The following is a 56160-nucleotide window of genomic DNA, read 5'->3' as shown; positions in this document are numbered from 1 at the left end:
CCCCGCACCTCGACCGCCCACCGCCCGTCGGGCAGCCGCGTCGAGAAGTGCAGCCGCATCGGCAGGCCCACGACGCCGACCGAGGCCGCCAGCGTCCCGGAGGTGTTGACCACCAGCACGTCCCCGGCCCGCAGCAGCGCGGGCAGCTCGGCGAAGCGGTGGTGCGACACCCCGGACGGGCGGCCGGCGAGCAGCCGCACCTCGTCCCGGGCCAGCCCGCGCGCCTCCGGCGGTTCGTGGGCCTCGAGCCGGGCCGGCAGCTCGAAGTCGACCGCGGCGGTCACAGCCGCACCCGGCCCGACTCCGGTCGCCGCCGCAGCAGTTCGAGCAGCGCCGGGGTGACCGTCTCGGGCAGCGGCCGGTCACTGATGTCCTCGCCCGGGAACGCCTCCGCGTGCATCTGGGTGCGCAGGTCGCCGGGGTCGGCCCACCAGACCCGCACCTTCGGCTCCTCGGCCGCGAGCACGTTGCTGAACTGCTCCACGGCCGCCTTCGCCGCGCCGTAGCCGCCCCAGCCCGGGTAGGCGGCGACGGCGGCGTCGGAGCTGACGTTGACGACCGCGCCGCCGTGCTCGCGCAGGGCCGGCAGCGCCAGCTGGGTCAGCGCGAGCGGGGCGACGAGGTTGACCTCGAGCACGTCGCGCAGCGCGTCGAGCGGATAGTCGGCCAGCGCCGGCTGCGGGCTCGGCCCGAGGATGCCGGCGTTGTTGACGAGCAGGTCGAGCCGCCCGGTCTCCAGCGCGGTCTCGACGAGCAGCGCGCGGTGCCACGAGTCGGTGACGTCGCCGGGCACCGGGACCAGCCCGTGCTTCGGTTCGCCGGTGAGCGTGCGCCCGTCGCCGACCACGGTCCACCCCTCGGCCGTGAGCGCCTCGGCGATGGCCCGCCCGAGCCCGCGCGAGACGCCGGTGACGATGGCGGTGCTGTTGCGTTCCATGCTTCCGACGCTATGGAGCGCCCGGGCGCGTGCCATCGGGCCGCGGACGGGGCGGCGCCTAGGTCCTTGGTCCTAGGTCCTTCAAGACCAGGAGCCGGCATCGGTACCGTGGAGAGCGTGGCCGGCTGCGATCGCGAGGAGCTGCGCGAGGTGAGCGCGGCGGTGCTGGCCGTCACCGCCCACCTCTCGGTGCGCGAGGTCCTGCAGACCATCGTCTCGGCGGCGCGGCGGCTGCTCGGCGCCCAGTACGCGGCGCTGGGCATCCCCGACGGCAGCGGCTCGTTCCGCGAGTTCCTGGCCGACGGCCTCACCGACGAGCAGTGGCGCGCGATCGGCCCGATCCCGCGCCAGCACGGCCTGCTGGGCGCGATGCTGCGCGACCCCACGCCGGTGCGCTCGGCCGACATCCGCGCCCACCCGCGGTTCGAGGGCTGGCCGGCCGCCCACCCGGAGATGGTGGACTTCCTCGGCATGCCGATCGTCGACGGCACCGAGATCCTGGGCGAGATCTTCCTGGCCAACAAGCAGTCCTCCCCGGCCGGCTTCGACGCCGACGACCAGGAGCTGCTCAAGCTGCTGGCCGCGCACGCCGCGATCGCCATCGTCAACGCCCGCCTCTACGAGCGCGGCCGGGAACTGTCCATCGTGGAGGAGCGCCAGCGCATCGCCCGCGAGCTGCACGACGCGGTGACGCAGAAGCTCTTCAGCCTGCGCCTGACCGCGGAGGCGGCCGCCGCGCTGGTGGCCCGCGACCCGGCCCGCGCCGCCGCCGAGCTGGACACGGTGCGCCGCCTGGCCGCGGAGGCCACGGCCGAGCTCAAGTCCATTGTGGACGGCCTGCGCCCGGTCGACCTGGCCGGCGACGGGCTGCCGGCCGCACTGCAGCGCCAGGCCGACCTGCTGGACCGGGTGCACGACGCGAAGGTCTCGTTCGCCGCCGACGCCGTGCCGCGGCTGCCCGCCGCGCGCGAGGAGGCCGCGTACCGGATCGCCCAGGAGGCCCTGCACAACGCGCTGCGGCACGCGGGGGCCGCGCGGGTCGCGGTCGAGCTGCGCCGGGCCGGCCCGGGCGTGGTCCTGACCGTGGCCGACGACGGGCGGGGCTTCGACGTGCGGGGCGCCGCGCCCGCACAGCCCCGGCTCGGCCTGGCCTCGATGCGCGAGCGCGCCCGCGCGGTGGGCGGCCGCCTGCTGGTCCGCTCGGCGCCGGGCGAGGGCACGGTCGTCACGCTGGAGGTGCCGGGTGCCTGACCCGATCCGGGTCCTCGTCGTCGATGACCATCCCGTGGTACGGCAAGGCCTGCGCACCTTCCTGGACCTGCAGGACGACATCGAGGTGGTCGGCGAGGCCGAGGACAGCGCGTCGTGCGTGGCCGAGGCCCGCCGCACCGACCCCGACGTCATCCTGCTGGACCTGCGCATGCCGGGCGGCGACGGCATCGCGGCCCTGCACGACCTGCGCGACCTCGCGGGCTTCTCGGGGCGGGTCCTCGTCATCACGAGCTTCACCGAGCCGGCCGCCGTCCTCCCGGCGGTGCGCGCGGGCGCGGCCGGCTACGTGTACAAGGACATCGACCCGCCCGCGCTGGCCGCCGCCATCCGCGCCGTGCACGCCGGCCACGTCCTGCTGCACCCGGACGTGGCCCGCCTGCTGGCCGAGGCCGGCCCGCCGCCCGAGGCCACGCACCTCACCGCCCGGGAGCGCGAGGTGCTGGCCGAGGTCGCCCGGGGCCGCTCCAACCGCGAGATCGCCCGCGCCCTGGGCCTGGCCGAGAAGACCGTGAAGACCCACGTGAGCGCGATCCTGACCAAGCTGGGCGTGCAGGACCGCACCCAGGCCGCCCTGTACGCGGTCCGCACGGGCCTGGACTAGCTCGCCTCGGTGATCGCCTGGTCCAGGATCTCCACGCCGCGCGCGATCTCCTCCTCGCTGCTGGTCAGCGGCGGCGCGATGCGGAACGTCCCGCCCATGCCCGGCAGCTGCACCACGTTCATGTGCAGCCCGAGCTCCAGGCAGCGGCGGGTCACCTCGGCGCCGAGCCGGTCGGAGCCGATCCCCTTGGCCCCGCCGTCGGCGACGAGCTCGAGCCCCTGCAGCAGCCCGCGCCCGCGCACGTCGCCGACCGTGTCGTGCCGGTCGCGCAGCTCGAGCAGCCCGCGCCGCAGCTGGTCGCCGAGCTTGGCGGTGCGCTGGTCGAAGCCGTCCCGCTCGAGGATGTCGAGCACGGTGTTGCCGACCGCGGCGGGCAGCGGATCGCTCACGTGCGTGGTGTAGAACAGGAACCCGCGCTCGTGCGCGGCCTGCTCGATCGCGGCGGTGGTGACCACGGCGGCGAGCGGCAGCCCGGCGCCCAGCGTCTTGGACAGCGTGATGATGTCGGGCACCACGCCGTCGCGCTGGAAGGCGTACCACGTGCCGGTGCGGCACAGCCCGGTCTGCGCCTCGTCGAGGATGAGCAGCATGCCGCGCTCCCGGCACTTGCGCTGCAGCGCGGCGAGGTACCCCATCGGCGGCTCGATCACGCCGCCGGAGCTGAGGATCGGCTCCACCAGGCAGGCGGCCGGCGCGCCGACGGACTGGGCGTCGAAGAGCTCGAACGCGTGGTCGAGCTGGCGCTGCCAGTCCAGCTGCCCGTCCGGGGTGGTGAAGTCGGGCCGGTAGGCGTTGGGCACCGGGATGGCGAAGTTGCCGGGGGCGGCCGGGCCGTAGCCGCGGCGGCCGGCGCTGTACGTGGCCCCGGCCGCGGCCTGCGTCATCCCGTGCCACGACCGCGCGAACGACACGATCTCGTGGCCGCCCGTGACGAGCTTGGCCATGCGCAGCGCGGCCTCGTTGGACTCGGCCCCGGTGGTGAGCAGCAGCACCTTCTCCAGCCGGTCGGCCGCCGGGTCGATCGCGTCCTGGGCCGCCCCGAGCGACTCGGCCAGCCGCCGGGACAGGTCCACCACGGGCCGCGACAGCATGCCGCTGAACACATGGTCGAGCTCGGCCACCTGGCGCCGCACGGTGGCCACGATCTCCGGGTGCGCGTGGCCGAGGATGGCGCTCATCTGCCCCGAGGTGAAGTCGAGGATGCGCCGCCCGTCCTCGGTGATCACGTGGCTGCCCTCGGCCCGGGCGATGATCTCCGGCGTGAACGCCCCGCCGTAGCGCACCACGTGCCGCTCGACGTCGCTCCAGAAGTCCGTCATGCCCCGACGGTAGGACGCGCCGGGTGTCCATCTCCAGCACACATTCCCGCACAGCTTGTCCGGTTCCGTCGTACAGTGTTCTCGTGCTCGACCCCTGGCGCCTGAAGCTGCTCGGCGACCTGGCCTCGCTCGGCACGGTCCGCGCGGTGGCCAGGGCCGCCCACCTGAGCCCGTCCACGGTTTCGCAACAGCTCGCGGTGCTGGAGCGGGAGGCCGGCGCCCGCCTGTTCGAGCGGGCCGGCCGGCGCCTGCGCCTGACCGGGGCGGGCGAGACCCTGGCCCGGCACGCCCGCGCGATCCTCGACCAGATGGACGCCGCCCGGGCCGAGGTGGCCGCGCTGGACGACGCCGGCGCCCCGGCCGGCCGGATCACCGTGGGCGCCTTCACCAGCGCCGCCAACACTTTCGTCCTGGCCGCCGCGCTGCTCCTGCGCCGCCGCCACCCCCGCCTGCGGGTCGATGTGCGGGAGCTGGACCCGTCGGAGAGCCTGCCGGCCCTGCGCCGCGGCGAGTGCGACGTGGTGGTGACCGCGGACCTCTTCGACGGCTCGTTCCCGGTCGACGACGACGTGCGGCACACCTCGCTGGCCACGGACCGGATCGTGCTGGTGACCGCCGCCTCCGCCCCGCCGTCCGGCGGCCCGGTGGACCTGGCGTCCCACGCCGGCCCGGTGGACCTGGCGTCCCACGCCGGCCCGGTGGACCTGGCGTCCCACGCCGGCCCGGTGGACCTGGCGTCCCACGCCGGCCCGGTGGACCTGGCGTCCCACGCCGGGGCGGTGTGGTCGGCGGAGCGGCCCGGGACGTGGACGCACACGCTCATCACGCGGGCGTGCCGGCGGGCGGGGTTCGAGCCGGACATCGGGGCGCTCTTCGCCTCGTACGGTCCGCTCCTCGCCCACGTGGAGGCGGGCCTGTCCGTGACGCTGCTGCCGGAGCTGGCCGTGGACCCGCGCTACGAGGTGGCCGCGCACCCGCTGCGCGAGCCCTTGCAGCGGCGCATCACGGCGGCGGTGCGCTCGACGGCCGCGAGCCGCCCGCCGGTGACCGCCCTGCTGGCGGCCCTCACGGAGACGGCCCGCCGCCCGGGGCGATGACCCCGGGCTGCCTGGGCTCGACTACTTGGGCTGGGCCGCGCGCAGCTGGGCCAGCACCAGCGGGTCGATGGCGCCGTCGACGAGCCGCTCCTCGAGGTTCTCGATGCCGGCCCAGGCGGCCAGGTCGGCGTGGCCGAGCGCGGCCAGCCGGTCGCGCACCTCGCCGGCCAGCTCCCCCTCCAGGGGCAGCAGCGTGGCAGGGTCGGGCTTGCCGAAGTACAGCTCCCAGAGGCTTATCAGCGACCCGATCCGGGTCACCGGGTCCGGGTCGTCGTCGACGCGCAGGTCGAGCTCGACGTCGCTCAGGCCGCCGTATCCGGCGCCCGGGCGCACGACCAGGATCGCGGCGCTCTGCCGGCCCCGGCTGTCCCCGCCCGCGGCGTCCCCGGCGGCCAGGGCGGCGTGCAGGCGGCGGGCCAGCGGCAGCCCGGGCCCGGCGAGCCAGGCCCGCTCCATCTCGGCGACCACGGCCGGGCCGGCCAGGATGTTGCCCTGGATCGCGTACCCGTCGCCGGCGACGCCGCCGGCCCAGTCGAAGCACTCGTCGCCCGTGTAGGTGGCGCCGTCGCCGGTCGGGCCGACCAGGCCGAGCTGGCGGCTGGCCCGGCCCGGGTCGGCGGCGACGAGGCCGGCCACCGCGTCGGCGGCGGCGGTGCCGGTGCGCAGGAGGGCGAGGCCCTGGGGACGGTACGCCAGGTTGGCGAACGCCTGCGTGGCGATCGCCCCCACGGCGGCCTCGGCGGCCGGGACGGCGGCCCCGACGGCGAGGAACTTGCTGGCCACGGCGACGCCGAGGGACTGCCCGTCGGCGGAGCGCCCGACGATCGAGAAGGTCATTCCGCGCTCACTCCCGGGGGTTGGGACAGACAGACGAAGGGGCCGCGGACGCCGGCGCTGAACCGTTCGGCGGCGCGCAGCGCGGTCTCGACGCGCCGCTGCGGGCTCATGCGGGACTGGGCGGTGGCGAAGAGGGCGCCGAGGGCGATCTCGTCGCCGACGCCGACTGCGGCGTACCCGTCGGCGGCCTCGGCCACCTGGTAGTCGTCGTGGACCGTGAAGAGGCGGCCCTTGACCCCGACCAGGAAGGTGCCGCCCTCCTCGCGCTCGCTGTCGCGGCGGGCCCAGCCGCCGGTCTTGAGGCACTCGCGGACGGCGTCGATGAACTTGGTGGCCATGAACCGGTCCAGGTCGCCGACCGGCTTCGGGGGCTTCAGGGAGTACCGGATCAGCTGGCCCATCCGGAAGGAGGTGGTGAAGCCGAAGAGGTACCCGTTGTTGTGGAAGACCTTGCTGTCGGCGCGGACGGTGAGGCTCCAGCCGGACGCCCCGGCGCTGTCGCCGCCGATATAGACGGTGCCCCGGTGCACGAGGCCGACGATGGCGGTCACGCGGCCCCGCCGTCGTGTGCGTAGTCGCGCAGGTCGGCGCGGGCGTGGCGGGCCAGCCCGTCGACCATGAGGTCGATGGCGAACGAGAACCGCTCGTCGCCGCTGCCCTCGATCATCGCCGGGGCCATGGCCACGAGGTTGGGGAACTCGTCGGCGGGCAGGGCGGCGAGGTAGTCGCGGACCTGGCTGAGGTACGACGCGCTGTCCGCCTCCGTGCCGTGGCCCCGCTCGGTGTGCGCGGCCGACTCGGCGGCGTCGGCGACGATGACCATCGACAGCTGGTCCATGCCCCAGGCGGCGATGCGGTCGGGGATGCCGGCCCCGCGCAGCACGGCCAGCATCGCCTCGGTGTAGCGCAGCGAGTTGGGGCCGATCGGGATGCTGCCACGGGCGATCTTGACGAGGTCGCGGTGGGTGCAGAAGACATCGCGGCTGGCGTAGCAGCTGCGCTTGACCTCGGCGATCCAGTCGGGCGCGGCGGCCGACGGCAGCGGGATGTCGCCGATGACCCGGTCGAGGAGCTGCTCGAGCAGCTCGTCCTTGTTGGCGAAGTACGCATACAGCGAAGCGGCGCCGGTGCCGAGCTCCTGGGCCACGCGCCGCATGCTCAGCGCGTCGAGCCCGTCGCGGTCGACGAGGCGCAGGGCCGTGCTCAGCACCGCCTCGGCACTCAGGGGCTGGCGGGCGGCCGGGGTCTTCTTCGGCGCCCGCCACGGTGGGGCGGGGATGGCGGGTGACGGCACCCGGCAATCCTACTTGACACGAACACCGTTCGCACGTAGAACGATGTTCGTGCCTCACGAACAGCGTTCGAAACAGATGCCCTGGGCCGTCCTCGCCGTCGTCCTCGCCGCGGAGGTCATGGACCTCCTCGACGCCACGATCATCGCCATCGCCGGCCCGTCCGTCCGCGCCGACCTCGGCGGCGGCACCGCGTTCCTGCAGTGGCTCGCCGCCGGCTACACGCTCGCGTTCGCCGTCGGCCTCGTCACCGGCGGCCGCCTCGGCGACGTCTTCGGCCGCCGCCGGATGTTCCTGGTCGGCGCGGCCGGCTTCACGCTCATGTCACTGCTGTGCGCCGTGAGCCCCGGCCCGGCCTGGCTGGTCGCCGCCCGGGTCCTGCAGGGTCTCTTCGGCGCGGTGCTGATCCCGCAGGGGCTGGGCCTGATCAAGGCCGCGTTCCCGCCCGAGAAGCTGGGCGCCGCGTTCGGCGCGTTCGGCCCGGTGATGGGGCTGTCGGCGGTCTGCGGCCCGATCCTCGCCGGCGTGCTCGTCGACGCCGACCTCTTCGGCACCGGCTGGCGGATGATCTTCCTGGTCAACCTGCCGGTCGGCGTGGCCGCGCTGGCCGGCGCCGCCTTCGTGCTGCCGCGGGAGCCCGCCGACCGCGACGCCCCGCGCCTCGACCTGCCGGGCACCGCGCTGCTCGGCACCGCGCTGCTGCTGCTCGTCTTCCCGCTGGTGCAGGGGCGCGAGCTGGGCTGGCCGTGGTGGTGCTGGGCGGCCATGGCGGCCTCGCTGCCCGCGCTCGCGGCGTTCCAGCTCTACGAGCGGCGCCGGGCGCGGGCCGGGCGCAGCCCCCTGGTCGAGCCGTCACTGCTGGCCAAGCGGCGCTTCAACGCGGGCCTGGTGGTCGGGCTGATCCTGTTCGCCGGGCTGATGGGCCTGACCCTCGTGCTCAGCGTGTATCTCCAGTCCGGCCTCGGCTACACCCCACTGCGCGCCGGCCTGTCGCAGTCGCCGTGGGCGTTCGGCACCGCGGTGGGCGCGGTCGCGGCCCAGGCGCTGGGCCGCCGCCTCGGCGGGCGGCGGCTGCTCGTCGCCGGCACCGGGGTCGTGGCCCTCTCCGTCGGCGCGCTGCTGGCCACCCTGGCCCTCACCGGCGGCCCGGCGACGCCGTGGCCTCTGGTGCCGGCCCTGCTGCTGCTCGGCGTCGGCATGGGCGCCTCCATGGCCCCGTATTTCGACCTCGTCCTCGCCGCCGTCGATGAGCACGAGGTCGGCTCGGCCTCGGGCACCCTGACCGCGGCCCAGCAGATCGGCGGGGCGATCGGCGTGGCCGTCCTCGGCACCGCGTTCTTCTCCTGGGTGAACCCGTCGTCGTTCACCGGCTCCTTCGAGCGGGTGCTGTGGCTGGAGCTCGGGCTGCTTACGCTGGCCGGCGGGCTGTGCTTCCTGCTGCCCGCCAGAGCCCGCGAGGACGGGGCTCCCGGCGAGGGCACTGTGACCGATGTTTCGGCGGGGGTCAATGTGGCGGGAGTTGCGGGTTAGCCCAGCCTACGGCGGGGAATCAGGGAAGTGCGGCGAGAGGAGAAGCCATGACGTACACGCTGAACAACCGCCCGGCCACCGCGCCGCGCGTACAGAGCCCGATCACCGGCCCGGTGACGCCCGTGAATGACCGGTCCACGGCAGAGCTCGTGCGGCTCGCCTCCGAGCAGATCTCCACGCTGGTGCGCGACGAGCTGAAGCTCGCCCAGCTCGAGCTGACCCAGAAGGGCAAGCGAGCCGGCGTCGGGTTCGGCATGTTCGGCGGCGCCGGCCTGGTCGCGCTGTACGGCGTGGGCGCCCTGCTCGCCGCGGTCATCGCCGCCCTGGCCACTGTGATGCCGGTGTGGCTGTCCGCGCTCATCATCGGCGTCGTGCTCTTCGCCGTGGCCGGGTTGCTCGCCCTGCTCGGCCGGGGCCAGGTCCGCAAGGCCGGGTCGCCGGTGCCGGCGGAGACGGTGGCCGGGGTCAAGGCCGACATCGACACCATCACCACCTCCGCGAAGCATGGGGGACACCGATGACCGCCACGGAATCCGCGCACGGTCGCGCCGGTTCAGGGGAGCACATGCCAAATCTCAATGGCCACAATGGACACGACGGTCACAGGCCGCTCGACCCGGAGATGCTGCGGGCGGAGATCGCCCGCACCCGCGCCGAGCTGGGCCAGACCGTGGAGGCCCTCGCCGCCAAGGCCGACGTGAAGGCGCGCGCCCAGGAGGCCATGCACTCCTCGGTCACCGCCGCCAAGCTGCGCATGCGCGAGGGCGTCCAGCAGGTGGCCGTGAACGCCGCCTACGCGGGGCGCGAGCTGCGCACCCACCCGCGGCAGAGCCTGGAGGAGGGCATGCGCCGCCTGGTCCGCTCGGCCCGCGAGCGCCCGGCGCCGTGGGTGGTCGGCTCGGCCCTGCTGATCCTGGCCGCGATGATCGGCTACCGCAACCACCGCAACGACTGACCGGCAGCCGCTGGAGGGTGCACGTGAACAAGCTGATGTACAAGCCGTTCAGCATCGCGTTCGGCATCGCGGGCGGTATCGCGGCGGGGTTCGTCTTCAAGCAGATCTGGCGGCGCCTGGCCGGCGAGGACGAGGCCCCGGAGGCGACGTCGACCGAGTACGGCTGGGGCGAGGTCCTCGCCGCGGCCGCGCTCCAGGGCGCCATCTTCGCCGTGGTGAGGGCCGCGATCGACCGCGGCGGCGCGGCCGGCGTGCGCCGCCTCACCGGCGACTGGCCGGACTGAACGGGCGCTGACGACGAGGGCCTCCCGCTGCGGCGGGCGGCCCTTTTCGGTGCCCGCGGCCGCAACGAACGCACTCCGCGGCGGCGGGGCCCCTTTCGGTGCCCGCGACCGGGCGGCTCGCAACGAACGCACTCCGCGGCGGCGGGGCCCCTTTCGGTGCCCGCGGCCGGGCGGCTCGCAACGAACGCACTCCGCGGCGGTACCACGGCGGGCAACCCGGGCGGGGCAGATTCGGTGGTGCGAAGACGTGATCCTGCATCGGACCGTCCGAGGGAACGGTCCGGTGCGCGGGATTCCGGCGCCGGGTGCGTTGGCGGACGACCCGGCGCCGGAGCCCCGGGACGTCACCTCACCGCAGGAGCGCCTGGGCGCGGTCGCGCACCTCGGAGTACACCTTGCGGATGCCCTCCGCCGGCGCGGCGGTGACCTCGGCCCCGGCGAGCGGCCAGGCCGGGGCCTCGTCCGTGCCCCGCAGCGCCCACGCCGCCTGGCGGGCCGCGCCGAGCGCCACGTACTCCCCCGGATCCGGCACCGTGACCGGCATCCCGAGCAGCGCCGGCGCGATGGCCCGCACCGCCGCCGAGGCCGCGGCGCCGCCGATGAGCAGGACCCGCTCCACCGGCACGCCGGCCGCGCGGACCGCGTCGAGCCCGTCGGCCAGGCCGCAGAGCATGCCCTCGTAGGCCGCGCGGGCCAGGTTGGCCGGCCCGGCGTTGGCACGGGTCAGGCCGTTGAGCAGGCCGCGGGCGGCCGGGAGGTTGGGCGTGCGCTCCCCGTCGAGGTAGGGCAGCAGCGTGAGGCCGCCCGCGCCCGGCTCGGCGGTCAGGGCCAGCTCGTCCAGGCGGGACAGCGGGACGCCGAGCAGGTCGGCGGCCGCGGTCAGCACCCGGGCGGCGTTGAGCGTGCACACGAGCGGCAGGTGGCGGCCGGTGGCGTCGGCGAAGCCGGCCACCGTGCCGCTGGCGTCGGCCACGGGGGCCGCGCTGACCCCGAACACCGTGCCGGACGTGCCCAGCGACACCACCACGTCCCCGGGGCGCAGGCCGAGGCCGAGCGCCGCCGCCATGTTGTCGCCCGTGCCGGGGGCGAGCAGCGCGCCGCCCGCGGTCTCCCCGACGACCTCGGCCGGCCCGGCGACCCGGGGCAGCGCGAGGTCCCGGCCGAACGCCAGGCGCACCAGGTCGGGCCGGTACTGCCCCGTCGCCGGCGACCAGTACCCGGTGCCGGAGGCGTCGCCGCGGTCCGTGGTCGGGCCGTCGCCGGCGTCCGCGCGGAGGCGGTGGGTGATCCAGTCGTGCGGCAGGACGACGCTCGCGGCCCGGGCGGCGACCTCGGGCTCGTGCCGGGCCACCCAGCGCAGCTTGGTCACGGTGAAGCTGGCCACCGGGACGAGGCCGACCGCCTCGGCCCAGCCGGCCGCGCCGCCGGGCAGCTCGCCGACGAGGTCGTCGGCCGCACCGGCGGAGCGGGTGTCGTTCCACAGCAGCGCGTCGCGGACGACGTTGCCGGCCTCGTCCAGCAGGACCATGCCGTGCTGCTGACCGCCGACGCCGATCGCGGCCACCCCGTCGAGCAACCCGCCGGCGGTCGCCTCCTGGAAGGCGCGCCACCAGTGCTCGGGGGCGACCTCCGTGCCGTCAGGGTGGGCGGCGCGGCCCTCCCGCAGGACCGCGCCCGTGTCCGCGTCGCACACGATGACCTTCGTCGACTGGGTGGAGGTGTCCACCCCGGCGACGAGCGTCATGAGCGCACCCCGAGCAGGTGCTCCATGGCCAGCTGGTCGAGGACCTCGAACGCGCCGCCGCGGGCGGCGAGCTTGTCAACGTCGAACTCCTCGGCGCGCAGCGACTCGATGGTCTCGCCCTCGGCCAGGGTGGGCTCGTAGAGCTCCTCCACCCGGGCCGCCGCCAGCGCCTCGGCCACCTCCGGGTCGGCCCGGAAGGAGCGGACCCGGTCACGCAGGATGAGGTAGTTGCGCATGCAGGCGCGGGCGGTCTCCCACACCCCGTCGTAGTCCTCGGTGCGCGGCGGCTTGTAGTCGAAGTGGCGGTAGCCGGTGTACCCGCCGTTCTCGAGCACGTCGACGGTCCAGAACGCGCCGCGCAGGTTGCCGGCGCCGAAGCGCAGGTCCTGGTCGAAGCGCGGGCCGTGCTGCCCGTTGAGGTCGATGTGGAAGAGCTTGCCGTGCCACAGCGCCTGGGCGATGCCGTGCGCGAAGTTCAGCCCGGCCATCTCCTCGTGGCCGACCTCGGGGTTCAGCCCCACGCGGTCGGGCTCCTCGAGCGTCGCGATGAGCGCGAGGGCGTGGCCGATGGTGGGGAGCAGGATGTCGCCGCGGGGCTCGTTGGGCTTCGGCTCGAGCGCGAAGCGGATGTCGTACCCCTGGTCGCGCACGTAGGCGCAGATCAGGTTGAGCCCTTCGCGGTAGCGGTCGAGCGCGGCGGCCACGTCCTTGGCCCCGCCGGACTCGGCCCCCTCGCGCCCGCCCCACAGCACGTAGGTCTCCGCCCCGAGCTCGGCGGCGAGGTCGATGTTGCGCAGCACCTTCTTGAGGGCGAACCGCCGGACCGCGCGGTCGTTCGAGGTGAACCCGCCGTCCTTGAAGATCGGGTGGCTGAACAGGTTGGTGGTGACCATCTCCACCCGCAGGCCCGTCTCACTCAGCGCGTCCTTGAAGCGCCCGATGAGCTTGTCGCGGGTCGCGTCGTCGCTGCCGAACGGGAACAGGTCGTCGTCGTGGAACGTCACCGCGGCGGCGCCGAGGTCGGAGAGCCGGTGCACGGCCTCGACCGAGTCCAGCGGCGCGCGCGTCGGCCCGCCGAACACGTCCTGGGCCTGCCAGCCGACGGTCCACAGCCCGAAGGAGAACTTGTCCTCGCGGCTGGGCTGGTAATCGTTCATGAAGTACCTCTTCGCGGACGGGTGTTGGCGGATGTGGGCCCCAGGCTACGCTCGGACCGAGGTTAGTTCAAGAAAAGAACTAACCTCGGTACGCAGGGATCTTGGGCCGCCGTCGCGGGGTTCGCCTCAGGCTCGGAAGACCACCCGGTAGTACGTCTCGGAGTGCTGCAAGGCCAGCAGCACCGCGCCGCGCACCTCGGCGTCGGGGCCGAGCACCGAGGCGCGGATCTCCACACCGCGCAGCGCCGGCGCGAGGGCATGCCGGGCGGCGGCCGCCCGCAGCGGGTCGAGCAGCAGGTCCCCGATCGCGGCGAGGCCCCCTCCGACGACGACGAGCGCCGGGTTGTACGCATTGATGAGCCACGACGCCGCCAGCCCGAGGTGCTCGCCGGCGTCGGCGATCACCCGGCCGGCCAGCGAGTCGCCCGCCTGCGCGGCCGCCGCCACGTCCCGGGCGTCGAAGCCGTCGAGCCCGGCCAGCGCCGAGGGCTCGCCCGCGGCCAGGGCGCGCTGGGCCGCGCGCACGATCGCCGGGCCGGACGCCACCGTCTCCAGGCAGCCGACGTTGCCGCAGTTGCAGGGCTCCTCGATGCCGGGCACGGCGTTGTGGCCGATCTCCCCGGCCGTGCCGCCGACGCCGTGGAAGACCCGGCCGTCGGAGAGCACGCCGGCGGACAGGCCGGTGCCGGCGTACAGCAGCGCCAGGTCCCCGGCCCGCTCCCCCGCGCCCTCAAGGTTCTCGGCGACGGCGGCGGCCTGGCCGGCGTTGTGGACGTACACCGGAGCGCCCAGCTCGGCCGCGAGGACGTCCCGGACCGGCACGTCGCGCCACCCCAGGTTGGGCGCCAGCAGGCAGACCCCGGCGTGGAAGTCGGTGAGGCCGGGCAGCACGGCGCCGACGGCCGCGATCTTCGCGCCCGGCAGGCCGGCGCCGGCGATCGCGGTCCGCACCTCCTCGGCGACCAGGCGCAGGACCACGTCCGGCCCGGCCGGCCGCGGCGTGGGGAACTCGCGGCGGGCCACCTCCTCGCCCGCGGCGTCGCCGATGGCGATCGTGGTGCGCCGGGCGCCGATGTGCACGCCGACGACGAGCTGGGAGCGGGCGTTGAACTCCAGCAGGATCGGTGGCCGGCCGCCGCTCACCGCGGTGGAGCCGGGGCCGATCTCGCGGACCAGCCCGTCGGCGATGAGCTCGTCCACGATCGCCGAGACCGTGGGCTTGGCCAGCGTGGTGGAGCGGGCAATGCTCGCCCGGGACACCGGGCCGCCCTCCTTGACCAGCGCCAGCACGAGCGAGCGGTTGACTTCCCGCATCACGTTGTGGTCGGCACCGCGCCGCGGCTCATCTGATCGCATAATCCGACAACGCTACCCCGGCGATCACCCGCGGACGGGCACCCTACATTGGTATCGGACAACCTATGCCATAACCCCGGCCGGAAAGGCAGGCTTTCGATGCACATCTCGGCGCGTGGGGACTATGCGGTGCGGGCCTCTCTGGGGCTCGCGGCCGCGTATCCGGCGGTGGTGTCGGCCGCCGGCCTCGCCGACGAACAGGAGATGCCGCGCAAGTTCCTCGAGGCGGTGCTCGGCGACCTGCGCCGGGCCGGCCTGGTGCGGGGCCAGCGCGGCGTGGACGGCGGGTACGTGCTGACCCGCCAGCCCTCGGAGATCATGGTCGGCGACGTCCTGCGCGCCGTCGACGGCCCGCTGGCGGAGGTGCGCGGGGTGCGGCCGGAGGAGGCCATGTACTCCGGGACCGCCGAGCACCTGCAGCAGCTCTGGGTCGCCGTGCGGGCCGCGGTGCGCAACGTGCTCGACGAGGTGAGCCTCGCCGACGTGGTGCGCGGCCGCATGCCGGCCCACGTCCGGCGGCTCACCAGCCCGCCCGCCGCCTGGCAGCCCCGCTAGCCCCCTGATCTGGGGGAACGGGGCCGCCGGAGGCAGGCGGCGACCTACCCTCTGGGTATGTCGAAAGCGCACGACCCCTACCTGCAGGCGGCCGAGGGCTTCCTGCACAGCATCCGCGCCGAGCTGGACATGGCCGACGACCTCGAGATGGACCGCACGCTGCTGGTGACCCAGACGTACGCGCTGGTGAGCATCGCCCGGTCCCTCAACGAGCTGAGCGAGCGCGACTCGGCCGAAGGCGCGTCCTCGCTGGTCGCCGCCGCGATGAGCAACTGACCGGGGCGTTTGCCGCGAAAAATCCCGATGCCTGGCGGCATCAGGATTTTTCGGACATTTCGCCTGTCGGGTTATAAGTCAGATAAGTCGCGGCGCGGAGCGCCCGACTTATCTGGTTTGTCCGCATTCTCGCCCGGAGTGCCAGCGCGACGCCCGGCGTGCCGTCCCATGCGACGCCCGGGGTGCCGTCCTACACGACGCCCGGGGTGCCGTCCTACACGACGCCCGCGGCGCCGTCCCATGCGACGCCCGGGGTGCCGCCCTACGCGACGCCCGCGGCGGCGTCCCATGCGACGCCCGGGGTGCCGCCCTACGCGACGCCCGCGGCGGCGAACGAGTCGCCGATGGTGTGCACGTAGTCGGCGGCGGCCGTACCGGCGTTGGCCAGCTCCGACTCGACCACGGCGAGGCCCGGATGGACCGGGACGGCGCCGAGCTCGGCCAACAGCTCCCGCAGGTGCCGCTCGGTGGCCTCGGCCTGGGGCCGCACGCCGGCGGTGACGACCGTGACGGCGGCGACGCCCTTCAGGCCATCGGCGGGGAGCTGGTCCAGCAGGACCTTCAGGACGCCGGTGTAGGTCCCCTTGTACGTCGGGGTCGCCACCACCAGCAGGCTCGCCCGCTGCAGGCGGCCGATCGCGTCGAGCACGACGCCGTCACCGGGCTGCAGGAGGCGGGTGCCGAGGGCGGCGACGTCGATGGTGTGCGGTACCGGCTGGGCCAGGCGCTCGGCCAGCGCGGCGCCGACCTCCTCGGCCAGGTGGAGGGTCCGCGAGTGCGGGCGAGGGTTCCCGGAGAGCACGACGAGCATGGGCCGATCCTATCTCCTATCAACCCGATGGAAAATAGCGAGATTCCCGCCTGGGCGATTCGGGCCTATGCCCCGTCGGGCGAAAAATCCGATAAGTCGTGGCGCGCCAGCGCCCGACTTATCGGGCGATCTTGGCACGGCGGCGCTGGCAGGAAGGCCCCAGGGGCCGACCGCTTCGCCCAGTCTGGCTCGATGAGGCTTCGCTCTGATCGACCCAGACCAGGCGCTGACGGCAGCAACGGAGCCCTGGCTACGCGGACCGGAGCCAAAAAGGCTCTTTAGACCCAGGCTCGAGGATCCGCCACGAGGTCGCGAACCCGCTCCGGCAGCTCCCCCGTCACCACGTCCTCGATCGTGACGGTCTCCAGGATGAGCCGCTCGCTGGCGCGCAGGGCGATCCAGACGTCCTGCAGCGACGAGGCGGCGCCGTGGTAGCCGAGCTCCTCCGGCCGCTGGCCCCGGACGTTGGCGAGCGGGCCGTCGATGACCCGGATGATCTCGGCCAGGGAGATGTCGCCGGCCGGGCGGGCCAGGCGGTAGCCACCCTCCGGGCCGCGCTGGGCGACCACCACGCCGCCGCGGCGCAGCTGCAGGAGGATGCTCTCCAGGAACTTCGGTGGGATCTGCTGGGCCGAAGCGAGGCGGTCCGCGGTCACGAGCTTGCCGTCGGCGGAAATCGCCGCCAGCTCCGCGACGGCGCGCAGCGCGTAGTCAACCCTGGCCGAAAGGCGCATGACGCTATCCTCCCACGCGCCGCAACAGGCCTTCCTGCACGGCCGTGGCGATGTGACGGCCGTCGACCGTGAACATGCGGCCGGTGGCCAGGCCGCGGGCGCCCGATGCGGACGGGCTCACGCAGTCGTAGAGGAACCACTCGTCGGCGCGGAAGGGGCGGTGGAACCACATCGCGTGGTCGAGGCTGGCGCCGGCGAAGCCGCCGGGGCCCCACACGGCGCCGTGGGTCGAGAGCACCGAGTCGAGCAGGGTCAGGTCGGAGGCGAAGGTGAGCACGCAGGTGTGCAGCACCGGGTCGTCGGGGAGCTTGCCGTCCAGGCGCATCCACACCCGCTGCCGGTCCTCGGCCGGGCGGTCGCCGGGGCGGACCCAGCCGGGCTCGCCGACGTAGCGCACGTCGATCGGGCGGGGAACGAGCTTCCAGACGCCGGCCCGGTCCGGGTACCCCGCCAGCCGCTCGCCCATCGTCGGCACCTCGTCGGGCAGGGGCACGTCCAGCGGGGCCGGCTCGTGGTGGTCCAGGCCCTCCTCGGCGCGGTGGAACGAGGCCGACATGAAGAAGATCACCTCGCCGTGCTGCTCGGCGACCGAGCGGCGCACCGAGAAGGAGCGGCCGTCGCGGATGTTCTCCACGGCGTACGTGATCGGCACGCTGGGGTCGCCGGGGCGCACGAAGTAGCCGTGCAGCGAGTGCACCTGGCGGCCCGGATCGACCGTGCGGGCGGCGGCGACGAGGGCCTGGCCGGCGACCTGCCCGCCGAAGACGCGCTGGGGGCCGACCGGCGGGCTGATGCCCAGGAACCGGTCGTCCCCCAGCGCCTCGAGATCCAGGAGCCGGACGAGTTCGTCCACCGCGGCCTGCCCGCTCACCAATTCGGTCACACGGACAAATTTACGCAGGAACGCACCCCGCCATGGGCCGTCACTCGTGTGACAGTCCTCCCAGCTGGTGGACGCGCAGGGTGTTGGTCGAGCCCGGGGTGCCGGGCGGGGAACCGGCCACGATGACCACGTCGTCGCCGGGCGAGAGCCACGGCAGGCCGACGAGGGCCAGATCGACCTGCTTGAACATCTCGTCCGTGTGCTCCACGAACGGCACATCGAAGGTCTGCACGCCCCAGCTGAGGGTGAGCTGGTTGCGAACCGTGGGCTCGGGGGTGAACGCCAGCAGCGGCAGCTCGCAGTGCAGACGGGCCAGGCGGCGCACGGTGTCGCCGGTCTGGGTGAAGGCGACCAGGGCCTTCGCGCCGATGTTGCGCGCGATGTTGGACGCCGCCGAGGTGAGCGCGCCACCCTTGGTGCGCGGGTCGTGCTGCAGCCGCGGCACGGTGAGGGCGCCACCCTCGGTGGTGGCGACGATCCGGGCCATCGTCGAGACGGTCAGGATGGGGTACTTCCCGACACTCGTCTCGCCCGACAGCATCACGGCGTCGGCGCCGTCGAGGACCGCGTTGGCCACGTCGGACGCCTCGGCGCGGGTCGGCCGCGCGTTCTCGATCATCGAGTCGAGCATCTGGGTGGCGACGATGACCGGCTTGGCCTGCTCGCGGCACAGCTGCACCGCGCGCTTCTGGACCAGCGGCACCTGCTCCAGGGGCATCTCCACGCCCAGGTCACCACGGGCGACCATGACGCCGTCGAACGCGTTGACGATGGCCTCGAGCGCGGTGACCGCCTCGGGCTTCTCGACCTTCGCGATGACGGGGCGGCGGATGCCCTCTTCCGCCATGATTTCGTGGACCAGCTTGATGTCGTCGGGCGAGCGCACGAACGACAGCGCGATCCAGTCGACGCCCAGGCGCAGCGCGAAGCGCAGGTCCTCGGCGTCCTTGTCGGAAAGGGCGGGCACGCTCACAGCGACGTTGGGGAGCGAGACACCCTTGTTGTTGGACACCGTGCCGCCCTCGGTCACCAGGACCGAGATTTCGTTGCCGGTGACGCCGGTCACCTCGACGGCGACCCTGCCGTCGTCGATGAGCAGCCGGTCGCCGGCCTTGACCTCCTGCGGCAGCTTCTTGTAGGTGCACGACACCCGGTCGACCGTGCCGAGGATGTCGTCACTGGTGATGACCGCGGTGTGTCCGGTCGGCCACTCGTGCGGGCCGTCGGCGAAGCGGCCGAGACGGATCTTGGGGCCCTGAAGATCGGCCAGGATGCCCACGGGGCGGCCCGCGCCGGCGGAGGCCTCCCGAACGAGGTTGTACACCGAGGCGTGGTCCTCGTGGCTGCCGTGGCTGAAGTTGAGCCGCGCGACGTCCATACCGGCGTCGACAAGGCCACGGAGCCGCTCGGCCGAAGATGTGGCGGGGCCGAGCGTACAGACGATTTTGGCGCGTCGAGTCACACAGTGAGGCTAGCCCCTCGGCCACGGCGCGTATTCGCTGCCCCGGCCGCACGCCATCAGTTGAGACGCCGGTCACCCGGGCGTTGCCCGATACTGGTCCGATGTCCACCATCCCCCAGTGGCGGCGGCCCATGCGGGCCCGCGACAGCCGCGAGGCGCACCGCGTCGCGACCCCGCTCGAGCTGCTGTTCGACCTCTGCTTCGTGGTCGCCATCGCCCAGCTGGGGCAGCGCCTGCACCATGCGGTGGCCGAGCAGCACGTACTGCACGGCGTCGCCGGGTTCGTCATGGTGTTCTTCGCCATCTGGTGGGCATGGATGAACTTCACCTGGTTCGCCTCCGCCTACGACACCGACGACGTGCCGTACCGGCTGACCGCCCTGCTGCAGATCGCCGGGGTACTGGTCCTCGCCGCCGGCGTGCCGGCCGCGTTCGAAGGCCGGCTCGGCGTGGTCACGCTCGGTTACGCCATCATGCGCATCGGCCTGGCGACGCAGTGGCTGCGGGCCGCACGCTCCGACCCGGAGGGCCGGGGCACCGCGCTGCGGATGGCGGCCGGGGTGACCGCCTGCATGTTCGGCTGGGGGCTGCTGCTCCTCGCCCACGGTCACCTGCACACCGCGCTGTTCCCGGTGATGGTCGCCGCCGAGCTCTCGGTGCCGGTGTGGGCCGAGCGGCACCGCCGGACGCCGTGGCACCCGCACCACATCGCCGAGCGCTATGGCCTGCTGTTCATCATCGTGCTCGGCGAGATCGTCCTGTCCACCACCCTGGCGGTGCAGGGCGGCTTCAACACGGCCCGCCTGTGGTGGGTGGCCGGCAGCGGACTGCTCATCGTGTTCGCCTTCTGGTGGTTGTACTTCGAGCAGCCCGTCCACCACCGCCTGAACACCAACCGGCGGGGGTTCGTGTGGGGCTACGGGCACTTCTTCGTCTTCGGCTCGGTGGCCGCCCTCGGCGCGGGCCTGGCCGTGGCGCTCGAGTCGTCCTCGCACTACATGGCCGTATCCATCCCGGTCGCCCTGCTGCTCGTGTCACTGCAGCTGCTGCATCTGCCCCGCGAGCGCGGCTGGCTGGTCTACCTGGCGGCGTTCCTGGTGGTGTGCGCGGGCTTCGCGCCGGCCGCGCTGCCGATCGTGGCGGGGATCCTGGTCGCGCTGGTGGCGGCCCGGATCATGGCTCGGGCCCGGTGAACGCCTCGGCCCGGGCCCGGCCGTCCACGCTGTGACTGAAGACCCGCGAGTCCCCGTCGGTGGTGGTCGTCTGCCCGGTGAGCGTCGCGTGCAGCGGCATCGCCGACGTCATCTCGGCCCGCAGGCGCGGCAGCGCCGCCGGGTGCGCATCGCGCAGCCACGTCACCAGGTGCTCGCGCACGAAGCAGCGCAGGTCCCACAGCTTCGGCGCGTCCTCGGCGCTGACCAGGGCCCGCAGCTGCATCGCGCTGCCGGTCGCCTCCACCACCTGCAGCACCGAGACCCGCCCGTCCCACAGGTCCGTCGACTCGAGCGTGCGCCGCAGCTCCTCCCGCATCTCCGGCACCGGCAGCCACCAGTCCACGTCGAACATGACCGCCCCGAGCAGCGCCGAATCGGTGCGCGTCCAGTTCTGGAACGGCTTCTCGGTGAAGTACGAGGTCGGCAGGATCAGCCGGCGGTCGTCCCAGACGTGCACGACGACGTACGACAGGGTGATCTCCTGCACCCTCCCCCACTCCTGCTCCACGATCACCACGTCGCCGAGCCGTACCGCATCGGAGAACGCCAGCTGCAGCCCCGCGAACACGTTCCTCAGCACGCTCTGCGCCGCCAGACCGGCGACGATGCCCGCGAACCCCGCGCTGGCCAGCACGCTGGTCCCGATCAGCCGCGCCTCCGGGAACGTCATGAGCATGATGGCCAGGGCCACCACCGCCGCCACGGCCACCGTGACCCGCCGGATCATCACCACCTGCGTGTGCACCCGCCGCGCCGTACGGTTGTCCGGCACATCGGTGCGGAACCGCGACAGCGCCCACTCCTCCGCCACCACGAGCAACGCCGCCGCGAGCCACGCCGCCACCCCGATGATGATCAGCTGATCGGCATGCAGAAACGTGTGCCGCCACGACGCCCCGTTCGCGCTGGCCCGCACGGTGAAGTACACGGCACAGAGCACGACGAACCACTGCATCGGCCGATGCGCCCTGTTCGCGAGGTCCCGGATGAGCCGGGACGCCCGCCCGGCCCGCATGAGCGCCTTGTGCACCAGCTGTACCGCGAGCAGCGCCACCAACGCCGCCCCGAGCGCAATCCCGAGCGGCAGCAACGTGTCCAAGACCGAATCCCGCATTCTCGCGGCGTTACCCGCCCCGGGTGAGCCCCACACGCCAGCCGGAGGTGATCAATCTCGCGCCCTCCTCCGGATCGCCCACACCCCGACCGCCACCAGTACGAGCCCCACCCCAACTCCTCCGGCCACCACCCCAGCAGCGCTGGTGCTCCCCTTCGCCCCCACCCCGGACCCGCCGGGAGACCCTTCCCCACCAGCGTCCCCACCAGCGGACGAGGACGGCGGCATGGGAGCGACGTCAGCGGTGAGCGCCGCCACAGGATTCACGATCCCGAACCCGAACTCCTCATCCCGCCCCGGCTTCCCCTTGTCGGTAGCCGTAGCCGTAATCCGATGCACCACCTCGGCCGCTGAGAGCTCGGGGTACTTCGCCCGGACGAGCGCCACCACCCCGGACACAATCGCCGTCGCCTCACTCGTACCGCTGCCGACCGCGTACTTCGCGCCCGGATGGGTGGAGACGACGTCGACCGCAGGCGCCGCGACCAGAACCTCCGGCCCCGTAACCGACACCTGGGCGTGGTTGCCGTCGCGATCGGTGCCGGCGACGGCGATCACGCCGGGCACGTTGGCCGGGAAGCCAACGGTCTTCTGCTCGGGCGTATTGCCGGCCGCGGCCACCACCACGACGCCCGCTTGCAGCGCCCGCTCGACGGCCGCACGGACCGTCGGCGTTTCGCCGATGTCCAAGGACATGTTGATGACCTTCGCGCCGTGCTCGACAGCCCAGTCGATGCCCGCCGCGTCGTATTCGGGAATACCGAGACCGAGACCGCTGCGCACGACCTGCACCGGCAGGATCATCGCCTTGGGCGCGATGCCGAGCACGCCACCGCCGTTGGGCAGGCCCCGCCCGGCAATCAGCCCTGCCATGGCCGTGCCGTGGCCGATGTCGTCCACCCGACCGCCGGTGTTGTTGCCTTCGCCGTATGCCACACCGGCCAGCACCGCCCCCGCAAGCTCGGCATGCTTGACGTCGACCCCGCTGTCGAGGACGGCCACGACCACCCCGTCGCCCTGGCTGACCCGTTGTGCCTGCTCGATCCCGAGCACGGCGAGATGCCACTGCTGGTTCCGGATGTTGTCGGCCGCCGCCGGATCAGCCGGCACGAGCAGCATGGCGACGGCCGCCGCCAGCGCGACGCCCGCGCGCCGAACCGAAGCGCTCAACGGTCGATCCCCAGCACACCCGGGCCGGGGCTGTGGCGATCCGGCTCAGTCGTCGCTTCCAGCACGGGGGACACTCCCTCCTCAACTGACCAGAGCTCGTCGTCGTTGCCGCGCTTCGATCGACGGCGTTGCGCATACGCCTCGAAGGTATGGTCCCGGTAGCCTCCGGGCGCGCCGGTCCCCCGCGCCTCCACGGGTTCCGCCGACGTTGCTGGCCGGACGACCGGCTGGCGCCGTGCGGGATGGGCGACACCAGTTCGCGCCGGTGTGCCGCCGATGACCGGCGCGCCGCCGATCTGGCCGCTCCGCCCGCCCACCGAACCCGTTGGCAGGGGTCGGTCGATCACACCGCCCGGACCGACCACGCCAGGGTAGGCGAGGCTGTTCTGACCTGGTGCCGTCCGGACCGGGCCTGATCCGTACGGGCCGCCCGCATCCCCACCGAGGTTCCCACCCGGATCCCCACCCGGCCCCGGTGGTCCGGGCGAGCTCCCGGTCAGCACCAGTCCGTCGTGGCCATCACGCGGTCCGCCACCAAGGCCTCCACCGGAGTCGTCGCCGACCAGGTTGGTCCCCGGCGGCGGGTCGAAGACGGGCGACGGCAACACCGAAGAGGTCCGCGCCCCGCCCGAACCCGAGCTGCCGCTCGATGTTCCTGCACCAGCCGGGTCCGTCGCGGTCAGGTCCTCCTCGGACCCACGCATCCGCTGGTACCGGGGCACAGCTGCGGCGATCAGCGGCGCGGCGGCCGCGACCCTGGCATCGGCCGCCACGAGGATGTCGCGGCCGCGCTGATCCAGAGCGCGGTTGCCTTGGGAGGGGTTCACGAGTCCCTGGCCCTCGGCACGCTTCGAATACTGCGCCAACACGGGCTCGAGCTGGCGGCGTGCTTCCCGCAGCACCGCGTACACCTCGTCCACCCCGGTGCAGACCCGAGCCGCCGCGGCGGCCGAGAAGGTCATGGCGTCGATCATGGCGTTCAACTGCCGGATGAAGGCGGCCGCCGCCTCACTGCGGTCCGGGGACCACCCCTCGGCCAACCGGTCGCGTTGGACACGCAGGTTGTCGCGCTGGTGCTCCAAGGCGACGCGGAGTCGGTTCAACGCGTTGACGTGCGTGAAGCCGGCCTCCGGGTCCTCGTCGGCCACCATCTTCCACAGCTCGGGCAGCCGGTAGGCCTGGTAGTTCTCCCCCATCAGATCGGCCGGCCCGTGATCGGATCGTCGGCGTCGGCGTCGCTGTCCACCGCCCGCGTCGCGCCGCTGAGGGCGCCCGTCACCGCATCGCTGCTCAGGGCGTCGGCGGTGGTGTAGGCGTCGGCGATCGCGTGGGCCGCCCGGGCCATGACCGCGCCGTTGTACACCAGTGCGTCCATCACGTCGTACAGCTCCAGCAGCCGCGCGTGGTAGGACTTGGCGGCCTGTTGGACCGTCGGGCTCGCGGTGCGGGCGCCGAATATCGGGGTCTCGCTGAAGATGTGCAGGGTCTGGACCTTTTCCGCGGACAGGTGGACGTCCAGGTCGTGCTGCAGGTCCCTGCCGAAGCCGTGGACCGTGCCCGGGTCCACCGCGAAGCCGTGCTCACCCATCGCGCCCCTCCCGCCACGGTGTGCATCGAACAGCGTGACGGTACCGGGGGCGAGGGCGGGCGGGCGACCCCGCGGGACGGGTTCCGCAGAAGTCGCGAAACGGTCAAATCGGGATCACGGGTGTGGGTACGGGGAGGTGGCGGTGCGGGTGGGCAGGTCGCAGGCGTTCAGACCCGAGTCGTAGCCGGCGAAGAAGGAGGACGTTCGCTGGGCCGGGGAGCCGTGAGCGCCGGCGTCGCCCATCTGGTCGTAGACCTGTCTGGCCCACGGTTCGTCGTGGGCGATGAAGGTGTACCCCGGGAAGCGGACCCGAAGAGGTCCGCTCCCGAGCTGCACCTCAGGCGGACAGGGCTAGCGCCTGAAGAAGTGGAACCGTCAGGCGGACAGCGCCACCGCGGAGGGCTCGACCGGCGACGGAAGGCTGCCGTCGCCGCCCAGGTAGGCGTGGATCGACGCGGCGGCGGAGCGCCCCTCGGCGATCGCCCACACGATGAGCGAGGCGCCGCGGTGCATGTCGCCGGCGATGAACACGCCGGGGGCGCCGCTCTGCCAGTCCGGGCCGGTGTCGATGCCGCCGCGGCGGTTGCGGGTCAGGCCGAGGTTGTTGAGCAGCGGGCCCTCTTCGGTGCCCTCGAAGCCGATGGCCAGCAGCACCAGGTCCGCGGGGTACTCCCGCTCGGTCCCCTCCATGATGCTGACCACGCGGCGACCGTCCACTCTGGACACCTGGACCTCGGCGATGCGCACCGCAGTGAGGTTGCCCTCGGCGTCGCCCTCGAAGGAGGTGACGGCTACGGCGAAGGCGCGGTCGCCGCCCTCCTCGTGGGCCGGGTAGTTGCGCAGGATCCACGGCCAGGTCGGCCACGGGTCGCGGTCCTCGTCCCTGTCCGAGGGCGGCACCGGGTACTGGTCCAGCTGGAGCACCGAGCGGGCGCCCTGCCGGTGGGCGACGCCGAGGCAGTCGGCGGCGGTGTCGCCGCCGCCGATGATGATGACGTGCTTGCCCTCGGCGGTGATCGCGGGCGACGGCTGCTTGCCGGCGACCACCCGGTTGGACTCGACGAGGTGCTCCATCGCGAGGTGGATGCCGCGCAGCGAGCGGCCCGGCGTCTCCGGGGTGTCGCGGCCCGTGAGCGCGCCGCAGGCCAGCAACAGCGCGTCGTGCGAGGCGCGCAGCTCCTCCGCGGAGACGGTCACGCCGACGTTCACGCCGGTGCGGAACCGCACGCCCTCGGCCCGCAGCTGCTCCAGCCGCCGGTCGATGTGCTCCTTCTCGAGCTTGAAGTCCGGGATGCCGTACCGCAGGAGCCCACCCAGCTCGTCGTCGCGCTCGTAGACGGTGACGTCGTGCCCGGCCCGGGCCAGCTGCTGGGCGGCGGCGAGGCCGGCCGGGCCGGACCCGACCACCCCGACGCTCTTGCCGGTGCGCTCCGGGGCCTGGCGCGGGGTGACCCGCCCGGCCGCGACGGCCCGGTTGATGATCTCGACCTCGACCTGCTTGATGGTGACGGCCTGGCCGCCGGCGATGGACAGCACGCAGGCCGCCTCGCACGGCGCCGGGCACAGCCGCCCGGTGAACTCCGGGAAGTTGTTCGTGGCGTGCAGCGCCTCGATCGCGAAGTCCCAGTCGCCGGTGCGGACGAGGTCGTTCCAGTCCGGGATGCGGTTGCCCAGCGGGCAGCCGTCGTGACAGAACGGGATGCCGCAGTCCATGCAGCGGGTGGCCTGCTCCCGGATCAGCTCGTCACCGGCCGGCGGGTAGACCTCCCGCCAGTCCTGCAGGCGGACGGGGACCGGCCGGCGGTTCGGCAGCCGCCGATCGTAACGCAGGAAACCGTTCGGGTCAGGCACGTGCCACCTCCATGACAGCCGCATCCACATCGCGGCCGGCAGCCTCGGCGGCCCGCATCGCCTCCATCGCGCGCTCGAAGTCGCGGGGCATGACCTCGGTGAACTCGGCGAGCGTGGCGTTCCAGTCCGCCAGCAGCCGGGCGGCGACGGCCGAGCCCGTCTCGGCGAGGTGCTCCTCGATGTGCGCGCGCAGCACGGCCGGGTCGCGCACCGGGCGCAGGTCGACGAGCTCGGCGTTGACCAGCTCGCGGTCCAGGCGCCAGACGTAGGCCACGCCGCCGGACATGCCGGCCGCGAAGTTGCGTCCGGTCGGGCCGAGCACCACGACGGTGCCACCGGTCATGTACTCGCACCCGTGGTCGCCCACGCCCTCCACGACGGCCACGGCGCCGGAGTTGCGCACCGCGAACCGCTCGCCGGCCCGGCCGCGCATGAACAGCCGGCCGCCGGTGGCGCCGTAGAGCACCGTGTTGCCGCCGATGATCTGGTTCTCGGCCACGAACGGCGCCGCCTCGTCGGGGCGGACGACGAGCCGCCCGCCGGACAGGCCCTTGCCGACGTAGTCGTTGGCGTCGCCGTACAGCCGCAGGGTGATCCCGCGGGGGACGAACGCGCCGAACGACTGGCCGGCGGTGCCGCGCAGCGTAATGTCCACCGTGTTCTCGGGCAGGCCGGCGCCGCCGGCCCGGCGGGCCACCTCGCCGCCCAGCATCGCGCCCACGGACCGGTGCTCGTTGCGCACCGGGGCCTCGAGCTTGATCGACTCGCCCGCGTCCAGGGCCGGCGAGACCGCGGCGATGAACTGGTTGTCCAGCGCCCGCTCCAGCCGGTGGTCCTGCTTGGTGGTCTGGCGCCGGGCGGCGTCGTCGGCGAGAGGAGGCACGTGCAGCAGCGGGGTCAGGTCGAGTCCGCCGGCCTTCCAGTGGTCCACGGCCGGGCGCACGTCGAGCAGCTCGGTGCGGCCGATCGCCTCGTCGAGGGTGCGGAAGCCCAGCTCGGCCAGGTAGCCGCGGACCTCCTCGGCGAGGAACCAGAAGAAGTTCTCGACGAACTCGGGCGAGCCGTTGAACCGCTTGCGCAGCGCCGGATTCTGCGTGGCGATGCCGACCGGGCAGGTGTCGAGGTGGCAGACGCGCATCATGATGCAGCCGGAGACGATCAGCGGGGAGGTGGCGAAGCCGTACTCCTCGGCGCCGAGCAGCGCCGCGATGATCACGTCCCGGCCGGTCTTGAGCTGCCCGTCGGCCTGCACGGTGACCCGGTCCCGCAGCCCCGACAGCAGCAGCGTCTGCTGCGTCTCGGCCAGCCCCAGCTCCCACGGGGTGCCCGCGTGCTTGAGCGAGTTGAGCGGCGAGGCCCCCGTACCACCGTCATGTCCCGAGATCAGGATGACGTCGGCCTTCGTCTTGGCCACGCCGGCCGCCACGGTGCCGACGCCCACCTCGGAGACGAGCTTGACGTGCACGCGCGCCGAGGGGTTGACGTTCTTGAGGTCGAAGACCAGCTGGGCCAGGTCCTCGATGGAGTAGATGTCGTGGTGCGGCGGCGGCGAGATCAGCCCGACGCCCGGGGTGGCGTGGCGGGTCTTGGCGATCCAGGGCCACACCTTGTTGCCGGGCAGCTGCCCGCCCTCGCCGGGCTTCGCGCCCTGGGCCATCTTGATCTGCAGGTCGTCGGCGTTGACCAGGTACTCGGTGGTGACGCCGAAGCGGCCGCTGGCCACCTGCTTGACGGCGGAGCGGCGGCGCGGGTCGTGCAGACGCTCGGAGTCCTCGCCGCCCTCGCCGGTGTTGGACTTGCCGCCGATGTTGTTCATCGCGATGGCGAGGGTCTCGTGCGCCTCGGCGGAGATGCTGCCGTACGACATGGCGCCCGTCGCGAAGCGCTTGACGATCTCCGTGGCCGGCTCGACCTCGTCGAGCGGCACGGCCGGGCGCACGCCGGTGCGCAGCTCGAACAGGCCGCGCAGCGCCCCGGCCCGGCCGGCCAGCTCGTCGACCTTCGCGGTGTAGCGCTGGAAGACGTCGTACTGCCGCGAGCGGGTCGCGTGCTGCAGCAGGAACACGGTCTCGGGGTTGAACAGGTGCAGCTCGCCCTCGCGGCGCCACTGGTACTCGCCGCCGACCTCGAGCCGCCGGTGCGCCCGCTCGGCCTCGTTGGCCGGGTAGGCGCGGGCGTGCCGGGCGGCGATCTCGGCGTGCACCTCGGCCAGGCCGATCCCGCCGATCTTGCTCGGGGTGCCGGTGAAGTAGCGCTCGACGAGCCGCGGGTCGAGCCCGACGGCCTCGAAGACCTGGGCGCCGCAGTACGACGAGACGGTCGAGATGCCCATCTTGGACATGATCTTCAGGACGCCCTTGCCGAGCGCCTTGACGTAGTTGTAGACCGCCTTCTCCGGGGAGACGCCGCTCAGCGCGCCGGTGGCGATGAGGTCCTCGGCGGTCTCGAAGGCCAGGTACGGGTTGACCGCGGAGGCGCCGAAGCCGACCAGCACGGCGACGTGGTGCACCTCGCGGCAGTCGCCGGACTCGACGACCAGCGACACCTGGGTGCGGGTCTGCTCGCGCACGAGGTGCTGGTGCACGGCCGCGGTGAGCAGCAGCGACGGGATCGGCGCGAGGTCGGCGGTGGAGTCGCGGTCGGACAGCACCAGGATGCGCACGCCGTCCTCGATGGCCTCGGAGACGCCGCGCATGATCTCGACCAGGCGGCGCTTGAGGCCGGTCGCGCCGTCGCGGACCGGGTAGAGGCCGGACACCCGCACGGCCTTGAAGCCGGGCAGGTCGCCGTCGTCGTCGATGTGCAGGATCTTGGCCAGGTCGTCGTTGTCGATGACCGGGTACGGCAGCGCGATCTGCCGGCAGGAGGCCGGCCCCGGCCGCAGCAGGTTGGCCTCGGGGCCGATCGTCGCCGCGACGCTGGTCACCAGCTCCTCGCGGATCGCGTCCAGCGGCGGGTTGGTGACCTGCGCGAAGAGCTGGGTGAAGTAGTCGTACATCAGGCGGGGCCGGGTCGACAGGACGGCCACCGGGGTGTCGGTGCCCATCGAGCCGAGCGGCTCGGCGCCGGTCCGGGCCATCGGCCCGATGAGGATCTTGAGCTCCTCCTCGGTGTAGCCGAAGGTCTGCTGGCGGCGCTGGACGGAGTCGTGGGTGTACACGACGTGCTCGCGCTCGGGCAGCGTCTCGAGGTCCATGAGCCCGGCGTGCAGCCACTCGTCGTACGGCTCGGCGGCGGCCAGCTCGGCCTTGATCTCGTCGTCGGTGCGGATGCGCCCGGCCGCCGTGTCGACCAGGAGCATCTTGCCCGGCGCCGACCGGCCCTTGGCCACGATGGTGGCCGGGTCGAGGTCGAGCACGCCGGCCTCGCTGGCCAGCACGATGAGCCCGTCGCTGGTCTGCCACCAGCGGCCCGGGCGCAGGCCGTTGCGGTCGAGCACCGCGCCGACGACGGTGCCGTCGGTGAAGGCCACGCTGGCCGGGCCGTCCCAGGGCTCCATGAGGCAGGCGTGGAAGCGGTAGAAGGCCCGGCGGGCCGGGTCCATGCGCGGGTCGTTCTCCCACGCCTCGGGGATCATCATCAGCACCGCGTGCGGCAGGCTGCGCCCGGCCAGGTGCAGCAGCTCCAGCACCTCGTCGAAGTTCGCCGAGTCCGACGCCTCCGGGGTGCAGACCGGGAACAGCCGGCGGATGTTGCCGGGCAGGTTCTCCGTGGCCAGCAGCGCCTCGCGGGCGGCCATCCAGTTGCGGTTGCCGCGGATCGTGTTGATCTCGCCGTTGTGGGCGATGATGCGGTACGGGTGCGACAGCTCCCACGACGGGAACGTGTTCGTGGAGAAGCGCGAGTGCACCAGCGCGATCGCCGAGGCGACCCGCTCGTCGGACAGGTCGGGGAAGAAGGACACGACCTGGTCCGGGGTGAGCATGCCCTTGTACGTGATCGTGCGCGACGACAGCGACGGCAGGTACAGCTGGATGCCCCGCTCCCGGGTCTCCCGCTCGGTCTGCTTGCGCACGCAGTAGACGACCCGGTCGAGGTCCAGGCCGCCGAGCACGACGCCGGGCGAGCCGAGCTTCTCCGCGCTCAGGAACACCTGGCGGATGCGCGGCATGGCGGCCAGCGCGGTGGCGCCGAGGTCGGTGGCGTCGACCGGCACGTCCCGCCAGCCGAGCACCTGGGCCCCTTCGACGAGGGCGTACTTCTCCAGCACCCGCTGCGCGCGCTGGGCCGCCTCGTCGTCGGTGGGCAGGAAGGCCAGGCCGGTCGCGTACTGCCCGGCGGGCGGCAGCTGGAAGGGCACGACCGCGCGCAGGAACTCGTCCGGGATTCCGATCATGATGCCGGCACCGTCGCCGGTGTTGGGCTCGGCACCGCGGGCACCACGGTGGTCCATCCGGCGCAGCGCCGAGAGCCCCTTGAAGACGACGTCATGGGACCTGCGGCCATGAATATCGGCGACGAAGGCGACCCCGCACGCGTCGTGCTCAAAGGCAGGGTCGTACAGGCCCTGCCGCTGCGGTCCCGGGACAACCATCGGGCCTCCTGACGTCATCGAGTGCAAATCGGGACAACGTCGGCCCTGGGGAGCGGTCTTGCCAGTGTACGCGAAGAGCGGGCGCAATTTGCATGCTGGTACTCGAGTCACGTACCGCACGCCAGCGCGCCCGCCGGATGTGTTGCGGAACAACGTACCGTGCCGACCCGCGCCCGACCTACAGGGCGAGATCGTGACAAATCCCACGAGCTGCCAGGTCGGGGCGCTGTTACCGACAGGTCGGGGCGCTGTTACAGAACTGTCACGCAACCTTGGACGGTCCGGAACACGTCCAAGGAGCGGATGGCTGCCGACGTGCGTTACTCCCTACGATGATGCACGGCAAGATCGCCAGCCACCATCAGGTTCGCGCAACTTTGAACCGGTGGCACAAACCCGGGATACATCGGCGTTGTAACCCGTGCATGCTCATAGCCAACTTCACAACTGCACTTACCCAACCCAACGCGATTCAGCGTCACCAAGTCCCTTGAAGGAGGTGTGGACATGGGAGTCTCCGCACGCGCACTGGCCACGATAGCCGCGCTCACGAGCGTTGTCGTCCTGGCTGCCGGCTGCAACGGCAGCAACGACGACGCGAAGCCGAAGTGGAACGGCACGGGCAGTAGCGCCGGCGGCCCCTCGGCTTCCGCGTCCGCCGAGCTGCCGAAGGCGGCCTTCGCCGAGCCCGCCGACGGCGCGAGCAACGTCTCCACCGCCACCGAGCTGTCCCTGCAGGCCGGGCCGGGCGCCAACGCCCAGGTCACCCTGACGGACACCACCGGTGCGACGGTGACCGGCTCGCTCCGCGCCGACGGGACCGCGTGGGTCCCCGGGTCGCAGCTCAAGTACGGCACGCAGTACACGGCGACCGTGACCTCCGCCGGCGACACCGCCGGCAAGAAGATCACGTTCACCACCATGGCGAAGCCCGGCAAGACGGTCAACGTCTCGACGGCGATCTCGGACAACAAGGTGTACGGCGTGGGCATGCCCATCGTCGTGCGGTTCGGCTCCAGCGTCCCGCAGGAGATGCGCGCCGCGGTGGAGAAGCGCCTCATCGTCACCTCCGACCCGCCGCAGGTGGGCACCTGGTACTGGTTCAACGGCGGCGAGATCCACTACCGCACGAAGGAGTACTGGAAGCCCGGCACCAAGATCAACGTCCGGCTGGCCGTCGGCGGCCTCCAGCTGACCAAGACCGGCTGGGGCACCAAGGACGTCACCAGCACGTTCGCCATCGGCGACAGCATCGTCATGACGACCGACGACAAGACCCACCAGATGACGGTGGAGCAGAACGGCACGGTCATCAAGACGCTCCCGGTCAGCCTCGGCAAGCCCAAGACCCCGTCGTCCTCCGGGAACATGGTGGTCATGGACAAGAACCAGTCCGAGCTGTTCGTGGGGACCGACCCCTCCGACCCGTACCGCGAGACGGTGTACTGGACGCAGCGGATGACCAGCGGCGGCGAGTACATCCACTCGGCACCGTGGTCGGTGGGCGACCAGGGCAAGCGCAACGTCTCGCACGGCTGCACCAACGTGTCCGAGTCGAACGCGAAGTACCTGTACAACCTGACCAAGATCGGCGACGTCGTGATCGTGAAGAACACGACCCGCAAGCTCGCCTGGGGCAACGGCTGGACCGACTGGGACAAGACCTGGGACGAGTACCTCAAGGGCAGCGCGCTCCCGGCGCCGGTGGACACCGCCGCGAGCCCGAGCACCGCGGCCTCGGCCTCGGCAGGCGCGTCGGCCCCGGCCGCGTAACCGCACCACGTTTTCGACGGGCCGCCGTCCGCTCCCCCTGGGGGCAGACGGCGGCCCGTTCGCTGTTGCATCATCGACGCTGTGTTCACCGCGGTCACACCGCACCTCGGCCCGGCCGGGCTCGCCGCCACCGGCGCGGTCGTGCTGCTCCTGCTGATCAGCGTCGTGCGCGCCACCCCGGCCCGGATGGCCCGGCTGCGGGCCCTCGCGCTGGCCCACCCGGCCGGCGCCGCGTGGGTCTACCGCCGCAGCCTGGCCTACATCGGCACGCTCGCCGTGCTGGCCCTGGTGCCGCTGCTCGAACCGGGGGTCGACGCCGCCGACCTGGGCCTGGCCGGCCTCGCCGACTACCGGTTGGCCGTCGCCGCCGGCATCCTCGCCGCGCTCGGCGGGGTCCTGTACTGGCGCCACCGGCGCGTCGAGATCCCCGCCGACGCCAAGGTCGCCCACCTGCTGCCGCGCACCCGCCGGGACCGGCGCTGGGCCGTGCTGGTCGCCGCCATCGTCGGGATCGGCGAGGAGATCGTGTTCCGCGGGACGCTCCTGGCGGCCGGCGTCGGCGTGCTCGGCCTGAACCCGTGGTCGGCGGCGTTCCTGTCGGCGGTGCTGTTCGCCGCCGGGCACCGCTACCAGGGCCGGGCCGGCGTGCTGAGCTCGTTCGGGTTCGCCTTCTTCGCGACGCTGCTCTACGCGGCGACCGGCAACCTGCTCGCGGCGATGGCCGTGCACATCGCGGTCGACCTGGCCTCGCTGCTCGGCCCCCGGCTGGTCCCGGCGGCCCCGCCCGCCGCGGAGGAGGGCGCGCCGAGGCCCTCGCCGGTGCCGTTGCGACCCGCGGCCCCCGACGCCGGCACGGCCGGTTGACCGAGCGTCGGATGCACGATCCCCGGATGATCCGGGGCATCGACGGGCGCTAGCCTCTCGCGCATGGCTCTGGTCCGGCGTACCACCATCCTCGGCAGCTCCAGCAACCGCGTCGTGGCCGCGGCCACCGTCGCCCCGCCCAACCTCGTCCAGCCACCCATCCCGCCGCAGGCCGGGCCGGTCGACGTCGACGTGACCCAGCGCATCCCCACGCCCGGCATGGCGCCCGGCATGGCGCCCGGCACGGCGCCCGGCACGGTCCCCGAGTTGGGCGCCGCCGTGGCCGCCGCGGTCGGCGGCGACGTGCCGCCCGCGCCCGGGGGCGAGGCCGCGGCCGTGGCCAGCCAGCCGGCAAGCATCGCCTCACTGGTCGCCGCCTTCGGGCTCGTCGCGGCCGGCGGGGCGGGGTCCTGGGCGCTGTACCACTTCGGCATCAACGCCGAGGAGATCCACCTCCCCGACGCGACCGCGCTGTTCGGGGTGCTCTTCGCCTTCGCCACCGCGGTCGAGCGCGTGCTGGAGCCCTTCGCGCGGTTCATGCCCGGCCAGCACGCCAAGGGCGAGCTCGAGCGGGCCGTGGCCAACATGGCCAACAAGTACCACGACGCCACCCTCGACGACCTGATCCAGGTCGCCCACGCGAAGTCCATGGTGGATCGCGGCCGGGCCAGCCGCGGCCTGGTCTCGTGGGGCATCGCGGTCGCCCTGGCCACCGTGGCGTCCGCGTCCGGCGGCCTCTACCTGCTGCACTCCATCGCCGGCGACGCGTGGCACGGCATCCCGGTCTGGATCGACGCCGTCATCACCGGCGTGGTGGTCGGCAGCGGCACCAAGCCCCTGCACGACGTCATCAGCAAGGTGCAGAAGAACAAGGAGAAGTCCGAGGACACCAGCGCCTAGAGGACCAGCAGACCGTCGGCCTGCCCGCGCTGGGCGAGGCTCGTCAGGGTCTCCTCGGCCTCCATGAACGGCAGGTACGGCAGGTCGTGCGGCTGCGTGCGCAGCACCTGGGTGGCGTGGTGGGCGGGCACCCCGCCGCCCGGGTAGGCGCGGGCGCAGCGGCTGTCGACGAGCGCGTGCCGGGTGCCGAACGCGGCCACCGCCTCCCACTCGGCCAGCGGCGCGGTCGTCGGCAGCGTCACCCCCGGCGGCTCCGGCAGGACGTCGATCGACGTGAACGGCTCGCTGCCGGCCAGCCACCACGAGACGGCCCGGACCGCGGAGCGCAGCGGGTACTCGCACCAGTACGGCACCAGCCCGGCCCGCACCACGTGCCACGGGTCGAGCAGCCGCCCGCACTCGACGACGAGCCGGTTGCCGGTGCGCTCGCCGGCCCGCAGCCAGTCGCGGTACAGGTCGGCGACGGCCCCGCTGAGCACGTCCGGGTGCCGGTAGAGAACCTGCCGGACCGGGTGCGCGTGCGCGGCCGCGAAGCGGCGCAGGTCCTCGACGAACCCGCGGTCCACGCTGCGCTCGCCGTCGCTGTCCTCCGGCCCGTCCGGGCTCGGCCCCGGTGCGGTGCGCCGGTCGTAGTAGTCGCCCGGGGTCAGGCCGGTCGCGCGGCCGCCGAGCTGGAAGGTGTACCCCGGCTGGCCGCCCACGGTCAGCCAGCGGCTCACGTCCCGGGTCACGATGATCGGGGCGTCCGGGCGCAGCCGGTCGGCGATGAACTCCCGGTAGGCATCCGGCAGCCGCTGCCAACGCACCACCGCGTACGCGGTCGCGGACGCCGACCAGCCCCGCCACACCGGGTCGTAGACCTGCCGGACCGCGACGTCCGGGTTGGCCTCCAGGATCGGCCGGGCGTTGCGCTCCCCCGCCTTCGCCGCGGCCGCACCGTCGGCCGCGACCCCGTTGGGGGCCGTCCCGTCGAACGTGGCGATGTCGGCCGTCGGCAGCTCGAACGCGGCCGGCAGCCACGGCACCCCGAGCGCGGCCGCCAGGTGCAGCGCGGCACCGTGCGGCGAGCCGACGACGAGGCCGTTGTAGCGCCCGGCCGGCAGCTGCCCGACCAGCCAGCGGGCGACCACGCCGGCGTCGAGCGTGGTGCTGGCGTCGCGGCGGGCGTGCCGGCCCCGGGCCGCGCTCCAGCGGGGCGCGGCCACCACCGGGCGGGGCACCCCGCGCCGGTAGGACAGCGCCCGCCCCGAGGCGATCGCGAGCGCGGTGCCCAGCCCGGTCGGCCACTGCAGGTCGACGTCGGCCGCCGTCTCCGCCCGCCGCCTCATCGGCCCGGCCCAGTCTGTACGCTCATCCCGCCAGTTCCCCCAAGTCCCGCGTAATGTGCACGGCTCCTGCCCAGCGGCCGGGAGGCTAAACCCCTGCCATGGCGCGGCGGACGGCCAACCCGTAGACTCGCTACACATGAAGGCGGACGCGCTACGCGGGCATCTCGACGCACTCCTGCTCGCGGTGCTCGACGGCGAACCCCGCCACGGATACGCCATCATCGAGGCGCTACAGGAGCGCAGCGGCGGCACTCTCGCGCTGCCCACCGGCACCGTGTATCCGGCGCTGCGCCGGCTGGAGCGGGCCGGCTACGTGGAGAGCGCGTGGTCGACGGTCGGTGGGCGCGAGCGGCGCACCTATCGCCTGACCAACGCGGGCCGGAAGGTGCTGGCGGAGGAGCGCTCGGCCTGGGCGGAGTTCACCGCCACGATCGGCGCGGTGCTGCTCCCGCCGCCCGCCTCGGCGTAGAGCTCGTTCGACGATGATCTTCACGAAAAGTCGGGCACTTCGTGCCGCGACTTTTCAGACATGTCGCCTGGCGCCGTATAAATCCGATAAGTCGTGGCGCGCAGCGCCCGACTTATCGGAAAAGCCCCGCTTGCCGGGCTCCGCCGCGCCTCAGGCCAGGGCTGCGCGGCGGGCGAACGAGACGCAGCGGACCGCGAGCAGCCCCGCTTGCCGGGTTCCGCCCCGCCTCAGGCCAGGGCTGCGCGGCGGGCGAACGAGACGCAGCGGACCGCGAGCAGCCCCGCGTAGCCGAACGCGCATGTGTTGAACACCATCCCGGCGAGCACCGGCGGCCAGGTCGCGGCGGCCGGCCACTGATAGATGCTGAGCCCGAACACGGCCGCGCCGATGAGCCCGTGCAGGCCCAGGAAGGTGACCGCGCCCAGGCCGACGATGCGGGTGTACCGCACCCCGTCGCGCAGGTAGCGGGCCCCCCACGTGAAGCCGGCCACCACCAGCCCGGCGATCATCGCGGCCATGAACGACGTGTACTTGAAGTGGTCGACCAGCACCCAGTAGAGGTGGCTCGCGTGGCCGGTCCCCCACGGGCTGTCCCACCACATGAGCGGCGCGAGGACGTTGACCAGGGGCAGCGCCAGGGCGATCCACAGCGCGGTGCGCCGGCCCTGCTGCGCGGCCAGTTCGGCCTGGTAGGCGGGGACCACCTCGCGGTGCGTCCCGAACTCGCGCACGGCCCGCCGCCGGGCGTCCAGCGGCGCGAGACCCGCGTCCTCGAACGCGTCGGCCGCGTCCACGAGGCTGTGCCGCGCCTCGGTGATCATCTCGTCGCGCGTGCGCCGCGGCCCGCGCAGCGCGGCGGCCAGGCCGTCGACGTACGCGTCGATCGGATCGGCCGCGGCAAGGTCTCGCTTGGACACCCCCTCCACCGGTCCAGGGTCCCACACCGCGCGCCACCGCCGTCAACCGCCGGTGGCCGTCAGCCTCCCGTCGTCCACGGTCACGACCTCGTCGAACAGCTTCAGGTCGGCCTGCCGGTGGGTGACCATCACCACGGTGCGCTCCCCCGCCGCCCGCAGCGCGGTGGCCAGCACGGCGTCGGCCGCGGCGGGGTCGAGCCCCTCGGTCGGCTCGTCCAGCAGCAGGATCGGCGGCGGATCGAGCAGCGCCCGGGCCAGCAGGAGCCGCTGCCGCTGCCCGCCCGACAGCCGCCCGCCGTCCTCGCCCACGATGTCGTCGAGCCTTCCCGCGTACTCCCCGAGCCCGGCCGCCTCCAGCGCCGCACCCAGCTCGTCGTCGCCGAACCCGTCCCGGCCGAGGGTGAGGTTCTCGCGCACCGTGTCGTGGAAGACGTGCGCGTCGGCGAACACGCCCCCGGCCACCTGCCAGGGCTCGGCCCCCTCCGGCAGCCCGTCCACCCGGCCGCCGGTCACGGGCGCCCGCCCGGCGATGGCGTCGAGCAGCGTGGACTTCCCGGCCCCGCTGGCGCCGACGACGGCCACCCGCCGCCCGGCGGGCAGGTCGAGGTCGACCCCGTCGAGCGCCGCCCGGCCGCCGTGCGGATACCGCACGGTGACCCCGTGCAGCCGCAGCGGCACGGCCCCGGCCCAGGCCCGCTGCACGGGCTGAGCGCCGGAGGGTTCCGGCGCGTCGGCGGCGATCTCGCGGATGCGCCCGACCGCCGCGCGGACCTCGCCCTGGCGCGCGGCCGCGGCGGCCAGCGGCACCACGACCTCGCCGACGGTGAGGGCGACGAGCGCCAGCACCGGCGCGGCGGATCCCTGGACGAGCACGGCGACGGCGAGCGCGACGCCGGCCGGCACCAGCGCGGCGGCCCCGGTCACCAGGCCGGACACCGCGGCCGAGCGGGCCTCCAGGCGGGCCAGCCGGCGCGAGCGCGCGGAGGCCTCGGCGAGCGCGGCGGGCATGGCGCCGAACGCAATCAGCTCGGCCGCGCCGTGCGCCAGGTCCACAGTGGACTGGGCCACCTCGCCGCGCGTGCGGGCGATCGCGGCGGCCGAGGCCGGGCCGGTGCGGGCCAGCACGTTGCCGAGCGCCGGGAGCAGCACGCCCGCGATGAGCAGGCCGCCGGCGAGCACCGCGCCCGCGCGCGGGTCGGCCGCGCCCACTCCGGCCACCGCGGCCAGGCCGACCACGGCGGCGACGCCGGCCGGCAGCACCGCACGCAGCAGCAGGTCCTGCACGGCGTCCACATCGGACACCACCCGGCTCAGCGCGTCCCCGCCCGGCGCCGCGTCGCCCCGGGCCGTCAGGCCGGCGAACGCGCGGGCGCGCAGGTCGGCCAGCACGCGGAGGACGACGTCGTGGCCGGCGAGGCGCTCGGCGTACCGAATCCCGCCCTTGAGCAGCGCGAAGGCGCGCACCGCGGCGATCGCCACGGCGAGGGCGGCCAGCGGCGGCTGGTCGGCCGCCCGCACGATCATCCACGTCGCGGTCCCGACCAGCCCGACCCCGGCCGCCTCGGTCAGCACGGCCAGCAGCCCGGCGAAGAGCAACCGCGCGACGACGCCCGGCGTGAGCAGCCCCCGCATCACGCCGCCACCGCCGGGGTCACCGCGGCCGGACGCCCCCGCGTCACGCCGCCACCGCCGGGCGCGGTTCGGTCAGGGCGCCGTCCACGGTCACCGTGCGGGTCGCGATCGACAGCAGCGCCGGGCGGTGGGCCACGAACAGGGCCGTGCGGCCCGCGGCGAGGCGGGCCGCCGAGGCGACGACCGCGGCCTCGCTGGCCGGGTCCAGGCGGGCGGTCGGCTCGTCGAAGAGGAGCAGGGCGGCGTCGCGGCGCAGCCACGCCCGGGCCATGGCCAGGCGCTGGCGCTGGCCGCTGGACAGGCCGTGCGCGGACAGGTCGGTGTCGTAGCCGCGGGGCAGCGCCCGCACGAAGCCGTCGGCCTCGGCGGCCACCGCGGCGGCGACCACCTCGTCGAGCGGCGCGTCCGGGGCGCCGAGGCGGATGTTGTCGGCGACCGTGCCGGCGAAGAGGTGCGGGCGTTGCGGCAGCCAGGCCAGCCGCGCCCGCCAGGCCGCCAGGTCGAGGCCGGCGAGGTCCGCCCCGCCGACCAGCACGCGGCCGGCGGACGGGGTGGCGAAGCCGAGCAGCAGCGCGAGCAGCGTGGACTTGCCGCCGCCGCTCGGGCCGACCAGCGCGACCCGGTCGCCGGGCTCGATCTCGAGGGTGGCGTCGCGCAGCGCGATCGTGTCGCCGTAGCGCACCTCGACCCGGTCGAGGACCACGGCGGCGTCCGCGGCGGGCAGCCGGGGCTCGGTCGTCGCCGAGGGAGGCTCCAGCAGTACCGCGTGAATCTGCGCGGCCGCCGCGAGCCCTTCCTGGCTGGCGTGGAACTTGGTGCCCAGCGCGCGCAGCGGGAGATACGCCTCGGGGGCCAGCAGCAGCACGACGAGCGCGGCGGCGAGCGTCAGGCCGCCGTGCAGCAGGCGCAGGCCCACGGGCACGGCGACCAGCGCGACCGAGACGGTGGCCACCAGCTCCAGCACGAGCGCCGACAGGAACGCGAGGCGCAGGGTGCGCATCGTCGCCCCGCGGTACGCCTCGGCCGTCGCCCTCACCCGGCGCACGTAGGCCGACGAGCGCCCGAACGCCCGCAGGGTCGGCAGGCCGCGCACGGTGTCGAGGAAGTGCCCGCCGAGCCGGCCGAGCAGGTCCCACTGCCGCTGGGTGCGGGCCCCGGTGGCCTTGCCGACGAGGATGCCGAAGACCGGGATGAGCGGCAGGGTGAGCGCGACCACGACCGCGGAGGTGAAGTCGGTGAGCGCCAGCCAGCCGAGCACGGCCAGCGGGACGAACGCGGCGAGGAACACCTGCGGCAGGTAGCCGGTGAGGTACCCGTCGAGGCCGTCCACCCCGCGACCGGCCAGGGTGGCGAGCTCCCCGGCCCGCCGACCGGCGAGCCAGCCCGGACCGCGCCGGGCGGCCGAGTCGAGCAGCTCCTCGCGCAGGTGCGCCTTGACCCCGGCGGCGCTTCGCCCGGCGATCGCCGTGAGCGCGCCGGCATGGACGGCTCGCAGCAGTACCGCGGCCAGCGCCACGACGAGGGCGGCCCGGTCCAGCCGTCCTCCCGCCGCGGCGGCGAGCAGCGTGGCGAGGCTGACCGCCTGGGTCACCACGAGGACGGCGGCCAGCAGCGCGGAGGCGGCCAGCACGATCGCGTACCGCCGGACCGGCCCGATCCGCATAAGCCTCTTGTCCACGTGTTGTGAGTCCCGCCTACCAGTACAGGGCGTGAGAGGACCGGCGCCGGAAGAGCCACCAGCAGGCGGCCTGGACGGCGACGAGCACCGGGAGCAGCGGGGCCGCGCCGATGGAGAGCAGCCGCAGCGTGTCGCCGCCGGCGGCCGCGTCGCCGACGGTCACCGTCGCGCCCGGGTCCAGCGTGGACGCTAGCACGCTCGGGAACAGCGCCGACGCGGCCGCGAGCACGGGTAGGGCGCACGCCACAGCGGTCGCGGCGAACGCGCGGCCCCCGTGATCCTGTCGTGCGGCGAGGCCGGCGACGAGCGCGGCCGCGGCGGCCACGAGGGCGAGCGCTGTGCCCGCGGCCGGGTGGCGGATGCCGCTGGGGGCGGCGAGGTACCAGCCGCCGACGACGAGCACCGCGACGCCGGCCGCGACCGGGGCGAGCCGGGCCACGACGGAGCGCGCGCGGTCGCGGGCCGGGCCCTGGTCGAGCCGCCACAGCAGGAACGCCGCGCCGTGCGCGAGCACCAGCAGCACGTTGCCCACCGCGGTGAACCACACCTGCGGGTCGGCCAGCGGCGCGAGCCCGTGGACGCGGCCGCCGGCGAGCGGGACGCCGTGCAGCAGTACGCCGAACAGCAGCCCCCAGCCGAGGGCCAGGACGAGCCCGGCGGCGGCGATGAGCGCGTCGAAGCCGGCCCGCCGCCGGCCGCGGCTGCGCAGCTGGACGCCCGCGTTGAGGGCGAGCAGGGCCAGGACGATCGCGACGACGGCCGGGTAGGCGGCGGCGAACAGCTCGCCGTCCAGGCGCGGGAACGCGGCCGCCATGACGCCGACGGCGCCGACCACCCAGACCTCGTTGCCGAGGAACATCGGGCCGATCGCGTTGAGGGCGGCGCGGCGCTCCCCGTCGCCGCGCAGCGCCGGCAGCAGCATGGCCACGCCCTGGTCGAGCCCGCCGAGCACGAAGTAGGCGACAAAGGTGAAGCCGAGGATGAGGTACCACGCGGTGCTCATGCCGTAATCTCCGCTTCGCTCCGGTTCCGTCCTGAGCCAAATCTGTGCCTATATTTCGCGGCCCCTCCGCTTCGCTCCGGACCGCTCATGCCGCAACCCCCTGCAGGACGGGCCGGGTCTCTTCCTCTTCGGTGCCGAACTCGCCGCCGGGGGTGCGGGCCGCGGCGCGGGCCAGCAGCCACCAGTCGACGACCGCGAGGGTGGCGACGAGCACGGTGAAGCCGAGCGTGGACCAGCGCAGCGCCGAGGCGCTCATCGGCGTCACCGCGTCGGCGGTCTTCAGCAGGCCGTACGCGGCCCACGGCTGCCGGCCCTCCTCCCGCACCATCCAGCCGAAGATCGCGGCGGCGAAGGGGACCGGGATCATGATCGTCAGCAGCCACGACACGGGCCGGGCCCAGCGCCGCCGGATGAGCATGTCGCGGTAGGTGAGCACCAGCGCCACGAACAGCACCAGGAAGAGCAGGTTGGCGATGTTGATCATTGCGTCCAGCGACGTGGAGACCCAGGAGGGCGGCAGGTAGTGGCCCGGTCCGAAGCGGGCCACCATGTCGGCCTGCGCGGCGATGGCCTTCTCGCCGCCGGCCATCTTCGTCGGCTGGTTCTCGCCGATCGGGCCGAACTGCGCGTAGCCGAGGCCGATGGTGAAGAAGCAGCCGATGAGCCCGACCCAGATGCCGAGGCGCAGCGAGCGGCGGAACAGCTCATGGGCGTCGTCGCGCAGCTCGCCGCGCAGGCGCCACGCGCTGATGCCGGCGAGCAGGATGCCGACCGCGGTCATGGCGGCCGAGATGGCGTGCATCAGGGCGAACCACAGCGCGCTGTTGGTCAGCAGGGCGCCGAAGTCGGTGAGCCGGGCGGTGCCGTCAGCGTCGCGGGCGTACCCGACCGGGTGCTGCAGGAACGCGTTGCTCACCATGACCCAGAACGCGGACAGCAGCGCGGTCACGGCGACGCCCCAGATCAGCGCGAGATGCAGCCGCCGGCCCAGCCGGCCCCAGCCGAAGATCCACATGCCGAGGAGGGTCGACTCGAGGACGAAGGCGATCAGGGTCTCCAGCGCCAGCGGCGCGCCGAACACGTCGCCGGTGAGCCTCGACAGGCCGGCCCAGTTGAGCCCGATCTCGAACTCCATGACCAGCCCGGAGGCGATGCCGACGGCATAGTTGATCGCGTACAGCAGGCCCCAGAAGCGGGCCATCCTGCCGTACACCTCCTTGCCCGTCATGACGAACCGCGTCTGCATGACCGCGACCAGCACGACCAGCCCGGTCGTGACCATGACGAAGAGGAAGTGCAGGGACGCGGTGAGCCCGAACTGCAGCCGGGCGTATTCAAGGGCATTCATGCGTCGGCCCGCGACATGTACCCAACCAACATGTCGCCACCCTACACGTAGGCGGGCACGACAAAAAGCGCCCCCTCGATGACGAGGAGGCGCTTCCGGCTGAATGTCAGGCTGCGGTGTGCTTCGCCGCCACCCTTGCGAGCTCGACCAGGGCCTGGGCCCGGGCGTACTCGGCGGGCGTGAACGCCGGCGCCGGCCGCCGGACGTAGAGGGTGCCGCCAGCCGGGTCCTGCAGCTGCATGCCGGTCGCGGTGTACCCGCCGGCGCCGGTCGAGCTGCCGGCCCGCCAGGAGATGTCGCAGTCGCCGAGCAGCGCCGCGATCGCCTCCTCGAGGGTGGCCGAGCCGTCCAGGACCTTGGCGGCCAGCGCCAGCACCCGGGTCGGCTCGTCGATCAGCCCGCGCACGTCGGCCGGGGCGATCCACGCGTCCCGGCCGCGGCCGCGCCGCACGGCGTCGACCAGGTCCGCGTGGGTGAGCGCCTCGGGCGCCTCGACGAGGAAGTCGTCGACCGCGCCGGTCTCGGTGGTGTGCACCTGGACGGAGAGGATGTTGACCTTCCGCAGGGCCAGGCTCGCCGTGAGCACCGACAGGAAGCCCGGGCGGTCGTCGACCGTGGCCCGGATGCGCCAGAGTGTCATCCCCGGGACCTCCTGCGGGTTGGGGGCTACGCCGCCCATGACGAGCTTGTGCCGGCGGGAGCGGGGCTTCCGGCAACGGAATGCCCCGCCTCACCCGGTTCCGCCAAACCGGGCCCCGCCAGCCGTTCCCCGAGCACAGATGCTGTAGCACCGACCAGCTGCGCCAGCCGTTCCACCTCGGATCCGTGGAAGGGTGGTGCTCCCGCGTCGCCGTCCGCCCCGCCGCGTCCGACAACAAGGACCAGACCCCCACGCTGGAAAGGCGCGACAGCGAGATGAACGCCGTCAGCTGCGCTCAGAGCGCGGGGCCGGAGTGGTGCGATGTCCACCTGTGGGGGGACAACCGGAGCGCGCCAACTGGCGCAGATCACCGAGTGGCCGGACCAGGCCTGGGCGCGCGCGCCGCCGCCCGCCCAATCCGATCCGACCTGAATTGCCACCGCCCAGTCCGCGCCGAACAGTCCGGGCGTCGCGTCCACGACCGTCGCCAGTCCGTGGTCGGGGTTCGCCGCCACCTGTCCGATGAGCGCGACCTCGCGGCCGCTGCTCGGCTCCGAGAGCTCGGTGCCGCGCCACACACCGTCCACGCGAACGCCTGGGACCGCCGCGAGGCCGATGAGCACGCGGTCGACCGGGGCCGAAGCCGGCCAAACCACGGTGAAGTCGTCCACCGCGCGACCACCGACTCGTTCCAGCACTACCACCGAAACAATGTCGGCGCCGACCACACCCAGCGTCCGGGCAACCTGCCCGAGTGAGCCGGGACGGTCGGGCAGCGCAACCCTCAGCCTGAGCAGCATGTGAGTCGACCTCCCGTTCGTCCTTGGCCAGATGTACGCCGCCGTTGGTGTACGCCTTGCTCTCCGGTACTGATGAACAGGTTGCCTACCGCCCGTTTCCGCGCCGTTTCGCAGCGGTGACGTTCTGGGCTCCTTCGATTCGGGCATTTCCGGCGTGATGCTTGACAGAGAATGTGTCTCACGCCTGGACTGACGGCATGACCACCCCGCCCGGTCTCGACCTCACCCGCCTGCAGAGCTACCTCGACGCCAAGGCGCCCGGCCTGGTCGGCGCGCCGCTGACGGCCGAGCTGGTGGCCGGTGGGCGGTCCAACCTGACGTACATCCTCAATGAGGTCTTCGTCCTTCGCCGGCCCCCGCTCGGGCACGTGCTCGCCACCGCGCACGACATGACCCGCGAGTTCCGGGTGATCTCGGCGCTGGGCCCCACCGCGGTGCCCGTGCCCGAGGCGCTGCTGCTGTGCGAGGACGACACGGTGATCGGCGCGCCGTTCTACCTCATGTCCCGCGTCCACGGCGCGGTGCTGCGCCACCGCGACCAGACCGACCCGCTCGGCCCGGACAACCGCCGCAAGATCGCCTTCGCGATGATGGACACCCTGGCCGAGCTGCACAACGTCTCGTTCCTGGCGATCGGCCTCGGCGAGTTCGGACGACCCGACGGCTTCCTCGAGCGGCAAGTCCGCCGCTGGAGCAAGCAGCTGGAGAAGTCCTACAGCCGCGACCTGCCGGCCGCCGGCGCCCTGCGCGACCGGCTCGCCGCCAACATCCCGGCCAGCCCGCGAACCGGCATCGTGCACGGCGACTACCGGCTCGACAACCTCATCGTCGACCCGGACACCCTGCACATCGCCGCGGTCCTGGACTGGGAGATGGCCACGATCGGCGATCCGCTCACCGATCTGGGGCTGCTGCTGGCGTACTGGAACGTGCTGGACCGCATCAAGACCGGCCGCAACCCGATCGCCGACGGCCTGGGCGCCGCGGCGGGCTTCCCCGGCGGCGACGAGCTGCTCGCCCGCTACGCCCGCTCGGCCCCGATCGGCGACGACCTGCACTGGTACGTCGGCCTGGCCTGCTACAAGCTGGCCGTCGTGCTCGAAGGCATCCACTACCGCTACACCCAGGGCCAGACCGTGGGCGCGGGCTTCGACGAGATCGGGGAGCTCGTCTCGCCCCTGCTCGAAGAGGGCATCGCAGCGATCAACGGAGAGAGCTGATGGACTTCGGTTTCGACCAGCGCACCGCCGAGCTTCACGAGAAGCTCACCGACTTCATGGACGAGGAGGTGTACCCCGCCGAGCACACCTTGGAGCAGCAGGTCGCGCAGCTGGAAGACCCCTGGGCCCGCCCACCGGTCGTCGAGGACCTCAAGCGCGCCGCCCGCGAGCGGGGCCTGTGGAACCTCTTCCTCCCCGACCCGGTGCACGGGGCCGGCCTGACCAACCTGCAGTACGCGCCCCTGGCCGAGATCACCGGCCGCAGCCCGCACCTGGCCCCGGAGGCCCTCAACTGCGCCGCTCCCGACACCGGCAACATGGAGGTGCTGGCCCAGTTCGGCTCCCCGGAGCAGCAGGACCGCTGGCTGAAGCCCCTCCTGGAGGGCCAGATCCGCTCCGCCTTCTGCATGACCGAGCCCGACGTGGCCTCCTCCGACGCCACGAACATCGCCACGAGCATCGAGCGCGACGGCGACGGCTACGTCATCAACGGCCGCAAGTGGTGGTCCTCGGGCGCGATGAACCCCAACTGCGCCCTCTTCATCGTGATGGGCAAGACCGACCCGGCGGCCGAGCGCCACCGGCAGCAAACCATGGTCTGCGTGCCGCGGGACACCCCGGGCATCACGATCAAGCGCGGCATGCACGTCTTCGGCTACACCGACGCCCTGCACGGCGGCCACGCCGAAGTGCTGTTCGACAACGTCCGCGTCCCCGCCGACGCGCTCATCGCCGGCGAGGGCCAGGGCTTCGCCATCGCCCAGGCCCGCCTCGGCCCCGGCCGGATCCACCACTGCATGCGCCTCATCGGCATGGCCGAACGCGCCCTGGAGCTCCTCTGCGGCCGCGTGAGCCAGCGCGTCGCCTTCGGCCGGCCGCTGGCCGAGCAGGGCGTCATCCAGGAGTGGATCGCCGAGTCCCGGGTCCGCATCGAACAGGCCCGCCTGCTCGTCCTGAAGACCGCCTGGCTGATGGACACCGTGGGCAACAAGGGCGCCCACACCGAGATCCAGGCCATCAAAATCGCCGTACCCTCCATGGCCGAGTGGGTCATCGACAAGGCCATCCAGGCGTACGGCGCCGCGGGCGTCAGCCAGGACACTCCCCTGGCGCATCTGTGGGCGAGCGCCCGCACGCTCCGCCTGGCCGACGGGCCGGACGAGGTGCACAAGGCCTCCCTGGCTCGGCGGGAGCTGCGCAAGTACAGCTGAACTGTCTTCAAAGGGGAGGCGCCGGCGGCGCCTCCCCTTGCCTGCATCTGCTGTTCAGGTTGGATCGGCGGCGCGGGCCTCGGCCTTGACGTCCCGCCAGTTCGCGGCTCCAGTCCCCAAATTTTGTCGCCGTGCGCCGAGCCGTGCTGCGACGATGCCGGACGTGCCTGCGGACTTCATCTCCGGCGTGGAGCTCTCCCGGCGGCTCTACCGCGACGCGGTCGAGCCGCTGCTCTCCCGCCACTTCCCCGGCCTGCCTCATACGGCCGCGCTGATCGGCGCCGGCTCCGAGGTGCTCGGCTTCGACACGGAGCGCTCGACCGACCACGACTGGGGCCCGCGCCTGCAGCTGTTCCTCGCCGATTCGGGTCTCTTCGGTGCAATCGGCTTCGGTGCAATCGACGAGCTACTGAGCACGCAGCTGCCCGCCACAATCGCCGGGTACCCCACCAGTCTGGTTCCAACCGAGCATGGCACCCGCCACCTGCGGCACACCACCGGACGCGTCCAGCACGGCGTGGTGATCGCCTCGCTGTCCAGCTGGTTGAGCGGCCACCTGGGCTTCGACCCACTGACCGCGATCACCACGCGGGACTGGCTGGCCACCCCTACGCAGACCTTGGCCGAGGTCACCGCCGGGGCCGTGCATCACGATGGCCTGGGGCTCCTGCACCCCGTCCGCCGCGCGTTGGCTTGGTATCCCGACGATGTGTGGCGCTTCGTGCTGGCTTGCCAGTGGCAGCGCATCAGCCAGGAGGAGTCCTTCGTCGGGCGCTGCGGAGAGGTGGGAGACGAACTCGGCTCGGCGGTCGTGGCCGCACGGCTGGTTCGCGACCTCATGCGTCTTTGCCTGCTGCTGCATCGGTCGTACCCGCCGTACAGCAAGTGGCTCGGCACCGCCTTCGCCCGTTTGTCTTTGCCGGCGCAGCTCAGCCCCGCGCTGACCGCCGCCCTCGCCGCTACTAACTGGCAGGATCGCGAGGCGGCGCTCGTGATTGCCTACGAAGCGGTCGGCGCGCTGCACAACGACCTTGGATTGACGCCGCCGGTTGATCCCTCGGTCCGGCCTTTCCATAACCGGCCCTTCCGCGTCCTACATGCGGAGCGCTTTACCCAGGCCCTGCTTGGCAGCATCGACGATCCTGTTCTGCGGGCTCTTCCCGTGACCGGGGCCATCGACCAGTTTGTCGACAGCACCGACGCCCTCAGCCACCGGACTCGTAGCCGGGCTCTCGGCACCGTCCTGTATCCGGACTGACCTTCTTCCTTGCGGCGTTGTCCGTACCCGTCTCGTTGTCCGGGGCTTTCTCGCGGCCCCGGAACGTGGGTCTCGGGTCGGCGTTGCGTTCGGGCGGTGTCAGGTGGTTGGTGGCACGAGCGCAGGTCCGTTTGACGGTGCGCCTAAGGTCGCCGTGGTCGGGGGTGACGGGCGCCTTCGGCCTGCCCTATCCAACGGGGTTAGCGTGGTCCCGGTCCGGGGACACTTACGCTTGTTCCAAGCCGGGTTCGTCTGTCGCTGCCGGGTCCGCGCGGGCCATCATTCGGTGGTCCAGGTCGTATCCAGCCCTGGCCAACGATTCACTCACCTTCCGCTGGGCCGTCACGGCCGTCAGAGCGCCAGGATGCGGAGGTGAGTGTATTCGCGGAGTCACGGCGATAGGGTCGAGTGAAGCCTAAACCGTTGCCCCGCAACGGTTTAGAATCCAATGCGATCGGGCTCAGGGTAGTCGGTCTGTGCACGGGTTCCCGGCCGGGCGAGGTTTCGGCGGCAACGCGGAGCGCTGGCACCGCTGGCACGCCGAGACGGCGACCGCGTGCAGGCCGCCGATGGCGCCTTGATCTCACGCCGGGGCCCAGTAAGACGAATCGCAACCTGCCGGCACGGGAGGCACAGACTCGGATCAACGAGGCCGCCCGGACCCGCCAGTGCTGCGCCCAGGGCCGCGACGCCACCGGCCGAAGGGCAAACGCCCACGTAGAACCAGTTCCACCGCTAGCATCAAACGCCGGCGCTCAGGGACTCGAACCCTGAGCCTACGGATTAAAAGTCCGAAGTGGACGATCAACTCGCTTAGGCTCAAGTATAGCAACGAAAAGTCCATGGCGAGCGCCCGAGCGTCTGATGCTGTTGGGCAACGCTGGTCGGCTGGCTCGAGTCCCCACAAGGGCCGATGCTCGCTTTGCATCGGACGCGCAAGTTCCTGCGCCGTCCGCTTCCGTCCGTGCCGGGTAGCGAACATCCGAGCAACCAGCGCGCAACCGATCATGGGGCCACCCCAGCCGCGCAGGCTTCCGCAGTCTCGCCGGCATCCCAATCAGTCGATTCGAGAGGACTACGGTGCGTCGCGGCCCGACCCAGTGGAAGCGCTTGATCAATTCTATAAGTAGCCGATGAGCGTGCATCTGATCTTGGGCGGCGATCGCGGTGGTGGGTCATGATCCGTGCGGAGATCGCCACTATAGGTGAGGATTGGTATAGGGCGGCGGAGAGACTACGCCCTGCCGGTAGATGCCCTGTTCTGCGGTCCAGTGCGCGGCGATTTCCCAGAAGAGGACGTTGCCTGCGGTGAGGCCGGCTTGGACGTTGAGGAAGCCTGCAGGCGTGACGCGTACGGCGCGTCCGGGATCATCGTAGAGATCGACGGCCACCAGCGGCCGCTCAGGGTCACTGAAGGTAACGTGGTCAGCCAGAAAGGCATGCGAGACGTCAGACTGCGTAATGCGGCCCGCAAGTCCAGCGGGGGTCAAGCCGACATGATCGGGATTGTCGATCGGCAGCAGGATGGCGTGGATGTTATCGAGAATCTGCTGTAAATGAACGCAGAGCTCGTCCCAGGCCGCGTCGTCCGAGAAGTCCGTGCGGACGAGCAAGCCATGCTCCTCCGAGACCTCGGGCAGCATGAGACGGCACCTCCGAGTTGTTCGGTCAGAGAAGTTGATGCAGCGTAGCGAGCGCGGATCTCGGCGCCTGTCCCGGCCGCGCCGATTGTCCGGTCGGCACAGTCGGCCGTGGTTAGTCCAGGATGCCGGGCTGCGATGATCGTCGTATGAGCGGTCTTGTCGAGCACCTTGAGAGGCTCCTGGGGCCGATCGCCGCGGAAAGCACCGGAGACGAGACGACGCCCGCGGGCGTGCAGGTCGTGTGGTTCGGCCCGGACAGGCCCTATCCAGGCGTGACGACCCTCGCCACACTCGGACTGCACCGCTATCACCTCGGCGGCGCGGACCGCAGCGGCTTGCACCAGGAACTGCTGTTCCACGTGGCAATGGCTGACGAATCCGCCGCGGTGGCCGGAATCCTCTTCCAGGTCGCTGGCATGATGGTGGAACGCGGCAGCGGGCTCCAACGCGGGCAGGTCCTCGGACCGGCCGGGCCCCTCTTTGGAGAGGGCGACCTCACGGCGCTTTACGTCACCGCGCCGCTGTACCTACCGGAAGAGTCTGAGATCTTCCGAGCACCCGGGCAAACGTGGTGATCGCGTGGCTGGTGCCGATCACCGATATTGAAGCCGCATACGTCCGCGCACGCGGGTGGCGGGCGTTCGAGGAGCTCCTCGTTGCCCACAATCCCGACCTCGCCGACATCAACCGAACGTCAATCCTGCAGGCCTGACCTGCCTTACCCAGGCCGCTCGCTCATGCCGCGTTGATGCGCGGCGGCCGGCCAGTGCTCGTCACAGACGGTGACTGGCGCGGCGAAGCAGAGGCTTCTATAAGTAGCCGATGAGCGTGAACGTGATCATGGACCACCTTGGTGATGTGAGGCTTCGACCGTCCAATTGGACGCGTTACGGCGATTTCGTCGTCTCTGAAGATTCCGGCATTGGTCGTTCGTGACGGGCGGGACGCCGAGATCCCTTGCGCGGAAAGCGTTGCGTCGCCGACACCTGGACCGGCGCACGCCTGCGATCCACCAACGGGCTCGGGTACCGGCGGATCACGAAGGACTCGGAGGTGGTGGGCGGCGTGGTGGCCTTCGTCTGCGACGAGGACCGGCCCAGGATCGCCTCGTAATCCGTGCAACCTGCCGGCCCGTTGCTTACGTGAGTATTGCCGTCAGGGACGAGGGAGGTTGCATGGGATCGGGCATGAGCCGCGATCGGGAGTTCGGCGACTACTACGCCGCCCGGGGCAGGGCGGTCCGGGCGACCGCCTACCTGTTGTGCGGCGACTGGCATCTGGCGCACGACCTCACACAGACTGCATTCATCAAGCTCTATCTAGCGTGGCCCCGGATTCAACGCAAGGAGCCCGTCGACCGCTACGTCCGGCGCACCCTCCTACGGGTCTTCCTCGACGAGCGTCGCCGGCCGTGGCGCCGGGAGCGGCCGACGGCCGAGTTCGTCGACCTGGACCCGGGCGCCCCGGCCGGGACCGACCGGGTCGACGACCGCCTGATCCTGCGCCGTGCCCTGGCGGCCGTGCCCGCGCGCCAGCGCGCCGTGCTGGTGCTGCGGTTCTGGGAGGACCTGTCGGTCGAGGAGACCGCGGAGCTGCTCGGGATCTCGGTCGGCACGGTCAAGAGCCAGGCCGCCCGCGGGCTGCAAACTCTGCGCCGCCTGCTCGGCGTGCCCGACACCGCTTCCACAGGTAAGGAGTGACGATGCACGACAACGACGTGCGGGATCTGTTCGCGCGGGTGGTCGGCGAGGCCGGGCCGCGGCCGGCGAGCCGGGAGGAGATGGTGGCGGCCGGGCGGCGGGCCAGAAACCACCGGCGCCGATGGTGGGCCGGCGGAGTCGCGCTGGCCGCGGTCGCCGCCGTGGCGGCCACGACCCAGGTCGTACCGGCACCCGGCGCGCCAGGCACCGTCGCCGCGCCAGGCACCGTCAGCGCGCCAGGCACCACCAGCGCACACAGCCCGGAAGTGGCCAAGTCGCCCACCGGTCGTGCGGTGTCGAAGATCCCGGAAGCCCAGCAGCAGCGCGCCAACCAGATGCTGGCCGCGCTCATTGCCGCGATACCGGCCGGATACACCACTCCGGCGCCGGGCGCCACTCCGGCGGCGGGCCACCCGCTCACCCGTTACGCAATTGTGGAGGGCTGGCAGCAGACTGGCTGGCGCTACTCGGTCGGTACCGAGGTCTACCGCGACGGCAAGGCCGGCTTGGTGCGGGTCGACTCGTTCACCGACTACGGCCCGCCCGGCACCAACGATCCGTGCGCCGCCGCCTACCGGGCCGCCGGCTCGTACGACGGTTGTACGGTACTGACCGCGGTCACCGGTACCCCGGTCGCGGTGTCCTGGCGGGGCGGCAGCGGCAAGGTGCCGCGTGAGGTCCGAGCGACCTGGGTGGCCGACGACCGGGCGGTGTCCGTGGAGCAGGGGCCCGGCGCCCAGCAGCCCGGCTTCGGCATGCTGACCCAGCCGGTCTTCACCGACCAGGAGCTGGCCGACCTCGCGGTGTTGCCCGACTTCCGCGGCTGATCCTCGTCGCCGTAGCCGGTGGTGGCCAGCCACGTTCCGTCCGGCGCGACCACCACCGGCCCGACCCGGCCGAGGTGGCCGGAATCGAGGTGGTGAGTCTGTCGGCCGGCGGCTGGGTCCACAGCCGCACCACCACCCCACCACCCTCCACCCGAACGCGCGGCCCGAAAACCACCGCACAGCCGACCTCGGCACCATTCCATGTGACGACGCCTATCGCTGGAAGCGGCTAATGGCTAGGCCCACGCCCTGATCTTGGTTTCCGGATCTCATAGGTTCTTGTCAGCCTGCGGATGCAGGATGACTCTGGAGCGGCCGGTGGGTCAGCACTCTTCGGATCTGACCCTCGTGAGGTCTTGCGGCAGACCGTGCGCCTACTGGTCGTGAGGAGACGCAACAGCTGATGGGATGACGTGCCCCGACCCCACCGCCGGTGAGCACTGGACTATGAGGTCGCTGATGTCTCCTCCGCGCTGCCACACACACTGTCCACTGTGGAGGAGGACGAGTTGGACGAGATGATCTGGATCGGTGATGACTGGGCCGAGGACCACCACGACATCGAGATACAGGGTGACGGCGGCCGGCGGTTGGCCCGGGCGCGCCTACCCGAGGGCCTTGAGGGCATCACGAGACTGCACACGCTCATCGCCGAGTCGATGCCGGCATCATGGGCCGAGCTCGACCCGGCACAAGCAGCCGGCCGGGTCCGTGTCGGCATCGAGAGCGACCGCGGCGCCTGGGTGCAGGCGCTGCGCGGGACCGGCTATCGCGTCTATGCGATCAATCCGATGTCGGTGGCACGCTACCGGGAACGGCACTCCACCTCCGGTGCGAAGTCCGACGCTGGCGACGCCCACGTCCTGGCCGAGATTGTCCGCTTGGATCACGCCCATCACCGTGAGGTCGCCGGTGACAGCCCAGCTGCCGAAGCTGTCAAGCTCGTCGCCCGCGCTCACCAGAACCTGACCTGGGATCGCACCCGCCAGATGCTGCGCCTTCGCGCCGCATTGCGGGAGTTCTACCCCGCCGCCCTGCAAGCCTTCGACGACCTCACCGCCGGCGACGCCCTCGAGCTTCTGGACCGGGCACCCGATCCGGACCGAGCCGCCCGGCTCCCGCGGCTGACGATCGTGGCCGCGCTGCGCCGCGCCGGCCGCCGTAACCTCGACGCCAAGGCCGACGCGATCCAGCAGACGCTACGCCGGGACCAGCTCCGCCAACCCGGGCCGGTGCAGCAGGCCTACGCCGCGATCGTGTCCAGCCAGGTCCAGCTCATCAACATCTTGAACGTCGAAATTGCCGAACTCGGGCAGGTGGTGGCCGACCATTTTGGCCGCCACCGGGACGCTGAACGCTACCTGAGCCTGCCGGGCCTCGGCCCAGTACTCGGCGCCCGGGTCCTCGGCGAGTTCGGCGACGACCCCCACCGCTATACCGACGGCAAGGCCCGCCGCAACTACGCCGGCACCTCACCGATCACCCGCGCTCCGGCAGCCGCCGAGTCGTGCTGGCCCGCTACGCCCGCAACCGGCGCCTTGCCGATGCCGTGCACCAGTGGGCCTTCTGCGCCATGCGCGGCTCACCCGGCGCCACGCCTACTACCAGTCCCTGCGCCAGCGCGGAACCGGCCACCAAGCCGCCCTCCGCCAACTCAGCAACCGCCTCGTCGGCATCCTCCACGGCTGCCTCAAAACCAGCACCACCTACGACGAAGCCACCGCCTGGGCCCATCCTCAACCCACCACTTGACAAAACAGAACATGGGATGTCTGCCGCTGTGCAAGCGTGCTGCGACGGCCGCCGAGGTTCGGCGCCGACCCGGAGTTCATCGCGGCGGACCGGATCCGAGACGAGTCGGGCTGCATCCTCCGATACGAACGGACGTTCATGCGGCCGCTGCTGCCTGACGGAGCGACGCACTGATCTGCCGCGATGCGCTCGTTACGTTCGGCGACTAGGCCTCCGGGCCGACATCTCCTGTCTCGGTCCACTACTGCATAACGATGCCCGGTGTCAGCGCTGGGGACGCAGACGTTCGTAACGCGTTGAGCGCCAACTGGGGACCACGATGGTCCCCGATCGCATCATGACGGGATGTCCGCTACTGCGTGTCACCCGCTGGGTGACGTGTCGCGTTCGCAGCGCGCCGACGCTAAGCAGCAGGGACGTCTGAATGCTCAGGAGGTTGCGATGGCTGCGGCGGGCGTGTTCAAGCAGTGCGGCTGCCGCGACGCAGCGACCGGCTGGGCGTACGGTCTGCACGGTTGCTCGAGCGCGGGCACGGCAGTTGGCACTGCCGCTGCTATGTGCGGACCTGTCCGGCCGGGCGGTCCAGGTGCGCCGCGGCGGGTTCACCTCCCAGGCGGCCGCGCAGACCGGGCGCGGAAGCAGACCCTCACGGAATCACAGGAGCAGTTCGCCGGGCGGACCTTTGGTGAGGGTGCGCAGCAGGGGGAGCAGTTCGGCGCGGGTGACCGCGACGATGGCGATGCGGTAGTCGTCGAGCCACCGGTCGGCGATCGCCTGGGCGAACGGGTAGCGGTGCAGGACCGGCCCGAATACGGCCGGGTCGTCCATCGACAGTGCGGCGGTGTCGCCGAGGCGCGGGGTGGCGGTCAGGTAGAGGCGGCGGTGGGCGGGCAGGGTCGCGTCGTCGTGTAGGAGGGCGGCGTGTTTGTCGTCGCGGCCGGCGGTGTGGTGGGCCTCGTCGACGACGAGGATGTCCGCGGTCTGGCCGGCGTGGTGCAGCGCCTGCCCGGTGTGCCCGGCGGAGCGGTGCGTGGTGACGATCAGTCGCCGCCCCGGTGTGGGGTCGGTGAGCCAGGCGGTGATCACGTCCGGATTGGTGGTCACGGCGGCGGGCAGGTCGGCGAGTGCGTCGGCGTCCGCGCCGGTGTCCGAGTCGGTGACTCCGCCGTCGCCGCAGACCGTCAGGACGTGCTCGGCGATCCCGTCCCACGCGCGCAGGACCTGCCCGACGAGCGCGACGGTCGGGCACGCCATGACGGCGATGCCGTCGGCGGGGCACGTGCGGAGTACCACCTGCGCCGCCGTGATCGTTCTGCCGGTGCCGCACGCGGCGATGACCTGTCCGCGCCCGCCGGCGGCGAGTGCGGCCGACGCGGCCTCGACCGCGGGCAGTTGCCAGCCCCGGGCATCCGGTACGCCGGTCGTTGTTACACCCATGTCCTCCCACCTTCGCCATCTCGCCGATGTGCGGCGGCGCAGCGCGCACGCGTGCGTCCGGCCCGCGCTCGTCGCGCGGCCGGACGGGTTTTGGCTGGCCACGCCCATCGGAATGTCATCGATCGACTTGCATGGAACTGCGGTTGCGGGCGACGTCCAAGTCGTCCGCACGCCCTGGCGCGGGTGCGGGAAGGGGTTGTCGCGGGGGTGGCTCCCGGGTCGGGGCCTTCCATTCGTCACGGTCGGGATCGGCAGATGCCGCCGACGACAAACGCGTGGGCGCCCGGCAGATCGTGGCCGGGCGCCCACGTTCTGGGTCCGCAGTTACTCGACCGGGTGTGACCGGTCGAGTGATGCGGTCGCCGCGCGCAGGATCGGCGGTTCTCCGTCGGTGTCGGCATGCAGCATCGCGTGCAGCACGCCGCGAGCGACGGCGACGGGCACGTCTGCGGTAAGCCGGATCGTCCAGGTCGGGTCGCCGTCGTCGGCGCGGTGGCGCAGCCGCGCCTCCAGGTGGCGGACGGCGTCGAAGGTGGCGAGGATGCCGCCGCCGTCCGGGTGGGCGAGGGTGGTGATGCCGTCGATGAGGTCGCCGGCGGTGTAGCCGAGGGCGGTCAGGTCGACGATGAGCGCGTCGAACGCATCCTCCTCAGCCTCAGGGTCTTCGTCGATACGAGCAGCGATCACGGCCTTTCCCTTCGTCGTGCCGACACCTCACGCATCGGTCGGGACGAATGAAGCGACCGAACGTGCGCGGACTCAAGTCGCCTGGACTCCGTCGGAACGGGCAGCGGCCTGCGGGCGCGCCACGGCGTGGGGAGCCACGGACTCTTGGGTCGCACATCCACCCACGGACACCTAGTGGCCTTACGACCTACAGCCTGTCGGTGAGTATTGAACGCGGGTCGCCGATTCCGGTGTACGTGCAGCTCGCCGACCTGCTGCGTGCACAGATCAGCGCTGGCCGCTATCCGCAAGGCGCGGCACTGCCGCCGGAGGACGGCATCGGCCGGCTGCACGGGGTCGGCCGGATGTCGGTGCGGCGGGCGATCGCGGTGCTGCACTCAACACTGTCATCGACCACCCCGACCGGCGGCTCGTCGTGGCCCTCCCGCACACCTACTAAAGATCTTTTGATATTCCGGTGAGTCGCTGCGGGCTGATGCCATTGGCAGGCAAGACAATCA

Annotated in this window: 54 protein-coding genes and 1 pseudogene (1 of these 55 only partly in view); 24 read left to right on the top strand and 31 right to left on the bottom strand. The window is 72.7% G+C overall.

Annotated elements, in window-relative coordinates; all coding sequences use genetic code 11:
• Together ABD352_RS22115 and ABD352_RS22110 are read right to left on the bottom strand one after the other, a co-directional pair.
• Window positions 1–284: the 5' end (the start) of an S-adenosylmethionine:tRNA ribosyltransferase-isomerase gene (locus ABD352_RS22115; RefSeq protein WP_344614346.1), read on the bottom strand. The gene continues 718 nt to the left of window position 1, outside the view; the window shows 284 of its 1002 coding nt (coding positions 1–284); the start codon lies at window positions 282–284; the stop codon falls past the left edge of the window.
• Window positions 281–937: an SDR family oxidoreductase gene (locus ABD352_RS22110; RefSeq protein ID WP_344614345.1), complete on the bottom strand. Its 657-nt coding sequence runs from the start codon at window positions 935–937 to the stop codon at window positions 281–283. Before ABD352_RS22110 ends, ABD352_RS22115 begins: the two co-directional genes overlap by 4 nt.
• A 117-nt stretch (window positions 938–1054) precedes the next feature.
• Between ABD352_RS22110 and ABD352_RS22105 the strand changes: the two genes are divergently transcribed.
• A complete protein-coding gene (locus ABD352_RS22105) occupies window positions 1055–2188 on the top strand; it encodes a GAF domain-containing sensor histidine kinase (protein ID WP_344614344.1) in 1134 nt (377 codons plus the stop codon).
• Complete coding sequence (locus tag ABD352_RS22100) at window positions 2181–2810, top strand: response regulator (protein ID WP_344614343.1); 630 nt, start codon at window positions 2181–2183, stop codon at window positions 2808–2810. Before ABD352_RS22105 ends, ABD352_RS22100 begins: the two co-directional genes overlap by 8 nt.
• Here the strand turns inward: ABD352_RS22100 and ABD352_RS22095 are convergent.
• Window positions 2807–4129: an aspartate aminotransferase family protein gene (locus ABD352_RS22095; RefSeq protein ID WP_344614342.1), complete on the bottom strand. Its 1323-nt coding sequence runs from the start codon at window positions 4127–4129 to the stop codon at window positions 2807–2809. The genes ABD352_RS22100 and ABD352_RS22095 overlap by 4 nt on opposite strands.
• 83 nt (window positions 4130–4212) lie before the next feature.
• On the opposite strand from ABD352_RS22095, the gene ABD352_RS22090 reads away from it, so the two are divergent.
• Window positions 4213–5226, top strand: a complete 1014-nt coding sequence (locus tag ABD352_RS22090; protein WP_344614341.1) for a LysR family transcriptional regulator — start codon at window positions 4213–4215, stop codon at window positions 5224–5226.
• Window positions 5227–5247: 21 nt separating this feature from the next.
• Here the strand turns inward: ABD352_RS22090 and ABD352_RS22085 are convergent, their stop codons facing one another.
• Genes ABD352_RS22085 through ABD352_RS22075 form a run of 3 tightly spaced genes read right to left on the bottom strand, consistent with a single transcriptional unit; the run spans window position 5248 to window position 7357 of the window.
• The gene (locus tag ABD352_RS22085; RefSeq protein ID WP_344614340.1) at window positions 5248–6063 is read right to left on the bottom strand and encodes a DUF1028 domain-containing protein; all 816 of its coding nucleotides are present in this window, start codon (window positions 6061–6063) and stop codon (window positions 5248–5250) included.
• Window positions 6060–6614, bottom strand: coding sequence for a hypothetical protein (locus tag ABD352_RS22080; RefSeq protein WP_344614339.1), 555 nt, complete (start codon window positions 6612–6614; stop codon window positions 6060–6062). The genes ABD352_RS22085 and ABD352_RS22080 overlap by 4 nt, the downstream gene beginning before the upstream one ends.
• Complete coding sequence (locus ABD352_RS22075; RefSeq protein ID WP_344614338.1) at window positions 6611–7357, bottom strand: TetR/AcrR family transcriptional regulator; 747 nt, start codon at window positions 7355–7357, stop codon at window positions 6611–6613. The genes ABD352_RS22080 and ABD352_RS22075 overlap by 4 nt, the downstream gene beginning before the upstream one ends.
• Before the next feature lie 49 nt (window positions 7358–7406).
• On the opposite strand from ABD352_RS22075, the gene ABD352_RS22070 reads away from it, so the two are divergent.
• Genes ABD352_RS22070 through ABD352_RS22055 form a run of 4 tightly spaced genes read left to right on the top strand, consistent with a single transcriptional unit; the run spans window position 7407 to window position 10124 of the window.
• On the top strand, window positions 7407–8885 hold the full coding sequence (locus ABD352_RS22070; protein WP_344614337.1) for an MFS transporter: 1479 nt from the start codon (window positions 7407–7409) through the stop codon (window positions 8883–8885).
• A gap of 47 nt (window positions 8886–8932) precedes the next feature.
• Complete coding sequence (locus tag ABD352_RS22065) at window positions 8933–9406, top strand: phage holin family protein (RefSeq protein ID WP_344614336.1); 474 nt, start codon at window positions 8933–8935, stop codon at window positions 9404–9406.
• Between the two features lie 44 nt (window positions 9407–9450).
• Window positions 9451–9840: a DUF3618 domain-containing protein gene (locus ABD352_RS22060; RefSeq protein WP_344614335.1), complete on the top strand. Its 390-nt coding sequence runs from the start codon at window positions 9451–9453 to the stop codon at window positions 9838–9840.
• Between the two features lie 35 nt (window positions 9841–9875).
• Entirely contained in the window at window positions 9876–10124 is a 249-nt protein-coding gene (locus tag ABD352_RS22055) for a DUF4235 domain-containing protein (RefSeq protein ID WP_344614604.1), read from the top strand.
• Between the two features lie 349 nt (window positions 10125–10473).
• Here the strand turns inward: ABD352_RS22055 and xylB are convergent, their stop codons facing one another.
• The 3 genes from xylB to ABD352_RS22040 form a co-directional block, all read right to left on the bottom strand.
• Window positions 10474–11868, bottom strand: a complete 1395-nt coding sequence (gene xylB / locus ABD352_RS22050; RefSeq protein ID WP_344614334.1) for a xylulokinase — start codon at window positions 11866–11868, stop codon at window positions 10474–10476.
• Window positions 11865–13025: a xylose isomerase gene (xylA, locus tag ABD352_RS22045; protein ID WP_344614333.1), complete on the bottom strand. Its 1161-nt coding sequence runs from the start codon at window positions 13023–13025 to the stop codon at window positions 11865–11867. The genes xylB and xylA overlap by 4 nt, the downstream gene beginning before the upstream one ends.
• A gap of 126 nt (window positions 13026–13151) precedes the next feature.
• Entirely contained in the window at window positions 13152–14339 is a 1188-nt protein-coding gene (locus ABD352_RS22040; protein ID WP_344614332.1) for an ROK family transcriptional regulator, read from the bottom strand.
• Window positions 14340–14480: 141 nt separating this feature from the next.
• On the opposite strand from ABD352_RS22040, the gene ABD352_RS22035 reads away from it, so the two are divergent.
• Both ABD352_RS22035 and ABD352_RS22030 read left to right on the top strand, forming a co-directional pair.
• Complete coding sequence (locus ABD352_RS22035) at window positions 14481–14936, top strand: RrF2 family transcriptional regulator (protein WP_344614331.1); 456 nt, start codon at window positions 14481–14483, stop codon at window positions 14934–14936.
• Window positions 14937–14993: 57 nt separating this feature from the next.
• A complete protein-coding gene (locus ABD352_RS22030; protein WP_344614330.1) occupies window positions 14994–15212 on the top strand; it encodes a hypothetical protein in 219 nt (72 codons plus the stop codon).
• A 310-nt stretch (window positions 15213–15522) separates the two neighbouring features.
• On the opposite strand, the gene ABD352_RS22025 is transcribed toward ABD352_RS22030, so the two are convergent.
• The 4 genes from ABD352_RS22025 to pyk form a co-directional block, all read right to left on the bottom strand.
• Window positions 15523–16023 carry an NADPH-dependent FMN reductase gene (locus ABD352_RS22025; RefSeq protein WP_344614329.1) on the bottom strand — a complete coding sequence of 167 codons (501 nt, stop codon included), beginning with the start codon at window positions 16021–16023 and terminating at the stop codon, window positions 15523–15525.
• A gap of 278 nt (window positions 16024–16301) precedes the next feature.
• The gene (locus ABD352_RS22020) at window positions 16302–16757 is read right to left on the bottom strand and encodes an RrF2 family transcriptional regulator (RefSeq protein ID WP_344614328.1); all 456 of its coding nucleotides are present in this window, start codon (window positions 16755–16757) and stop codon (window positions 16302–16304) included.
• A gap of 4 nt (window positions 16758–16761) precedes the next feature.
• On the bottom strand, window positions 16762–17631 hold the full coding sequence (locus ABD352_RS22015) for an acyl-CoA thioesterase (protein WP_344614603.1): 870 nt from the start codon (window positions 17629–17631) through the stop codon (window positions 16762–16764).
• Window positions 17632–17680: 49 nt separating this feature from the next.
• Window positions 17681–19102, bottom strand: coding sequence for a pyruvate kinase (gene pyk / locus ABD352_RS22010; RefSeq protein ID WP_344614327.1), 1422 nt, complete (start codon window positions 19100–19102; stop codon window positions 17681–17683).
• A 101-nt stretch (window positions 19103–19203) separates the two neighbouring features.
• Between pyk and ABD352_RS22005 the strand changes: the two genes are divergently transcribed.
• A complete protein-coding gene (locus ABD352_RS22005; RefSeq protein ID WP_344614326.1) occupies window positions 19204–20295 on the top strand; it encodes a low temperature requirement protein A in 1092 nt (363 codons plus the stop codon).
• Here ABD352_RS22005 and ABD352_RS22000 read toward each other — a convergent pair.
• The 7 genes from ABD352_RS22000 to gltB all read right to left on the bottom strand — a co-directional run bounded on the left by ABD352_RS22000 (window position 20276) and on the right by gltB (window position 30591).
• Window positions 20276–21430 carry a mechanosensitive ion channel family protein gene (locus ABD352_RS22000; RefSeq protein ID WP_344614325.1) on the bottom strand — a complete coding sequence of 385 codons (1155 nt, stop codon included), beginning with the start codon at window positions 21428–21430 and terminating at the stop codon, window positions 20276–20278. The two genes, ABD352_RS22005 and ABD352_RS22000, sit on opposite strands and share 20 nt — an antisense overlap.
• Before the next feature lie 51 nt (window positions 21431–21481).
• Window positions 21482–22600 (bottom strand): S8 family serine peptidase, encoded by a 1119-nt coding sequence (locus ABD352_RS21995; RefSeq protein ID WP_344614324.1) that lies wholly within the window; start codon window positions 22598–22600, stop codon window positions 21482–21484.
• The gene (locus ABD352_RS21990; protein ID WP_344614323.1) at window positions 22597–23796 is read right to left on the bottom strand and encodes a hypothetical protein; all 1200 of its coding nucleotides are present in this window, start codon (window positions 23794–23796) and stop codon (window positions 22597–22599) included. Before ABD352_RS21990 ends, ABD352_RS21995 begins: the two co-directional genes overlap by 4 nt.
• On the bottom strand, window positions 23796–24188 hold the full coding sequence (locus tag ABD352_RS21985; RefSeq protein WP_344614322.1) for a hypothetical protein: 393 nt from the start codon (window positions 24186–24188) through the stop codon (window positions 23796–23798). The genes ABD352_RS21990 and ABD352_RS21985 overlap by 1 nt, the downstream gene beginning before the upstream one ends.
• A 114-nt stretch (window positions 24189–24302) precedes the next feature.
• Window positions 24303–24524: a hypothetical protein gene (locus ABD352_RS21980; protein ID WP_344614321.1), complete on the bottom strand. Its 222-nt coding sequence runs from the start codon at window positions 24522–24524 to the stop codon at window positions 24303–24305.
• A 39-nt stretch (window positions 24525–24563) separates the two neighbouring features.
• Entirely contained in the window at window positions 24564–26039 is a 1476-nt protein-coding gene (locus ABD352_RS21975; RefSeq protein WP_344614320.1) for a glutamate synthase subunit beta, read from the bottom strand.
• Window positions 26032–30591: a glutamate synthase large subunit gene (gene gltB / locus ABD352_RS21970; protein ID WP_425553590.1), complete on the bottom strand. Its 4560-nt coding sequence runs from the start codon at window positions 30589–30591 to the stop codon at window positions 26032–26034. Before gltB ends, ABD352_RS21975 begins: the two co-directional genes overlap by 8 nt.
• A gap of 489 nt (window positions 30592–31080) precedes the next feature.
• On the opposite strand from gltB, the gene ABD352_RS21965 reads away from it, so the two are divergent.
• The 3 genes from ABD352_RS21965 to ABD352_RS21955 all read left to right on the top strand — a co-directional run bounded on the left by ABD352_RS21965 (window position 31081) and on the right by ABD352_RS21955 (window position 34110).
• Window positions 31081–32346 carry a L,D-transpeptidase gene (locus ABD352_RS21965; protein ID WP_344614318.1) on the top strand — a complete coding sequence of 422 codons (1266 nt, stop codon included), beginning with the start codon at window positions 31081–31083 and terminating at the stop codon, window positions 32344–32346.
• Between the two features lie 81 nt (window positions 32347–32427).
• Window positions 32428–33210, top strand: a complete 783-nt coding sequence (locus tag ABD352_RS21960) for a CPBP family intramembrane glutamic endopeptidase (protein WP_344614317.1) — start codon at window positions 32428–32430, stop codon at window positions 33208–33210.
• Between the two features lie 63 nt (window positions 33211–33273).
• On the top strand, window positions 33274–34110 hold the full coding sequence (locus ABD352_RS21955; protein WP_344614316.1) for a hypothetical protein: 837 nt from the start codon (window positions 33274–33276) through the stop codon (window positions 34108–34110).
• On the opposite strand, the gene ABD352_RS21950 is transcribed toward ABD352_RS21955, so the two are convergent.
• The gene (locus tag ABD352_RS21950; protein WP_344614315.1) at window positions 34107–35438 is read right to left on the bottom strand and encodes a hypothetical protein; all 1332 of its coding nucleotides are present in this window, start codon (window positions 35436–35438) and stop codon (window positions 34107–34109) included. The two genes, ABD352_RS21955 and ABD352_RS21950, sit on opposite strands and share 4 nt — an antisense overlap.
• 136 nt (window positions 35439–35574) lie before the next feature.
• On the opposite strand from ABD352_RS21950, the gene ABD352_RS21945 reads away from it, so the two are divergent.
• Window positions 35575–35907, top strand: a complete 333-nt coding sequence (locus ABD352_RS21945; RefSeq protein WP_344614314.1) for a PadR family transcriptional regulator — start codon at window positions 35575–35577, stop codon at window positions 35905–35907.
• Between the two features lie 227 nt (window positions 35908–36134).
• Here ABD352_RS21945 and ABD352_RS21940 read toward each other — a convergent pair whose 3' ends face one another.
• The 7 genes from ABD352_RS21940 to ABD352_RS21910 form a co-directional block, all read right to left on the bottom strand.
• Complete coding sequence (locus ABD352_RS21940) at window positions 36135–36833, bottom strand: permease prefix domain 1-containing protein (protein WP_344614313.1); 699 nt, start codon at window positions 36831–36833, stop codon at window positions 36135–36137.
• 33 nt (window positions 36834–36866) lie between these two features.
• Complete coding sequence (gene cydC / locus ABD352_RS21935; protein ID WP_344614602.1) at window positions 36867–38456, bottom strand: thiol reductant ABC exporter subunit CydC; 1590 nt, start codon at window positions 38454–38456, stop codon at window positions 36867–36869.
• A 43-nt stretch (window positions 38457–38499) separates the two neighbouring features.
• Window positions 38500–40119 (bottom strand): thiol reductant ABC exporter subunit CydD, encoded by a 1620-nt coding sequence (gene cydD, locus ABD352_RS21930; protein WP_344614601.1) that lies wholly within the window; start codon window positions 40117–40119, stop codon window positions 38500–38502.
• A 31-nt stretch (window positions 40120–40150) separates the two neighbouring features.
• Complete coding sequence (locus ABD352_RS21925; RefSeq protein WP_344614312.1) at window positions 40151–41137, bottom strand: cytochrome d ubiquinol oxidase subunit II; 987 nt, start codon at window positions 41135–41137, stop codon at window positions 40151–40153.
• Between the two features lie 85 nt (window positions 41138–41222).
• Window positions 41223–42485 carry a cytochrome ubiquinol oxidase subunit I gene (locus ABD352_RS21920; RefSeq protein ID WP_344614311.1) on the bottom strand — a complete coding sequence of 421 codons (1263 nt, stop codon included), beginning with the start codon at window positions 42483–42485 and terminating at the stop codon, window positions 41223–41225.
• A gap of 106 nt (window positions 42486–42591) precedes the next feature.
• Window positions 42592–43125 (bottom strand): ACT domain-containing protein, encoded by a 534-nt coding sequence (locus ABD352_RS21915; RefSeq protein WP_344614310.1) that lies wholly within the window; start codon window positions 43123–43125, stop codon window positions 42592–42594.
• Between the two features lie 26 nt (window positions 43126–43151).
• On the bottom strand, window positions 43152–43925 hold the full coding sequence (locus tag ABD352_RS21910) for an ACT domain-containing protein (protein WP_344614309.1): 774 nt from the start codon (window positions 43923–43925) through the stop codon (window positions 43152–43154).
• Window positions 43926–44122: 197 nt separating this feature from the next.
• Here ABD352_RS21910 and ABD352_RS21905 point away from each other — a divergent pair, with 197 nt between their 5' ends.
• The 3 genes from ABD352_RS21905 to ABD352_RS21895 all read left to right on the top strand — a co-directional run bounded on the left by ABD352_RS21905 (window position 44123) and on the right by ABD352_RS21895 (window position 47614).
• Window positions 44123–45145, top strand: coding sequence for a phosphotransferase family protein (locus ABD352_RS21905; RefSeq protein ID WP_344614308.1), 1023 nt, complete (start codon window positions 44123–44125; stop codon window positions 45143–45145).
• Window positions 45145–46356, top strand: a complete 1212-nt coding sequence (locus ABD352_RS21900; RefSeq protein WP_344614307.1) for an acyl-CoA dehydrogenase family protein — start codon at window positions 45145–45147, stop codon at window positions 46354–46356. The genes ABD352_RS21905 and ABD352_RS21900 overlap by 1 nt, the downstream gene beginning before the upstream one ends.
• Window positions 46357–46519: 163 nt before the next feature.
• On the top strand, window positions 46520–47614 hold the full coding sequence (locus ABD352_RS21895) for a DUF4037 domain-containing protein (protein WP_344614306.1): 1095 nt from the start codon (window positions 46520–46522) through the stop codon (window positions 47612–47614).
• Window positions 47615–48813: 1199 nt separating this feature from the next.
• Here the strand turns inward: ABD352_RS21895 and ABD352_RS21890 are convergent.
• Window positions 48814–49257, bottom strand: a complete 444-nt coding sequence (locus ABD352_RS21890; protein WP_344614305.1) for a DUF6924 domain-containing protein — start codon at window positions 49255–49257, stop codon at window positions 48814–48816.
• A gap of 146 nt (window positions 49258–49403) precedes the next feature.
• Between ABD352_RS21890 and ABD352_RS21885 the strand changes: the two genes are divergently transcribed.
• From ABD352_RS21885 to ABD352_RS21860, 6 genes and pseudogenes are all read left to right on the top strand, one after another.
• A complete protein-coding gene (locus tag ABD352_RS21885; protein ID WP_344614304.1) occupies window positions 49404–49832 on the top strand; it encodes a suppressor of fused domain protein in 429 nt (142 codons plus the stop codon).
• Window positions 49826–49969 carry a suppressor of fused domain protein gene (locus ABD352_RS21880; protein WP_344614303.1) on the top strand — a complete coding sequence of 48 codons (144 nt, stop codon included), beginning with the start codon at window positions 49826–49828 and terminating at the stop codon, window positions 49967–49969. Before ABD352_RS21885 ends, ABD352_RS21880 begins: the two co-directional genes overlap by 7 nt.
• Window positions 49970–50214: 245 nt before the next feature.
• Complete coding sequence (locus tag ABD352_RS21875; RefSeq protein ID WP_344614302.1) at window positions 50215–50370, top strand: hypothetical protein; 156 nt, start codon at window positions 50215–50217, stop codon at window positions 50368–50370.
• Between the two features lie 74 nt (window positions 50371–50444).
• Entirely contained in the window at window positions 50445–50957 is a 513-nt protein-coding gene (locus tag ABD352_RS21870; RefSeq protein WP_344614301.1) for a SigE family RNA polymerase sigma factor, read from the top strand.
• Window positions 50958–50959: 2 nt separating this feature from the next.
• Window positions 50960–51784 (top strand): hypothetical protein, encoded by an 825-nt coding sequence (locus ABD352_RS21865; RefSeq protein ID WP_344614300.1) that lies wholly within the window; start codon window positions 50960–50962, stop codon window positions 51782–51784.
• A 518-nt stretch (window positions 51785–52302) separates the two neighbouring features.
• Window positions 52303–53536 (top strand): annotated as a pseudogene (locus tag ABD352_RS21860) (IS110 family RNA-guided transposase).
• Window positions 53537–54190: 654 nt separating this feature from the next.
• Here ABD352_RS21860 and ABD352_RS21855 read toward each other — a convergent pair.
• Together ABD352_RS21855 and ABD352_RS21850 are read right to left on the bottom strand one after the other, a co-directional pair.
• Window positions 54191–54973 carry a DEAD/DEAH box helicase family protein gene (locus tag ABD352_RS21855; RefSeq protein ID WP_344614299.1) on the bottom strand — a complete coding sequence of 261 codons (783 nt, stop codon included), beginning with the start codon at window positions 54971–54973 and terminating at the stop codon, window positions 54191–54193.
• Between the two features lie 324 nt (window positions 54974–55297).
• The gene (locus ABD352_RS21850; RefSeq protein WP_344614298.1) at window positions 55298–55660 is read right to left on the bottom strand and encodes a hypothetical protein; all 363 of its coding nucleotides are present in this window, start codon (window positions 55658–55660) and stop codon (window positions 55298–55300) included.
• 200 nt (window positions 55661–55860) lie between these two features.
• Here ABD352_RS21850 and ABD352_RS21845 point away from each other — a divergent pair, with 200 nt between their 5' ends.
• Window positions 55861–56121, top strand: coding sequence for a GntR family transcriptional regulator (locus ABD352_RS21845; RefSeq protein WP_344614297.1), 261 nt, complete (start codon window positions 55861–55863; stop codon window positions 56119–56121).
• Window positions 56122–56160 lie beyond the last annotated feature (39 nt).

Origin of the sequence: Dactylosporangium salmoneum (assembly GCF_039532525.1) — a bacterium.
Taxonomy (GTDB): Bacteria; Actinomycetota; Actinomycetes; order Mycobacteriales; family Micromonosporaceae; genus Dactylosporangium; species Dactylosporangium salmoneum.
Note: the sequence above shows the minus strand (reverse complement) of the source record. Positions and strands in the feature narration are given on the sequence as shown.

Coding starts and splice junctions, on each gene's coding strand:
- ABD352_RS21865 (WP_344614300.1), top strand. CDS start 50,960: ATGCACGACAACGACGTGCGGGATCTGTTCGCGCGGGTGGTCGGCGAG.
- ABD352_RS21905 (WP_344614308.1), top strand. CDS start 44,123: ATGACCACCCCGCCCGGTCTCGACCTCACCCGCCTGCAGAGCTACCTC.
- ABD352_RS22095 (WP_344614342.1), bottom strand. CDS start 4,129: ATGACGGACTTCTGGAGCGACGTCGAGCGGCACGTGGTGCGCTACGGC.
- ABD352_RS21965 (WP_344614318.1), top strand. CDS start 31,081: ATGGGAGTCTCCGCACGCGCACTGGCCACGATAGCCGCGCTCACGAGC.
- ABD352_RS22030 (WP_344614330.1), top strand. CDS start 14,994: ATGTCGAAAGCGCACGACCCCTACCTGCAGGCGGCCGAGGGCTTCCTG.
- ABD352_RS21855 (WP_344614299.1), bottom strand. CDS start 54,973: ATGGGTGTAACAACGACCGGCGTACCGGATGCCCGGGGCTGGCAACTG.
- ABD352_RS22040 (WP_344614332.1), bottom strand. CDS start 14,339: ATGCGGGAAGTCAACCGCTCGCTCGTGCTGGCGCTGGTCAAGGAGGGC.
- ABD352_RS22085 (WP_344614340.1), bottom strand. CDS start 6,063: ATGACCTTCTCGATCGTCGGGCGCTCCGCCGACGGGCAGTCCCTCGGC.
- ABD352_RS21955 (WP_344614316.1), top strand. CDS start 33,274: ATGGCTCTGGTCCGGCGTACCACCATCCTCGGCAGCTCCAGCAACCGC.
- xylB (WP_344614334.1), bottom strand. CDS start 11,868: ATGACGCTCGTCGCCGGGGTGGACACCTCCACCCAGTCGACGAAGGTC.
- ABD352_RS22025 (WP_344614329.1), bottom strand. CDS start 16,023: ATGCTCGTCGTGCTCTCCGGGAACCCTCGCCCGCACTCGCGGACCCTC.
- ABD352_RS21870 (WP_344614301.1), top strand. CDS start 50,445: ATGAGCCGCGATCGGGAGTTCGGCGACTACTACGCCGCCCGGGGCAGG.
- xylA (WP_344614333.1), bottom strand. CDS start 13,025: ATGAACGATTACCAGCCCAGCCGCGAGGACAAGTTCTCCTTCGGGCTG.
- ABD352_RS22005 (WP_344614326.1), top strand. CDS start 19,204: ATGTCCACCATCCCCCAGTGGCGGCGGCCCATGCGGGCCCGCGACAGC.
- ABD352_RS22065 (WP_344614336.1), top strand. CDS start 8,933: ATGACGTACACGCTGAACAACCGCCCGGCCACCGCGCCGCGCGTACAG.
- ABD352_RS21950 (WP_344614315.1), bottom strand. CDS start 35,438: ATGAGGCGGCGGGCGGAGACGGCGGCCGACGTCGACCTGCAGTGGCCG.
- gltB (WP_425553590.1), bottom strand. CDS start 30,591: ATGACGTCAGGAGGCCCGATGGTTGTCCCGGGACCGCAGCGGCAGGGC.
- ABD352_RS21920 (WP_344614311.1), bottom strand. CDS start 42,485: ATGAATGCCCTTGAATACGCCCGGCTGCAGTTCGGGCTCACCGCGTCC.
- cydD (WP_344614601.1), bottom strand. CDS start 40,119: ATGCGGATCGGGCCGGTCCGGCGGTACGCGATCGTGCTGGCCGCCTCC.
- cydC (WP_344614602.1), bottom strand. CDS start 38,456: ATGCGGGGGCTGCTCACGCCGGGCGTCGTCGCGCGGTTGCTCTTCGCC.
- ABD352_RS22060 (WP_344614335.1), top strand. CDS start 9,451: ATGCCAAATCTCAATGGCCACAATGGACACGACGGTCACAGGCCGCTC.
- ABD352_RS21990 (WP_344614323.1), bottom strand. CDS start 23,796: ATGGGGGAGAACTACCAGGCCTACCGGCTGCCCGAGCTGTGGAAGATG.
- ABD352_RS21915 (WP_344614310.1), bottom strand. CDS start 43,125: ATGACACTCTGGCGCATCCGGGCCACGGTCGACGACCGCCCGGGCTTC.
- ABD352_RS21900 (WP_344614307.1), top strand. CDS start 45,145: ATGGACTTCGGTTTCGACCAGCGCACCGCCGAGCTTCACGAGAAGCTC.
- ABD352_RS22035 (WP_344614331.1), top strand. CDS start 14,481: ATGCACATCTCGGCGCGTGGGGACTATGCGGTGCGGGCCTCTCTGGGG.
- ABD352_RS21890 (WP_344614305.1), bottom strand. CDS start 49,257: ATGCTGCCCGAGGTCTCGGAGGAGCATGGCTTGCTCGTCCGCACGGAC.
- ABD352_RS21910 (WP_344614309.1), bottom strand. CDS start 43,925: ATGCTGCTCAGGCTGAGGGTTGCGCTGCCCGACCGTCCCGGCTCACTC.
- ABD352_RS21985 (WP_344614322.1), bottom strand. CDS start 24,188: ATGGGTGAGCACGGCTTCGCGGTGGACCCGGGCACGGTCCACGGCTTC.
- ABD352_RS21885 (WP_344614304.1), top strand. CDS start 49,404: ATGAGCGGTCTTGTCGAGCACCTTGAGAGGCTCCTGGGGCCGATCGCC.
- ABD352_RS22020 (WP_344614328.1), bottom strand. CDS start 16,757: ATGCGCCTTTCGGCCAGGGTTGACTACGCGCTGCGCGCCGTCGCGGAG.
- ABD352_RS21945 (WP_344614314.1), top strand. CDS start 35,575: ATGAAGGCGGACGCGCTACGCGGGCATCTCGACGCACTCCTGCTCGCG.
- ABD352_RS22110 (WP_344614345.1), bottom strand. CDS start 937: ATGGAACGCAACAGCACCGCCATCGTCACCGGCGTCTCGCGCGGGCTC.
- ABD352_RS22055 (WP_344614604.1), top strand. CDS start 9,876: ATGTACAAGCCGTTCAGCATCGCGTTCGGCATCGCGGGCGGTATCGCG.
- ABD352_RS21925 (WP_344614312.1), bottom strand. CDS start 41,137: ATGAGCACCGCGTGGTACCTCATCCTCGGCTTCACCTTTGTCGCCTAC.
- ABD352_RS22000 (WP_344614325.1), bottom strand. CDS start 21,430: ATGCGGGATTCGGTCTTGGACACGTTGCTGCCGCTCGGGATTGCGCTC.